Source organism: Stenotrophomonas sp. YJH_SMC_21 (assembly GCF_059369555.1).
The window spans coordinates 1-53,673 of sequence record NZ_JCAFSU010000004.1 but is presented as its reverse complement, the minus strand read 5'-3'; the positions used below and the strand labels follow the sequence as shown (position 1 = coordinate 53,673).

61 protein-coding genes (1 of these 61 only partly in view) are annotated in these 53,673 nt (G+C 67.6%); 48 read left to right on the top strand and 13 right to left on the bottom strand.

What is annotated here, in order from left to right:
* Together AC5P67_RS07770 and AC5P67_RS07765 are read left to right on the top strand one after the other, a co-directional pair.
* Positions 1-463 carry the 3' portion of a hypothetical protein gene (locus AC5P67_RS07770; protein WP_024956949.1) on the top strand. Its footprint begins 68 nt before the window's first position, so the window shows 463 of its 531 coding nt (coding positions 69-531); the start codon falls outside the window, past its left edge; its stop codon occupies positions 461-463.
* A gap of 82 nt (positions 464-545) precedes the next feature.
* Positions 546-1,142 (top strand): YceB family lipoprotein, encoded by a 597-nt coding sequence (locus AC5P67_RS07765; RefSeq protein ID WP_005408439.1) that lies wholly within the window; start codon positions 546-548, stop codon positions 1,140-1,142.
* Positions 1,143-1,180: 38 nt separating this feature from the next.
* Here the strand turns inward: AC5P67_RS07765 and AC5P67_RS07760 are convergent, their stop codons facing one another.
* Positions 1,181-1,723: a type 1 glutamine amidotransferase domain-containing protein gene (locus AC5P67_RS07760; RefSeq protein ID WP_024956948.1), complete on the bottom strand. Its 543-nt coding sequence runs from the start codon at positions 1,721-1,723 to the stop codon at positions 1,181-1,183.
* 162 nt (positions 1,724-1,885) lie between these two features.
* The gene (locus AC5P67_RS07755) at positions 1,886-2,353 is read right to left on the bottom strand and encodes an SET domain-containing protein (protein ID WP_012479369.1); all 468 of its coding nucleotides are present in this window, start codon (positions 2,351-2,353) and stop codon (positions 1,886-1,888) included.
* A gap of 208 nt (positions 2,354-2,561) precedes the next feature.
* On the opposite strand from AC5P67_RS07755, the gene AC5P67_RS07750 reads away from it, so the two are divergent.
* The 6 genes from AC5P67_RS07750 to AC5P67_RS07725 are packed head-to-tail and all read left to right on the top strand — an operon-like array spanning position 2,562 to position 8,193.
* Positions 2,562-3,017, top strand: coding sequence for an SUF system Fe-S cluster assembly regulator (locus AC5P67_RS07750; protein ID WP_495214465.1), 456 nt, complete (start codon positions 2,562-2,564; stop codon positions 3,015-3,017).
* A 17-nt stretch (positions 3,018-3,034) separates the two neighbouring features.
* Entirely contained in the window at positions 3,035-4,510 is a 1,476-nt protein-coding gene (gene sufB, locus AC5P67_RS07745; protein ID WP_005408435.1) for a Fe-S cluster assembly protein SufB, read from the top strand.
* The gene (locus tag AC5P67_RS07740) at positions 4,507-4,911 is read left to right on the top strand and encodes a hypothetical protein (protein WP_005408434.1); all 405 of its coding nucleotides are present in this window, start codon (positions 4,507-4,509) and stop codon (positions 4,909-4,911) included. Before sufB ends, AC5P67_RS07740 begins: the two co-directional genes overlap by 4 nt.
* Positions 4,912-4,913: 2 nt before the next feature.
* Complete coding sequence (gene sufC, locus AC5P67_RS07735) at positions 4,914-5,678, top strand: Fe-S cluster assembly ATPase SufC (RefSeq protein ID WP_024958766.1); 765 nt, start codon at positions 4,914-4,916, stop codon at positions 5,676-5,678.
* Positions 5,678-6,940: a Fe-S cluster assembly protein SufD gene (gene sufD / locus AC5P67_RS07730; RefSeq protein ID WP_062606650.1), complete on the top strand. Its 1,263-nt coding sequence runs from the start codon at positions 5,678-5,680 to the stop codon at positions 6,938-6,940. The genes sufC and sufD overlap by 1 nt, the downstream gene beginning before the upstream one ends.
* Positions 6,937-8,193: a cysteine desulfurase gene (locus AC5P67_RS07725; protein ID WP_495214464.1), complete on the top strand. Its 1,257-nt coding sequence runs from the start codon at positions 6,937-6,939 to the stop codon at positions 8,191-8,193. The genes sufD and AC5P67_RS07725 overlap by 4 nt, the downstream gene beginning before the upstream one ends.
* 63 nt (positions 8,194-8,256) lie before the next feature.
* Here AC5P67_RS07725 and AC5P67_RS07720 read toward each other — a convergent pair whose 3' ends face one another.
* On the bottom strand, positions 8,257-8,697 hold the full coding sequence (locus AC5P67_RS07720; RefSeq protein WP_495214462.1) for a hypothetical protein: 441 nt from the start codon (positions 8,695-8,697) through the stop codon (positions 8,257-8,259).
* Between the two features lie 163 nt (positions 8,698-8,860).
* Between AC5P67_RS07720 and AC5P67_RS07715 the strand changes: the two genes are divergently transcribed.
* The 13 genes from AC5P67_RS07715 (at position 8,861) to AC5P67_RS07655 (ending at position 22,368) form a co-directional block, all read left to right on the top strand.
* Complete coding sequence (locus AC5P67_RS07715) at positions 8,861-9,400, top strand: GNAT family N-acetyltransferase (RefSeq protein ID WP_005408429.1); 540 nt, start codon at positions 8,861-8,863, stop codon at positions 9,398-9,400.
* On the top strand, positions 9,397-9,729 hold the full coding sequence (locus tag AC5P67_RS07710) for a non-heme iron oxygenase ferredoxin subunit (RefSeq protein WP_005408428.1): 333 nt from the start codon (positions 9,397-9,399) through the stop codon (positions 9,727-9,729). Before AC5P67_RS07715 ends, AC5P67_RS07710 begins: the two co-directional genes overlap by 4 nt.
* 200 nt (positions 9,730-9,929) lie before the next feature.
* A complete protein-coding gene (locus AC5P67_RS07705) occupies positions 9,930-10,334 on the top strand; it encodes a hypothetical protein (protein ID WP_049448608.1) in 405 nt (134 codons plus the stop codon).
* A gap of 152 nt (positions 10,335-10,486) precedes the next feature.
* Positions 10,487-12,793 carry a TonB-dependent receptor gene (locus tag AC5P67_RS07700; RefSeq protein WP_005408426.1) on the top strand — a complete coding sequence of 769 codons (2,307 nt, stop codon included), beginning with the start codon at positions 10,487-10,489 and terminating at the stop codon, positions 12,791-12,793.
* 68 nt (positions 12,794-12,861) lie between these two features.
* Positions 12,862-13,581 carry a tetratricopeptide repeat protein gene (locus AC5P67_RS07695; protein ID WP_087803694.1) on the top strand — a complete coding sequence of 240 codons (720 nt, stop codon included), beginning with the start codon at positions 12,862-12,864 and terminating at the stop codon, positions 13,579-13,581.
* A 10-nt stretch (positions 13,582-13,591) separates the two neighbouring features.
* Positions 13,592-14,269, top strand: coding sequence for a Fe2+-dependent dioxygenase (locus AC5P67_RS07690; protein ID WP_012510312.1), 678 nt, complete (start codon positions 13,592-13,594; stop codon positions 14,267-14,269).
* A 164-nt stretch (positions 14,270-14,433) separates the two neighbouring features.
* Entirely contained in the window at positions 14,434-14,835 is a 402-nt protein-coding gene (locus AC5P67_RS07685) for a hypothetical protein (protein WP_099498038.1), read from the top strand.
* Positions 14,836-14,981: 146 nt separating this feature from the next.
* Positions 14,982-17,402, top strand: a complete 2,421-nt coding sequence (locus AC5P67_RS07680; protein ID WP_005412519.1) for a TonB-dependent receptor domain-containing protein — start codon at positions 14,982-14,984, stop codon at positions 17,400-17,402.
* Between the two features lie 311 nt (positions 17,403-17,713).
* Entirely contained in the window at positions 17,714-18,271 is a 558-nt protein-coding gene (locus AC5P67_RS07675) for a PepSY-associated TM helix domain-containing protein (protein WP_495214576.1), read from the top strand.
* A gap of 26 nt (positions 18,272-18,297) precedes the next feature.
* The gene (locus tag AC5P67_RS07670; protein WP_005408420.1) at positions 18,298-18,816 is read left to right on the top strand and encodes a DUF2271 domain-containing protein; all 519 of its coding nucleotides are present in this window, start codon (positions 18,298-18,300) and stop codon (positions 18,814-18,816) included.
* Positions 18,817-18,938: 122 nt separating this feature from the next.
* Complete coding sequence (locus tag AC5P67_RS07665; protein ID WP_005408419.1) at positions 18,939-19,742, top strand: DUF4198 domain-containing protein; 804 nt, start codon at positions 18,939-18,941, stop codon at positions 19,740-19,742.
* Positions 19,743-19,795: 53 nt separating this feature from the next.
* Entirely contained in the window at positions 19,796-20,767 is a 972-nt protein-coding gene (locus tag AC5P67_RS07660) for an FAD:protein FMN transferase (protein WP_099527784.1), read from the top strand.
* Complete coding sequence (locus AC5P67_RS07655) at positions 20,764-22,368, top strand: sulfite reductase subunit alpha (protein ID WP_087803690.1); 1,605 nt, start codon at positions 20,764-20,766, stop codon at positions 22,366-22,368. Before AC5P67_RS07660 ends, AC5P67_RS07655 begins: the two co-directional genes overlap by 4 nt.
* Positions 22,369-22,515: 147 nt before the next feature.
* On the opposite strand, the gene AC5P67_RS07650 is transcribed toward AC5P67_RS07655, so the two are convergent.
* The 4 genes from AC5P67_RS07650 to AC5P67_RS07635 all read right to left on the bottom strand — a co-directional run bounded on the left by AC5P67_RS07650 (position 22,516) and on the right by AC5P67_RS07635 (position 25,666).
* Positions 22,516-23,124, bottom strand: coding sequence for a HutD/Ves family protein (locus tag AC5P67_RS07650; protein ID WP_005412516.1), 609 nt, complete (start codon positions 23,122-23,124; stop codon positions 22,516-22,518).
* Between the two features lie 34 nt (positions 23,125-23,158).
* Positions 23,159-23,884 (bottom strand): murein L,D-transpeptidase catalytic domain family protein, encoded by a 726-nt coding sequence (locus AC5P67_RS07645; protein WP_005408415.1) that lies wholly within the window; start codon positions 23,882-23,884, stop codon positions 23,159-23,161.
* A gap of 17 nt (positions 23,885-23,901) precedes the next feature.
* Positions 23,902-24,987, bottom strand: a complete 1,086-nt coding sequence (locus tag AC5P67_RS07640) for a L,D-transpeptidase (RefSeq protein ID WP_049459154.1) — start codon at positions 24,985-24,987, stop codon at positions 23,902-23,904.
* 352 nt (positions 24,988-25,339) lie between these two features.
* Complete coding sequence (locus AC5P67_RS07635) at positions 25,340-25,666, bottom strand: ComEA family DNA-binding protein (protein WP_024958219.1); 327 nt, start codon at positions 25,664-25,666, stop codon at positions 25,340-25,342.
* 199 nt (positions 25,667-25,865) lie between these two features.
* Here AC5P67_RS07635 and AC5P67_RS07630 point away from each other — a divergent pair, with 199 nt between their 5' ends.
* The 4 genes from AC5P67_RS07630 to murU all read left to right on the top strand — a co-directional run bounded on the left by AC5P67_RS07630 (position 25,866) and on the right by murU (position 29,494).
* Positions 25,866-27,359 carry a M20 family metallopeptidase gene (locus AC5P67_RS07630; RefSeq protein ID WP_099527779.1) on the top strand — a complete coding sequence of 498 codons (1,494 nt, stop codon included), beginning with the start codon at positions 25,866-25,868 and terminating at the stop codon, positions 27,357-27,359.
* Positions 27,360-27,427: 68 nt separating this feature from the next.
* Positions 27,428-27,697 (top strand): GlsB/YeaQ/YmgE family stress response membrane protein, encoded by a 270-nt coding sequence (locus AC5P67_RS07625; protein ID WP_099498037.1) that lies wholly within the window; start codon positions 27,428-27,430, stop codon positions 27,695-27,697.
* A 64-nt stretch (positions 27,698-27,761) separates the two neighbouring features.
* Positions 27,762-28,787, top strand: coding sequence for an aminoglycoside phosphotransferase family protein (locus AC5P67_RS07620; protein ID WP_495214454.1), 1,026 nt, complete (start codon positions 27,762-27,764; stop codon positions 28,785-28,787).
* Positions 28,784-29,494 carry an N-acetylmuramate alpha-1-phosphate uridylyltransferase MurU gene (murU, locus tag AC5P67_RS07615; RefSeq protein WP_005408409.1) on the top strand — a complete coding sequence of 237 codons (711 nt, stop codon included), beginning with the start codon at positions 28,784-28,786 and terminating at the stop codon, positions 29,492-29,494. Before AC5P67_RS07620 ends, murU begins: the two co-directional genes overlap by 4 nt.
* Positions 29,495-29,986: 492 nt before the next feature.
* Here the strand turns inward: murU and hda are convergent, their stop codons facing one another.
* Genes hda through AC5P67_RS07600 form a run of 3 tightly spaced genes read right to left on the bottom strand, consistent with a single transcriptional unit; the run spans position 29,987 to position 32,999 of the window.
* On the bottom strand, positions 29,987-30,694 hold the full coding sequence (gene hda / locus AC5P67_RS07610; RefSeq protein WP_005408408.1) for a DnaA regulatory inactivator Hda: 708 nt from the start codon (positions 30,692-30,694) through the stop codon (positions 29,987-29,989).
* Entirely contained in the window at positions 30,694-31,863 is a 1,170-nt protein-coding gene (locus tag AC5P67_RS07605) for an AI-2E family transporter (RefSeq protein WP_005408407.1), read from the bottom strand. Before AC5P67_RS07605 ends, hda begins: the two co-directional genes overlap by 1 nt.
* On the bottom strand, positions 31,860-32,999 hold the full coding sequence (locus AC5P67_RS07600; protein WP_049403272.1) for a DUF2066 domain-containing protein: 1,140 nt from the start codon (positions 32,997-32,999) through the stop codon (positions 31,860-31,862). Before AC5P67_RS07600 ends, AC5P67_RS07605 begins: the two co-directional genes overlap by 4 nt.
* A 99-nt stretch (positions 33,000-33,098) precedes the next feature.
* On the opposite strand from AC5P67_RS07600, the gene purM reads away from it, so the two are divergent.
* The 7 genes from purM (at position 33,099) to AC5P67_RS07565 (ending at position 38,023) form a co-directional block, all read left to right on the top strand.
* Positions 33,099-34,157: a phosphoribosylformylglycinamidine cyclo-ligase gene (gene purM / locus AC5P67_RS07595; RefSeq protein WP_033835549.1), complete on the top strand. Its 1,059-nt coding sequence runs from the start codon at positions 33,099-33,101 to the stop codon at positions 34,155-34,157.
* A gap of 23 nt (positions 34,158-34,180) precedes the next feature.
* On the top strand, positions 34,181-34,669 hold the full coding sequence (locus AC5P67_RS07590; RefSeq protein ID WP_005408404.1) for a hypothetical protein: 489 nt from the start codon (positions 34,181-34,183) through the stop codon (positions 34,667-34,669).
* Positions 34,666-35,088, top strand: a complete 423-nt coding sequence (locus tag AC5P67_RS07585; RefSeq protein ID WP_005412507.1) for a hypothetical protein — start codon at positions 34,666-34,668, stop codon at positions 35,086-35,088. Before AC5P67_RS07590 ends, AC5P67_RS07585 begins: the two co-directional genes overlap by 4 nt.
* A 41-nt stretch (positions 35,089-35,129) precedes the next feature.
* Positions 35,130-35,792 carry a DUF2238 domain-containing protein gene (locus tag AC5P67_RS07580; protein WP_049397533.1) on the top strand — a complete coding sequence of 221 codons (663 nt, stop codon included), beginning with the start codon at positions 35,130-35,132 and terminating at the stop codon, positions 35,790-35,792.
* A complete protein-coding gene (gene purN, locus AC5P67_RS07575; RefSeq protein WP_099527776.1) occupies positions 35,789-36,448 on the top strand; it encodes a phosphoribosylglycinamide formyltransferase in 660 nt (219 codons plus the stop codon). Before AC5P67_RS07580 ends, purN begins: the two co-directional genes overlap by 4 nt.
* Positions 36,449-36,515: 67 nt before the next feature.
* Positions 36,516-37,337: a DUF3108 domain-containing protein gene (locus AC5P67_RS07570; RefSeq protein WP_005412504.1), complete on the top strand. Its 822-nt coding sequence runs from the start codon at positions 36,516-36,518 to the stop codon at positions 37,335-37,337.
* Positions 37,338-37,339: 2 nt separating this feature from the next.
* Entirely contained in the window at positions 37,340-38,023 is a 684-nt protein-coding gene (locus tag AC5P67_RS07565; RefSeq protein WP_005408399.1) for a DUF3108 domain-containing protein, read from the top strand.
* 139 nt (positions 38,024-38,162) lie between these two features.
* Here the strand turns inward: AC5P67_RS07565 and AC5P67_RS07560 are convergent, their stop codons facing one another.
* From AC5P67_RS07560 to AC5P67_RS07550, 3 genes are read right to left on the bottom strand one after another with little or no spacing between them, the layout of a single operon-like run.
* Positions 38,163-38,480, bottom strand: a complete 318-nt coding sequence (locus AC5P67_RS07560; protein ID WP_005408398.1) for a hypothetical protein — start codon at positions 38,478-38,480, stop codon at positions 38,163-38,165.
* Entirely contained in the window at positions 38,477-39,748 is a 1,272-nt protein-coding gene (murA, locus tag AC5P67_RS07555) for a UDP-N-acetylglucosamine 1-carboxyvinyltransferase (protein ID WP_049397530.1), read from the bottom strand. Before murA ends, AC5P67_RS07560 begins: the two co-directional genes overlap by 4 nt.
* A gap of 21 nt (positions 39,749-39,769) precedes the next feature.
* Positions 39,770-40,000: a BolA family protein gene (locus AC5P67_RS07550; protein ID WP_005408396.1), complete on the bottom strand. Its 231-nt coding sequence runs from the start codon at positions 39,998-40,000 to the stop codon at positions 39,770-39,772.
* Between the two features lie 54 nt (positions 40,001-40,054).
* Between AC5P67_RS07550 and AC5P67_RS07545 the strand changes: the two genes are divergently transcribed.
* From AC5P67_RS07545 to AC5P67_RS07470, 16 genes are all read left to right on the top strand, one after another.
* Positions 40,055-41,056, top strand: a complete 1,002-nt coding sequence (locus AC5P67_RS07545; protein WP_033835544.1) for a KpsF/GutQ family sugar-phosphate isomerase — start codon at positions 40,055-40,057, stop codon at positions 41,054-41,056.
* Between the two features lie 66 nt (positions 41,057-41,122).
* Entirely contained in the window at positions 41,123-41,671 is a 549-nt protein-coding gene (locus AC5P67_RS07540) for a KdsC family phosphatase (protein WP_005408394.1), read from the top strand.
* The gene (lptC, locus tag AC5P67_RS07535) at positions 41,668-42,243 is read left to right on the top strand and encodes an LPS export ABC transporter periplasmic protein LptC (protein WP_111118551.1); all 576 of its coding nucleotides are present in this window, start codon (positions 41,668-41,670) and stop codon (positions 42,241-42,243) included. The genes AC5P67_RS07540 and lptC overlap by 4 nt, the downstream gene beginning before the upstream one ends.
* 103 nt (positions 42,244-42,346) lie before the next feature.
* Positions 42,347-42,898, top strand: a complete 552-nt coding sequence (gene lptA, locus AC5P67_RS07530) for a lipopolysaccharide transport periplasmic protein LptA (RefSeq protein ID WP_005408392.1) — start codon at positions 42,347-42,349, stop codon at positions 42,896-42,898.
* The gene (lptB, locus tag AC5P67_RS07525; RefSeq protein ID WP_005408391.1) at positions 42,898-43,617 is read left to right on the top strand and encodes an LPS export ABC transporter ATP-binding protein; all 720 of its coding nucleotides are present in this window, start codon (positions 42,898-42,900) and stop codon (positions 43,615-43,617) included. The genes lptA and lptB overlap by 1 nt, the downstream gene beginning before the upstream one ends.
* Before the next feature lie 39 nt (positions 43,618-43,656).
* On the top strand, positions 43,657-45,078 hold the full coding sequence (locus AC5P67_RS07520) for an RNA polymerase factor sigma-54 (protein ID WP_495214448.1): 1,422 nt from the start codon (positions 43,657-43,659) through the stop codon (positions 45,076-45,078).
* A 58-nt stretch (positions 45,079-45,136) separates the two neighbouring features.
* Positions 45,137-45,454, top strand: a complete 318-nt coding sequence (gene hpf, locus AC5P67_RS07515) for a ribosome hibernation-promoting factor, HPF/YfiA family (protein ID WP_004147311.1) — start codon at positions 45,137-45,139, stop codon at positions 45,452-45,454.
* A 21-nt stretch (positions 45,455-45,475) separates the two neighbouring features.
* Positions 45,476-45,928 carry a PTS sugar transporter subunit IIA gene (locus AC5P67_RS07510; protein WP_005408389.1) on the top strand — a complete coding sequence of 151 codons (453 nt, stop codon included), beginning with the start codon at positions 45,476-45,478 and terminating at the stop codon, positions 45,926-45,928.
* Positions 45,925-46,875 (top strand): HPr(Ser) kinase/phosphatase, encoded by a 951-nt coding sequence (gene hprK, locus AC5P67_RS07505; protein ID WP_005408388.1) that lies wholly within the window; start codon positions 45,925-45,927, stop codon positions 46,873-46,875. Before AC5P67_RS07510 ends, hprK begins: the two co-directional genes overlap by 4 nt.
* A gap of 27 nt (positions 46,876-46,902) precedes the next feature.
* Positions 46,903-47,787 (top strand): RNase adapter RapZ, encoded by an 885-nt coding sequence (rapZ, locus tag AC5P67_RS07500; protein WP_033835540.1) that lies wholly within the window; start codon positions 46,903-46,905, stop codon positions 47,785-47,787.
* A gap of 496 nt (positions 47,788-48,283) precedes the next feature.
* Positions 48,284-48,676 carry a PTS sugar transporter subunit IIA gene (locus AC5P67_RS07495; protein ID WP_005408386.1) on the top strand — a complete coding sequence of 131 codons (393 nt, stop codon included), beginning with the start codon at positions 48,284-48,286 and terminating at the stop codon, positions 48,674-48,676.
* Positions 48,669-48,938 carry an HPr family phosphocarrier protein gene (locus AC5P67_RS07490; RefSeq protein ID WP_005408385.1) on the top strand — a complete coding sequence of 90 codons (270 nt, stop codon included), beginning with the start codon at positions 48,669-48,671 and terminating at the stop codon, positions 48,936-48,938. The genes AC5P67_RS07495 and AC5P67_RS07490 overlap by 8 nt, the downstream gene beginning before the upstream one ends.
* A 2-nt stretch (positions 48,939-48,940) precedes the next feature.
* A complete protein-coding gene (ptsP, locus tag AC5P67_RS07485; protein ID WP_495214446.1) occupies positions 48,941-50,710 on the top strand; it encodes a phosphoenolpyruvate--protein phosphotransferase in 1,770 nt (589 codons plus the stop codon).
* 228 nt (positions 50,711-50,938) lie between these two features.
* Positions 50,939-52,300 (top strand): magnesium transporter, encoded by a 1,362-nt coding sequence (gene mgtE / locus AC5P67_RS07480; protein ID WP_005408383.1) that lies wholly within the window; start codon positions 50,939-50,941, stop codon positions 52,298-52,300.
* A gap of 62 nt (positions 52,301-52,362) precedes the next feature.
* Positions 52,363-52,629, top strand: a complete 267-nt coding sequence (locus AC5P67_RS07475) for a hypothetical protein (protein ID WP_005412494.1) — start codon at positions 52,363-52,365, stop codon at positions 52,627-52,629.
* 70 nt (positions 52,630-52,699) lie between these two features.
* Positions 52,700-53,497 (top strand): carboxylesterase family protein, encoded by a 798-nt coding sequence (locus AC5P67_RS07470; RefSeq protein WP_033834838.1) that lies wholly within the window; start codon positions 52,700-52,702, stop codon positions 53,495-53,497.
* The last annotated feature ends 176 nt before the right edge of the window (positions 53,498-53,673 follow it).

Sequence of the window (53,673 nt, the reverse complement as noted above, 5' to 3'; positions counted from 1 at the left end):
CGATGTTGCGCCAGCGCCGGCTGTCGCCGGCGCCGGAACGCAGGGCATCGCCGGCTCCGAAGCGGCGTCCCTGCAGACACCGGCGATCGATCCGCTGTTCGCTGCGGTCGCTGCCGACGCCCAACCACCATCGGTGATGCTCAACCGCTACGTGATCGCGCTGCTCAACCGCAACCGCAGCGCCAGCGACGCGGCATGGGCGATTCCACCGGCCGACCCGCACCGCGCAGATGACGCTGCCATACGCCAGCTGCAGGGCGTGCGTACGCTGCGGCTGGACAGCGAGCCCCCGGTGGCACGCGACGGCCAGCATCCTCCCCAGCTGCTGGAAGTGCCGGTGCGGATCCGCGCGGTCACCACCCAAGGGACCTTCCGCTTCGGCGGCTGGTACCGCGTGCAGCCCAGTGCTGATGGCCGCGGCTGGCAGATCCAGTCGGCGCAACTGCGGCCAACGCTGGACTGAACCATTGCAGCGGCATGCACGCGCGATTCAGCCGTCCCGGCTACTCTTTCCTCCATCCTTTCCCAGTCCAGCGGTCACCGCCATGCGCCTGCGTTCCCTGATGACCCGCCTCGCCGCCTCCACCGTGCTGATCGCCGCCGCGATTGGCGCGCAGGCCGCCCCATCCATTTCCGGCCGCGAACTGTCGGTCGGCGCCAGCGATGTGCAGCAGTATCTCGATGGCAGCTTCCCGCGCACCCAGGACGCGTTGGGCGGACTGATCGCCCTCACCATGAGCCACCCCCAGCTGAGCCTCCCGGCCGGCGAGCGCTTGAACCTTGGCATGGACGTGGCACTGGCCACTGCCGGTGGCAATCCGGCCAAACTGGGTACGGTGAAGCTCAGCAGCGGCCTGCGCTACGACGCGCAGACCCAGGGATTCCATCTGCAGCAGCCGAGCGTGGATGACTTCACCCCGGCCAACCAGGGCGGTCGTCTCGACTCCCGTACCCGTGGCCTGCTCAACGCCTGGCTGAGCGACTACGCCCAGCGGGAGCCGATCTACAAGCTGGACCCGGCCGTGGCCGGCGTGCTTGGCGCGCTGCAGGTGCAATCGGCACAGGTGAAGAACGGCAAGCTGGTGGTCACCTTCAACCAGAACCTGGGCAACCTGGTGCCGGCAGGCGTGCTGGGCAAGTAAGGTGGTGCCGGCCAGCGGCCGGCACTACCGGCAGCGCATCAGGCGGCGAGTGCCTTGACCACCGCCTCACTGAAGGCTGGGATGTCGTCCGGCTTGCGGCTGGTGATCACGTTGCCGTCGACCACGACCTCGGCATCGCGCCAGTTCGCCCCCGCATTGGTCAGATCCTGCTGCAGGGACGGCCAGGACGTCAGCTCGCGGCCATCGGCGAGGCCACTGTTGATCAGCAGCCACGGGCCATGGCAGATCGCCGCCACAGGCTTGCCGGCTTCGTCTACTGCGCGGACGAAGCCGAGTACAGCCTCGTCGGTACGCAGCGTGTCCGGATTGATGACCCCTCCCGGCAGCACCAGGGCATCGAAGCTGGCCGGATCGGCCTCATCCAGCGGAATATCCACTGCAACGGCGTCGCCCCAGTTCTTCTCTTTCCAGCCCTTGATCGTCGCCTCCTTTGCAGGCGACACGACGCTGACGCGCGCGCCTTCGGCTTCCAGCAGACGCTTGGGTTCGGTCAGTTCGGACTGTTCAAAGCCGTGGGTGGCAAGGATGGCAATCTGCTTGCCCTTCAATCGTTCTGCCATGGGTGCACTCCGGTTGGGGGTGCCGACAGAATGGAAGAACGGCCCTTGCACGGCGGTGACCCTGCCGTGCACGGCAGGTGGAGAGCCTCCGGGTGGTGCCGGCCGCTGGCCGGCACCTGGATTGCGCCTTGCCGGCCAGCGGCCGGCACTACCCGGTACCGGTCAGCGCTTGGGCTGCAGCATGGTGCCGGTGCACTTGGGCGAGCCGCAGCGGCACTCCCAGATCTTCTTCAGCTTGGCGGTGTGACGCTCGGCCAGGGTGATGCCGTAGTTGTAGGTCAGCTCTTCGCCGGCCTTGATGTCACGCAGCGCCTCGATGAACACCTTGTCGCCACGGCTGTCACCGTCCTCGTCTTCCTCGATCACCGCCTCGCAGTTCGGGTCGCAGCTGTGGTTGATCCAGCGCGCATCGTTGCCCTTGTAGTTGGCATCGATCACCCAGTCATCGTTGAGGGTGAACAGGAAGGTATGGCCGCTTTCAACGTCGCCGCTGTCATCGGCATCAACGTCGCCGTGGCTGCGCAGCAGGCCCTTGTACTGGATCACGCGCTCGCCCTGCTTGATCGGGGCCACGGCGAACACGCCGTTGCCATGGATGGCGGACTTGCGGGCTTGGATCTTCTTCGGCATCGGCACGGGCTGTTTGCAGCGGATGGAACCGGAATTCTCGCCCATTCCGGGTGATTGCGAAAATCACCCCGTTGGCGCAGCATGGCGCCCCGGCGGTGGCCCCGGTGCGTCGTCCCGGTCCGTCCCAGCGCCGGCTGAATGCCCGGGTTGGATGCCGGCGAATAAAAGCGTACAATTTCAGTCCGCTTTAAGAACCGCTCGCATTCCCATGTTGCGTGTCACCAAGCTCACCGATTACGCCACCGTGGTGCTGACCGTGCTTGCCGCCCGTCCGGGCGAGGTGCTCAGTGCCACTGAGCTGGCCGAATTCATCGGCCTGGAGCCGCCCACCGTCAGCAAGGTGCTCAAGCCGCTGGCGCAGGCCGGCCTGGTCGAAGGCCTGCGCGGTGTCCGTGGCGGCTACCGCCTGACCCGCCCGGCCATCGAGATCTCGCTGTTCGAAGTGGTCGAAGCGATGGAAGGGCCATTGGCCCTGACCGAATGCAGCCACGACCACCACCAGTGCGGCATGGCGCCCAAGTGCGGCGCGCGCAGCAGCTGGCGGCTGATCAACGACGTGGTCTCCGAGGCCCTGCGCGATGTCACCCTCGCCCAGATCCTGCCCCCTCTTCCCCTTGCCGATGACGAACAGCGCCGCACCATCGTTGTCGACGTCGTCTCCTGATCCACAGGCAGCCCCCCATGGCCACCGAAACCATCGAAAACGTCGCCCACGACGACACCCCCAACCGCGAGATCCACGAGCAGCTCGGCCGCAAGTATTCGGCCGGCTTCATCACCGAGATCGAATCGGACTCCCTGCCGCCGGGCCTGGACGAGGACACCATCCGTGCCCTGTCGGCCAAGAAGGACGAGCCGGAGTGGATGACGCAGTGGCGCCTGGACGCCTACCGCCACTTCCTGACCATGCCGATGCCGGACTGGGCCAAGCTGGAGATCGCGCCGATCGACCTGCAGGCGCTCAGCTACTACTCCGCGCCCAAGGGCCCGAAGTACGCCTCGCTGGATGACGTGCCAAAGGAACTGCTCGACACCTACGACAAGCTGGGCGTGCCGCTGCACGAGCGTGCCAAGCTGGCAGGCGTGGCGGTGGACGCGGTGTTCGACTCGGTGTCCGTCGGTACCACGTTCCGCAAGGAACTGGCCGAGAAGGGCATCATCTTCTGCTCGATGTCCGAGGCCATCAAGGAACATCCGGAACTGGTCCGCCAGTACCTGGGCACCGTGGTGCCGGTAGGCGACAACTACTTCGCCGCGCTCAATTCGGCGGTGTTCTCCGATGGCAGCTTCGTGTTCATTCCCAAGGGCGTGCGTTGCCCGATGGAACTGAGCACCTACTTCCGCATCAATGCCGGCCACACCGGCCAGTTCGAGCGCACCCTGATCGTGTGCGAGGACAAGGCCTACGTGTCCTACCTGGAAGGCTGCACCGCGCCGATGCGCGACGAGAACCAGCTGCACGCAGCGGTGGTCGAGCTGGTCGCGCTGGAAGACGCGGAGATCAAGTACTCCACCGTGCAGAACTGGTACCCGGGCGACGAGAACGGCGTCGGCGGCATCTACAACTTCGTCACCAAGCGTGCCGAATGCCGTGGCGCGCGCAGCAAGGTCACCTGGACCCAGGTCGAAACCGGTTCGGCGATCACCTGGAAGTACCCGTCCTGCGTGCTGCTCGGCGACGACTCGGTCGGTGAGTTCCACTCCGTGGCGCTGACCCATCACCGCCAGCAGGCCGACACCGGCACCAAGATGATCCACGTCGGCAAGCGCACCAAGAGCAAGATCGTCAGCAAGGGCATCAGTGCCGGCCGTGGCCAGAACACCTACCGCGGCCTGGTGCGGGTGGACCGCAACGCCGATGGCGCGCGCAACTACACCCAGTGCGATTCGCTGCTGATCGGCAAGCAGTGTGGCGCACACACCTTCCCCTACATCGAGGTGAAGAACCCGGGCGCCACCGTCGAACACGAGGCCACCACCTCGAAGATTTCCGACGACCAGCTGTTCTACTGCCGCGCCCGTGGCATCAGCCAGGAAGACGCGGTGTCGATGATCGTCGACGGCTTCTGCAAGCAGGTGTTCCGCGAACTGCCGATGGAGTTCGCGGTGGAGGCCAAGAAGCTGCTGGAAGTCTCGCTGGAAGGAAGCGTCGGATGATGCGTACGTCTTTGCCCGCACTGTTGCTGCTGGGCCTTTCGCCCTGGGCCCTGGCCAACGCGTCCTGCACCCCCGAAGACCTGGTGGGTGCCACCCCGGTCAGATTGCCCGCCAGCACGGTCATCTCCGCGCCGAAAGAATTTTCGATAGTGCTGACAACGGGGCAGGACGGCAGCTTCGGCGCGATCCGGGCTCGCCTGAGCTCGGGCAACCGTGAGCTGGATCGCGCCGCTGCCGAATCCATCCGACAGGCCTCCCTCGCAGTCTCCTGCCTGCAAGAACCCGGTGAAGAGATCATCGTGGTTTTCTCCGCCCTCCCCGCTCAACCTGGGCAGCCCGGCAACGGCACGGTGCAGATCGTCCGCATCGCCCCCGCAGCCCCGAAACCTACCAAGCCATGACCATGCTGAAGATCGAAAACCTCCACGCCCGCATCGGCGACAAGGAAATCCTCAAGGGCCTGTCGCTGGATGTTAAGCCCGGCCAGGTGCACGCCATCATGGGCCCCAACGGCGCCGGCAAGTCCACCCTGGGCAATGTCCTGGCAGGCCGCGACGGCTATGAAGTGACCGAAGGCAGCGTGCAGTTCGACGGCGTCGACCTGCTGGAGCAGGACCCGGAAGCGCGCGCCGCCGCCGGCCTGTTCCTGGCGTTCCAGTACCCGGTGGAGATCCCGGGCGTGAACAACACCTACTTCCTGCGCGCGGCGTTGAACGCCCAGCGCAAGGCACGCGGTGAGGAGGAACTCGATTCCATGCAGTTCCTCAAGCTGGTGCGCCAGAAGCTGGCCGTGCTGCACCTGAAGGACGAACTGCTGCACCGTGGCGTCAACGAAGGCTTTTCCGGTGGCGAGAAGAAGCGCAACGAGATCTTCCAGCTGGCCGTGCTCGAGCCGAAGCTGGCGATCCTGGACGAAACCGATTCGGGCCTGGACATCGACGCGCTGAAGAGCGTGGCCGACGGCGTCAACGCGCTGCGTGCCGCTGACCGTTCGTTCCTGGTCATCACCCACTACCAGCGCCTGCTGGACTACATCAAGCCGGACGTGGTGCACGTGCTGGCCGATGGCCGCATCGTCAAGACCGGTGGCCCGGAACTGGCGCTGGAACTGGAAGCGCACGGCTACGATTTCCTCAAGGATCGCGTGGTGCGCGAGGCGGCGGTCTGATGAGCGCCCTGCTCGACTCCATGGCCCAGGCCTTCTGCGGCAGCGACGCGCGCCGCGAAGTGCTGGACGCGGCCCTGCGTGACGGCCTGCCGGCCGCGCGCAACGAAGCCTGGAAGTACACCTCGCTGCGCCAGCTGGAACGCCGTGCGTTCGCGGCTGCACCGCTGCAGGGCCCGGCGCTGGACGCCGCGCTGCTGGAGGACATCCCGGCACCGCGCCTGGTGTTCGTCAACGGCCGCCTGGATGCCGCGCTGAGCGACGTGCAGGTCCTGCCGGACGGCGTGCAGCTGCAGCCGCTGTCGGCCGCACTGGCCTCCGGCGAAGACGCCGTGCGTTTCCTTGGCCGCCGCTACGAGCGCAGCGAAGAGATCTTCGCCCGCCTGAATGCCGCGCTGGCCGATGAAGGCGTGGTGCTGCGCGTGGACGAAGGCGTGCAGGTCGAAGCGCCTCTGCAGCTGGTGTTCGCCAGCGTCGCCGGCGAGACCGACCTGGCCTGGCACCACCGCCACCTGATCGAACTGCGTGCCGGCGCCAGCCTGGGCGTGGTCGAGCACCGCCTCAGCGTCGGCGATTCGGCGCACCTGGACAACACCGTGCTGCACGCCCATGTCGCCCGCGATGCCGTGCTCAAGCACGCCCGCGTGCAGGCCGGCAGCGCGCGCCAGACCAGCTTCCTGCGCACCGACGCCGTGCTGGCCCGCGACGCGCAGTACCACCGCGTCGACCTGGAACTGGGCGCCGCGCTCAGCCGCCATGAACTGAACGTGCGCCTGGAAGGCGACAATGCCCAGCTGACCGCCAACGGCGTGCTGCTCGGCAATGGCCGCCGCCACGTCGAAACCCGCCTGGGCATCGACCACATCGCACGCGATACGAGTTGCGAGCTGCTGTGGCGTGGCGTTGCCGCCAACCGCAGCCGCGTGGTGTTCCATGGTGGCATCCAGATCCGCGAGGGCGCCGACGGCACCGATGCGAACCTGTCCAACAAGAACCTGCTGCTGTCGGCCGACGCCGAGATCGATACCCAGCCGACGCTGGTCATCGACGCCGATGAAGTGAAGGCCGCGCATGGCGCCACCGTCGGCCAGCTCGATGCCAACGCGCTGTTCTACCTGCGCTCGCGCGGCCTGCCGCAGGCACAGGCGCAGGCACTGCTGAGCGCCGCGTTCTGCCACGAGCCGCTGAAGATCCTGCCGGAAGCCCTGCGCGAGCAGCTGGCACGCCGTTTGGACAAGGCCCTGGCCGAAGCGGGTGTGGCATGAACCTGTCCACCCCGCGCCCGATCGAAGAACGCACCGGCGCGCCCGATTGGGATCGCGTCCGCCTCGACTTCCCGCTGCTGATGCGTGAAGTGCACGGCAAGCCGCTGGTCTATTTCGACAATGCCAACACCGGCCAGAAGCCGGTGCAGGTGATCGGCGCGGTGGACGAGTTCTACCGCCGCTACAACGCCAACGTCAGCCGCGCGGTGCATGCACTGGGCAGCGAAGCCACCGACGCCTACGAAGGCGCGCGCAACAAGCTGGCACGCTTCCTCAACGTGCGCCCCAGCGACCTGGTGCTGTGCAGCGGCACTACCTTCGCCATCAACCTGGTGGCGTATTCGTGGGCCCTGCCGCGATTGAAGGCCGGCGACGTGATCCTGATCACGCGCATGGAACACCACGCCAACATCGTGCCGTGGCAGCTGGTCGCACAGCGTACCGGCGCCACCATCAGCGTGGCCGAGATCACGCCTGACGGCGCACTCGATCTGGATGCGCTGCGCGCGGCAATGACCCCGGAGGTCAAGCTGCTGGCGGTCACCCACGTGTCCAACGTGCTGGGCACGGTCAACCCGGTGCGCGAGATCTGCCGTGAAGCGCGCAAGCGCGGCATCATCACCGTGGTCGATGGCTCGCAGGCCGTGCCGCACCGCAAGGTCGACGTGGCCGCGATCGGCTGTGACTTCTACGCCATCACCGGCCACAAAATGTGTGGTCCGACCGGCACCGGTGCGCTGTGGGCCCGCCGCGAGCACCTGGATGCGATGCCGCCGTTCCTTGGCGGCGGCGAGATGATCAAGGAAGTCAGCTTCGACGGCACCGTGTTCAACGATGCCCCGCACAAGTTCGAAGCCGGCACCCCGAACATCGCCGGCTTCATCGGCCTGGGCGTGGCCGCCGACTACCTGCAGCAGCTTGGCCAGGAGAACGTGGAAGCACGCGAGGCTGAACTGCTGGCGCATTTCACCGAAGAGCTGCGCCGCGTCGACGGTCTGCGCATCATCGGCGAAGCACCGGAGAAGGCCGCCGTGGTCTCGTTCCTGATCGACGGCGCGCATGCCCACGACCTGGCAACCCTGCTCGACCTGGAGGGCGTGGCGGTGCGCTCCGGCCAGCACTGCGCGCACCCGCTGCTGCAGTACTTCGGCGTCGCGGCAACCTGCCGTGCCTCGCTGGCGTTCTACAACACCCACGCCGAGATCGAGCGCTTCATGACCGCGCTGACCAAGGTACGGAAGCTGTTGGGGTAACCCCGGAAGACCGGGGTCAGATCCCTTTCGCATCGCGAATGGGCTCTGACCCCAACTAACCGATCACTCCTGCAGCCGCCGCACCGACGACACACATAGTTCGGCAGGCCACTGGCCAAGATGCCCCTTGCCGCTCACCGCATCCGGCCGCGCCGCCGACACGATCCCGGTCATTTCAAAAGCCTGCTCCGTCGGCAACGTCACCGGCGCGATTCCCTCCACCCAGATGCCGTCTACCGCCCACGGGTCACGTACCGGCGGTCCTGGATGCAGCGCCGACATTTCCCAGCCTCCGACGTAGGCACCCCGCACCTTTACCAAGCGGCCCTGAAAGCGGACAGGGTGCGCACGCAGTTCCTCCAGGGCGACAGGAAGTGCACGTGCCGGGTTGAACCCAGGGCAGGCAAAACTGTTGAAGGAAGCGTCCCTGCCCACGACGGAGGCATCCGTGCACGCGAGCAGGACCGACATCGCCACGATCATGCCGAGCGTAGCGACCTTCATGGCCCCTCCGTCTCCGCCTTGCCAACCCATTTCTGCCTCCTGCGGGAAAGCGATGAACGGCGAGCATAGCCGGTGCTCCGGGGGCAGAGCTCCTCCGCGTTGCGAAAGGGATCTGCCCCCTCCCCCCATTTGCGCCCGCCCACGCCCCACCTAGAATGGGGCCATGAGCACTCTGACCTTCCGCGCCGCCACGCCGGCCGACATCCCCGCCCTGATCGCCCTCGTCACCTCGGCCTACCGTGGCGACGCCAGCCGCGTCGGCTGGACCACCGAAGCCGACCTGCTGGATGGCGCCCGCATCGACGCCGAAGGCATCCAGGCCGACCTCGACCGCCCGCGCTCGACCATCCTGCTGGCCGAGCGCGGGGACCAGCTGGTGGCCTGCGCCCACGTCGCCGATGTCGACGGCAAGGGCTACTTCGGCATGTTCTCGGTCGATCCGGCCCAGCAGGGCGGCGGCGTCGGCAAGCAGCTGATGGATGCCGCCGAAGCACACGCCGCGCGCGAATGGAACGTACCGGTGATGCAGATGACCGTCATCGACGTGCGCGACGAGCTGATCGCCTTCTACGAGCGCCGCGGCTACAGCCGTACGGGCATCAAGAAGCCGTTCCCGTATGGCGACGAACGCTTCGGCATCCCCAAGCGCGACGACCTGCGCTTCGAGATCCTGGAAAAGCCGCTGAACGGAGCCGCCGCGTGAGTGAGGCCTGGACCTTTGTCTGTGCCGGCAACGAGCTGCTGCCGGGTGAAATGAAGAGCGTGTTCGACGAAGTGACCGGCACGCCGATCGTGGTATTCAACCTCGACGGCGAGCTGTACGCACTGGAAGACCAGTGCACGCATGAAGAGTTCGAACTGTCCTCGGGCGAGTTCAACACGACCGAAGGCAGCGTGGAGTGCGTGCTGCACGGCGCGCGCTTCGACGTGCGCGACGGCCGCGCCCTGTGCGCCCCGGCCTACAGCCCTGTGCCCAAGTTCCCGGTGAAGCGCGAGCACGACGCGATCTGGACCCGCGACGACCGGGATTGAGGCGGCGCTGGGCCCGGAGAGCCCCCAGAGGGCGCCTCGCGGGAGAGCATCCACCCATGGGGTGATCCACTGGAGTGCACTGAGGGGCCCTCCAGGGCCCTTCCAGGCCATCCAGATCGGCAACCCGATTGCGCATATGCGAATCATTATCGTTGATGTTATTCTACGTAACATCTTCGTAACGACATCGCCCCTGCGCCATGGCTTCGCCCGCGCCCACCGCCACGCTGTGCCAGCTCGCCCGCCAAGGGTGGCCACTGCTCGTGGCCGTGCTGCTGACGTTGCTTCTGGGCTGGTCGGCCTTGCACGAAGGGCGTGGCGGCGATCCGGCTGCGCATGGCTGGCAGGCACACGCTGAAGATCTGCTGCAGGCGATGCCGCTGCCGCAACCGCCAGCCGACGAATGCCCGCAGCACGCCGCACCAGCACCGGAGACTCCGTTCGATGGCGAGGGCACCTCGCCCTGCACCGGTCTGGTCCCTGCACGCGCCGCTCTGGTCGCGCGTATCCCGCTGTGGCGCTCCGACGCCCTGCGCTGGCAGTTGCATGATCCCGCGCTGCGGTTGAACCCCGGCCACGCACCGCCCGCACCGCACGCCAGCTGAGGCGCCCTGCGGCCGTTGCCGTGCGCCTGATTGCGTTTCCCGCCAGCCGAGCCTGGCCCGGCTCTACAGCACCCACTTCCCGCCTGTCGCCGCATGCCCATCTGCGCCGGCTCGCGCTCGCCCTTTCCCGATCCAAGCCACTACCCACAGTCATGACCCACATCACGTCCCGCAAGCACGCCCCGCGCGTTTCCCTGCTCGCCACCGCCACCCTGGCCGCGGGCTTTGCTCCGCTGGCTGCGCAGGCTGCCGACGGCGCCGACGCCGGTTCCCGCAACGCCACCGAGCTGGACAAGGTGCAGGTGCGCGGCAGCTGGTTCAACCCGTCCTCGCCGAAGTTCACCGCCGAGCTGCTGGACACCCCGAAGTCGGTGTCGATCGTGTCGGAGAAGCTGATCGCCGAAACCGGTGCGACCAACCTGCAGGATGCGCTGCGCATGGTGCCGGGCATCACCTTCGGTGCCGGCGAAGGCGGCAACCCGACCGGTGACCGCCCCTTCATCCGTGGCTTCGATTCGCAGAGCAACGTGTTCGTCGACGGACTGCGCGACGTCGGCTCGCAGACCCGCGAGATCTTCGACCTGGAGCAGGTGGAAGTGGTCAAGGGCCCGAGCTCGGCCTACGGCGGCCGTGACTCCGGTGGTGGCAGCCTGAACCTGGTGAGCAAGACGCCGAAGCTGAAGAACGAGACCAGCGCCAGCATGGGCATCGGCACCGACAGCTACGCGCGCGGCACCGTGGACGCCAACTACGTGCTGGGCGATGGCATCGCCGCCCGCCTGAACCTGATGAAGCACGAGTCGGACATCGCCGGCCGCGACGCCGCCAACGTCAGCCGCTGGGGCATCGCGCCGTCGATCGCTTTCGGCTTGAACGGCCCGGCGCAGCTGATCGCCAGCCACTACCACATGCAGAGCGATGACCTGCCGGACGCGGGTGGCTTCCCCTACAGCAATCCGTTCTCCAGCGGCCCGAACGTGGCCAAGAACGGCGATGGCCGCCCGATGGTGCCGGACCGCAACAACTACTACGGCCTGGTCGACCGTGATTTCCAGCGCACCCGCGCCGACATCAGCACCCTGGATGCCAGCTACGACTTCGGTGGCCACAAGCTGCGCAACATCGCGCGCCTGGGCAACACCAGCAACGACTACCTGTGGACCCAGCCGGACGACAGCAAGGGCAACCCCAACCTGTACGGCACCTTGTGGCGTCGCACCAACACCCGTGCGGTCGACGTCAAGAGCTTCGCCGACCAGCTGGGCCTGACCGGTGCGTTCCAGACCGGCGCGCTCAAGCACAGCTACAGCGCGGGCGTGGAGTACAGCGACGAGAAGATGACCCGTGGCAGCTACCTGATGTCGCCGGGCACCGCCAATCCCCTTGAAAACAGCGCCAACAGCACTCGCTGCCAGGTGTCCGGCGCGGCCACCGGCTACAACTGCACCGACTTCAACAATCCGAACCCGAACGATCCGTGGGCGGCCGGTCAGATCGTCTATCGCAGCGACAAGGCACTGGACGTCGAGCAGCGCACCAAGACCACCTCGGCCTACGTGTTCGACACCATCGAGCTCAATGAGCAGTGGATGATCAACCTCGGCCTGCGCTACGACGACTTCCGTACCACCCTGACCACTCCGGTGGCCGGCAAGGCACCGACCCGCGTGCGCAACAGCAACGACTTCCTGAACTACCAGGCCGGCGTGGTGTTCAAGCCGGCCGCCAACGGCAGCATCTACCTGTCCTGGGGCACCTCCTCGACCCCGCCGGGCATGGACGGTGGCGACGGTTCGGACGGCCTGAGCGCCGCCGTGGCCGACCTCAAGCCGCAGGACACCAGGAACCTCGAGCTGGGCACCAAGTGGGACCTGTTCGACAAGCGCCTGAACCTGACTGCCGCGATCTTCCACACCGTGATGAACAACGCACGCGTGACCATCGACAATGGCACCAGCCAGAACGCCGGCAAGAAGGAAATCAACGGCTTCGAGCTGGGCTTCACCGGCCAGCTGACCGATGCCTGGAGCCTGTACGGCGGCTACACCTACCTGGACTCGGAACTGAAGGACAACGGTTTCGTCTGTGGCGCACCGGTGGGCCGCACCTGCCCGTCCAACGTCTACGTGCCGTCGCCGAACAACGGCAACGAGTTCCCGAACACCGCCAAGCACAGCGCCAACCTGTGGACCACCTACCGCTTCCCGATCGGCCTGACCATCGGCGCCGGTGCGTTCTACTCGGACAAGCAGTACGGTGACGTCGCCAACACCAAGTGGATTGCCAGCTACACCCGCTTCGACGCGATGGCCAGCTACGCGATCCAGGACAACATCAGCCTGCAGCTCAACGTGCAGAACCTGACCGACAAGACCTACTTCACCAAGGCCTATGCCTCGCACTACGCGAGCATCGCCCCGGGTCGCTCGGCCACCCTGGCACTGAACGTGAAGTTCTGATGTAACTGCGCTCCACCACGGCGGCAGTCTCTCCTGCCGCCGTTTTTGTTTCCGGCGATACTCACCCCATGGCAACCCGTACCCCCATCGACAGCGATGCTCTGGCCGCGCTGCTGCAGCACGATCCGCAGGCTGCCTTCGCACGCGTGCGCGACGCCGCGCAGGCCGGGCAGGTCGAGGCACAACTGCTGCTCGCGCAGATGCACATGGAAGGCAAAGGCACCACACAGGACGCCTCGGCGGCACGGCTCTGGTACGAAACCGCCGCCAACAACGGCGCGCCGATGGCGATGAACATGCTGGGCCGCTGCCACGAACTGGGCCAGGGCACCGCCCCCGACCCGACACTCGCCGCGGTGTGGTACCGGCGCGCGGCCGACACCGGGCTGGACTGGGGCCTGTACAACCTGGCCAACCTGCTGGCCACCGGCCGCGGCGTGACCCAGGACCGCGCACAGGCACTGGCCCTGTACACCCGTGCCGCACACCTGGGCCATGCCAAATCGATGAACCTGCTGGCCCGCCACCTCGAAGACGGGCTGGATACCGCACCCGATCCGCAGGCAGCGCTGGCCTGGTACCAGCGCGCGGCCGAAGCCGGTGATTTCCGCGGCCAGGCGAACTACGCCTCGATCCTGCTGCAGGCCGGCCAGGTCGAGCAGGCCGTGCACTGGCTGCGGCTCGCACTGGCCCACGGCAGCCCGGCGTTCATGGCGCACATCGTGCCCGAACTGGCCGCGTCGCCGCATCCACAGGTCCGCGCCCTGGTCGCGCCGCCGTCCCTCTGAGGAGTCCCGCATGCTGCTGCACATCCCCGACATTCTCAGCGCCGACCAGGTGGCCGACTTTCGCCGCCGACTGGATGCCGCCGACTGGACCGATGGCCGCGAAACCGTCGGCCATCTGGGCGCGCAGGCCAAGCACAACCAGCAGCTGCCCGAGGCCTCACCGCTGCGTCGCGAACTGGGCGAGATCATCCTCGTCGCACTGGCCCGGCACCCGCTGTTCTTCAGCGCCGCGCTGCCGCTGAAATACCTGCCGCCGCGCTTCAACCGCTACAGCGGTGGCGGCACCTATGGCTTCCATGTTGATGGCGCGGTGATGAACCTGGCCAACGGCGAACAGCTGCGTTCGGACATTTCCTGCACCCTGTTCCTGTCGGCGCCGGACGAGTACGAGGGCGGCGAACTGATCATCAGCGACACCTACGGCGAGCACGAAGTGAAGCTGCCGGCCGGCGACCTGATCGTGTACCCGTCCAGCAGCCTGCACCAGGTGCGCCCCGTCACCGCCGGCGCGCGCGTGGCCTCGTTCTTCTGGGTGCAGAGCATGGTCCGCGACGATGTGCAGCGCCGCCTTCTATGGGAAATGGACGGCTCGATCGAGCGCCTGCGGCAGACCGGCGGCGACGCCGAGGCGGTGCTGCAGCTGACCGGCGTGTACCACAACCTGCTGCGGCGCTGGAGCGAGGTCTGAGCCCGGTCGGGCTGGCCTGCGACATTTTGGCAATCATTCTCATTTGCAACAGCTAACAGCTCTCATTACAATCACGCCCCGTTGATGCCGGCCGCTGCCGGCAGACCCCTGGGGACCCCTGCTTGCTGCGCCCGCTTCGCCCTCGTCCACTCATCCATCGCAAGATGGGCACCGCAATGCGCGGCCAGCGTCCTGCGCTGGCCAGCCTGCTGGCGTGGGTGGCGATGCTGGCGTTGCTGCTGGGCACCCTGCCGCTGCTGCCGCATCCGGCGACAGCGGCGACCGTGCAGGTACCGCTGGAAGAACGCGGCGGCGAAGGCCCATTGCAGGAAGAAGCCCCGGCCAAGCTGCGCCGCTGTGCCTCCACCCCGGTGAAAGCGGCCGAGAAGGCACGCCCGCCGTTGCTGCTGGCCAGCCAATGGCTGCGCACCGAGCTTGAACTCGTACCCGCCACGCCGGCCATGCCCGGCGTGCGCCCGGACTGGCCGCTGGCTGCTCCGGACACGCCTTGGGCCGATGCGCCCGGGCGCCGCCAGCAACGCGGCCAGGCGCCGCCGCTCGCCTGATTCACGGCCCCGCGTGACCGCCTGCGCGGTCGCGCCCGCGCGCCGCTGCCTGCTTCATCCCTGCCGCCCCTGACCGGGCCTCCCCGTGCATGCCGCGCCGTTCGCGCCTGGCATCGCACCACCCTGCAACCTTCGAGGTTACTGCCATGGCCCAGCGCCATCGTGTCCGTTCGTCCCTGTCCCGTACCCTGCTGACCAGCGCCGTGCTGGCAGCCATGACCGCCCCTGCCTTCGCCCACGGTGACGCTACCGGCGCGCCACAGACGCTGGACAAGGTGGTGGTCACCGCCTCCGGCTTCGAGCAGAAGGTGATCGATGCACCGGCCAGCATCAGCGTGGTCAGCCGCGAAGAACTCAGCAAGCGCCCCTACACCAACCTGGTCGATGCGCTGCGCGACGTCGAAGGCATCGATGTCGGCCTGGAGGCCACCGACAAGAACGGCCGCGCCACCATCTCCATGCGCGGCCTGCCGTCCGAGTACACCCTGGTGCTGATCGACGGCCGCCGCCAGAGCAATGTCGGCCAGCTGTACCCGAACAATTTCGGTGGCGGCCAGTTCGCCTACCTGCCGCCGCTGGACGCGATCGAGCGCATCGAAGTCGTGCGCGGCCCGATGTCCACGCTGTATGGCTCGGACGCGATGGGTGGCGTGATCAACATCATCACCCGACGCAACCAGGACCGCTGGCACGGCGCCGTGACCCAGGGCTTCACCGTGCAGCAGGATGACCAGTTCGGTGATGCGCGCACCACCGACCTGTACCTCAGCGGCCCGCTGCTGAAGGACCGCCTCAGCCTGGCGGTCCGCGGCAGCTACTACGACGCCAAGGCCTCCAATCCGGAGTGGGACGCACTGACCCTGCCCGACGGCAGCCTGTGGGAGCGCAGCATCGGCTTCGGCGGCGGTGGCAAGTCGGTGGCCAACACCAACTGGAATACCGGCGTGCGCCTGGACTTCCGGGTCAACGATGACCACGAACTGTGGCTGGACTACGACGTGTCGCGGCAGAAGTACGACAACAGCGAAGGCCAGACCGGCACGCTGGACAGCCTGGCCAGCCTGTGGCGCGTCGGCAATGCGGTCATCCCCAACCCGAACGGCAGCGGCACCGTCACCCGCCGCGTGGTGCAGCCGCGCGTCGGCTACACCGCCTACCAGCGCTACGAGCGCGATCAGCTGTCGCTGACCCACCAGGGCCGCTACAGCTTCGGCACCTGGCAGACCTCACTGACCCACAGCAAGAGCAGCAACCTGGGTCGTTCGCTGCCGCTGACCCTGGACGAGCGCGCCAACCTGCAGACGCTGTGGAATGACGTCTGCCGCCGCACCGGTGCCGCCAACAACTGTGCGGCCGGCCGTGGCAATGCCCTGGCCGCGCTCAACCCGAGCGAGATGGCGCGCCTGCAGGCGTTCCTGCCGCGTCCGCTGCGCACCATGGAACTGGAAGGCTACGTGCTCGACACGATGCTCGACCTCGACTTCGGCGCGCACAAGCTGACCGTCGGCGGCCAGTACAACGACACCGACATGATCGACGGCGTGTTCGGCATGGATGGCGCCGGTTATCGCAGCAACACCAGGCAGAAGCACCGCATGTGGGCGCTGTTCGCCGAGGACAACTGGGCGCTGACCGATACCCTCACCGCTACCTTCGGCCTGCGCTACGACGACCACAACGTGTTCGGCAGCCACGTCAGTCCGCGTGGCTACCTGGTGTGGAACGCCAGCGATGCGTGGACCTTCAAGGGTGGCGTCAGCACCGGCTACAAGACCCCGCGACCGGACCAGTTGTTCCCGGGCATCACCGGCTTTGGTGGCCAGGGCGTGCTGCCGCTGGTCGGTTCCCCGAACCTCAAGCCTGAAACCAGCACCAACTACGAGCTGGCCGCCTACTACGAAGGCCAGCGCTGGGGCTTCAACGTCACCGGCTTCTTCAACACGTTCGAAGACAAGATCGCCAGCGGCGGAACGTTCCCGAACTGCGAAGTGGCGCGCGCCGGCAGCGGCTACTGCGTAGACATCGGCCCAGGCTGGGCAGCACTGGGCTACAGCACCTTCACCCAGAGCGTGAACATCGACAAGGCCGAGACCCGCGGCGCGGAACTGGCCGGTCATGTCGACCTGCTCGACACCCTGCAGCTGCGCGGCAACTACACCTGGACCAGGAGCGAGCAGACCAGCGGCCCCGACAAGGGACGCCCGATCTCAGGCACCACGCCGGCAAAGCACATGGCCAACGCCAGCCTCAACTGGCAGATCAACGAAGCGATCAGCCTGTCGCTGATCGGCGAAGGCCGCTACGACCGCTATCGCGACACCCTCATCGACAGTGCCGGCACCCGCCACGTGCGCTATTACGAGGACTACACGATCTTCCACCTTGGGGGCAGCTGGAAGGCTACGCCGTGGCTGACGGTCAATGCACGGGTCAACAACCTGTTCGACAAGGACTTCGTTTCGCAGTCGTGCCTGCTGCTCAATCCCAGCGAGTTCAGTTGCGTGGATGACTACGCGACCAAGGACCAGCGCCGCAGCTACTGGATTTCGTTGAACGCGAAGTTCTGATCGCCGCGCACCGGCAGTGCCGGCCACTGGCCGGCATTGCCCTGCCCTGGTGGGTGCCGACCTTGGTCGGCACCGCTTCATCCACGCATGGCGTGGATCTACCGATCGGTAGTGCCGGCCGCTGGCCGGCAACCCGCCAGACCTGCTCCAGGGATACAGAACGACACGCAATTGCGAGCTATTCTCATCAATGATGTAATGGGCAGTCCCCGTCCGCCTCGAACCCTGCCGTGAGCCGTCCTGCCTCTTCCACTGTGCAGCAGCAACAGAACCGTGGCTTCTGGCTGCGGACGCTGCACTAGTGGCACTGGATCAGCTCGGCGGTGTGCCTGATCGGCATGCTGCTGTTCGCGGTGACCGGCCTGACCCTCAACCATGCCGCGAAGATCGAGGCCAAGCCCGAGGTGCAGAACCAGCATCTTGAACTGCCGGCCGCGCTGCTTGGACAGCTCGGCACGCGCGAAGACGGCAACGCACCGATTCCGCGCCCTGCCCGGCAATGGCTGGACACGCAGCTGGGCATCGCCATCGGCGGGCGACCGGCCGAGTGGTCGCCCGAAGAGATCTACCTGTCGCTGCCGCGCCCCGGCGGCGACGCCTGGCTGAGCATCGATCGCGAGACCGGCGCGGTGGAATACGAATCGACCTCGCGCGGCGCGGTGTCCTACCTCAACGATCTGCACAAGGGCCGCAATGCCGGCCCGGCATGGGGCTGGTTCCTGGACCTGTTCGCCGTGGCCTGCCTGGTGTTCTGCATCACCGGCCTGTTCCTGCTGCACCTCCATGCACGGCAGCGGCGCATGACCTGGCCGCTGGTCGGCCTCGGCCTGATGATCCCGCTGCTGATCGCCCTGCTGCTGATCCACTGACTTTTCCCCCTTTCCGGAGCCGCCCCATGCGCGTCACCCTGACCATCGCCCTCAGCGGCCTGCTGGCCACCTCGCCGGCCTATGCCACCACCCTCGACATCAACGTCGAAGTGCCCAAGCTCAACGTGGCCGAATACCACCGCCCGTATGTGGCCGTGTGGCTGGAAGGCGCCGACCAGAAGGTCGCGGCCAACCTCTCGGTCTGGTACCAGCAGACCAGCAACAGCGAAGGCCACGGCACCAAGTGGCTGCCCGACCTGCGCCAGTGGTGGCGCAAGAGCGGCCGCACCCTGCAGGTGCCGGTGGACGGCGTGACCGGTCCGACCCGCCCGGCCGGCAAGCACGCACTGTCGTTCAATGACAGGCAGCCGGCACTGAAGCAGCTGGCCCCGGGCAACTACACCCTGGTAGTGGAAGCGGTGCGCGAAGTCGGCGGCCGCGAACTGCTGAAGATCCCCTTCACCTGGCCGGCCACCGCCGCGCAGAACGGCAAGGCGCAGGGCGCCACCGAACTGGGCCAGGTCACCCTCGCCGTCAAACCATAACTGCCTGAGCCGGGGTCGAGTCCCTTCCGCAGGAAGGGCTCTGACCCCATCGCCGTATCCCCCGGGGTCAGAGCCCTTTCCGATGGAAAGGGATCCGACCCCTTCCAACTGGAGTCTTCCGCATGAAGCGCACGCTCGTCCTCGCCGCCGCCCTGGCCGCTGCCCTTCCCTTCTCCGCCCTGGCCCACAAGGCCTGGCTGCTGCCCTCGCAGACCGTGATCGCCGGCAACGCGCCGTGGATCACCGTCGACGGTGCGGTCTCCAACGATCTGTTCTACTTCAACCACGTGCCGCTGCGCCTGGAATCGCTGGTGATCACCGCACCGGACGGCAGCACCGTGCAACCGCAGAACGCGTCGACCGGCAAGTACCGCAGCGTGTTCGACATCGAACTGAAGCAGCCGGGCACCTACCGCATTGCGTCGGTCAATGACGGCCTGTTCGCCACCTACGAGCAGAACGGCGAGCGCAAGCGCTGGCGCGGCAGCGTTGCCACCTTCGGCGAACTGCCGAAGGACGCGAAGAAGCTGGAAGTGAGCCAGTCGGTCGGCCGCGTGGAGACCTTCGTCACCAACGGCGCGCCGAACGATACCGCGCTGAAGCCGACCAACCGTGGCATCGAGCTGGTCGCCGTCGGCCACCCGAATGATCTGTTCGCCGGCGAGGAAGCCACCTTCCGCGTGCTCGTCGATGGCAAGCCGGCGGCCGGCCTGGAATTCGAGATCGTGCGTGGTGCCACCCGCTACCGCAACGCACAGGACGAGCTGAAGGTCACCAGCGATGCCAAGGGCGAGATCAAGGTGACCTGGCCGGAAGCCGGCATGTACTGGCTGGAAACCGGCACCGAGGACAACAAGACGTCGGTGAAGCAGGCCGCCAAGCGCCGCCTGAGCTACGTCGCCACGCTGGAAGTGCTGCCGCAGTAATGACGTGGACCGCGATGCCGGGCAGCCCGGCATCGCACCCGCAACGCATCACCATGACCGATTCCCTGCTCGACATCGCCCGCCTCGGCGGCACCACCATGGGCACCACCTGGAGCGTGTCGCTGGTCGCGCCGCGCCAGCGCGACCTGCACCCGCTGCACGCCGGCATCCAGGCGCGGCTGGACGAAGTGGTCGCGCAGATGAGTACCTGGGAGCCCGGTTCGGACCTGAGCCGCTACAACCGCGCCGACGCGGGCCAATGGTGCGTGCTGCCGGCCGAGACCCGCCACGTTCTGGCCTGCGCACAGGCGATCGCGTCCACCAGTGGCGGCGCCTTCGATCCCACCGTCGGTCCGCTGGTTGCACTGTGGGGCTTCGGTGCGCATGCCGGTGAACGCCGCCAGCCCGACGACGCTACCCTGCAGGCCACGCGCGATCGCTGCGGTTGGCAGCGCCTGCAGTGGCAGGACGATGCGCTGCTGCAACCGGGTGGGCTGGAACTGGATCTCTCCGCGATCGCCAAGGGCTTTGGCGTCGACCATGTCGCTGCGTGGCTGCGCACACAGGGCATCACTGCCGCGCTGGTCGAAGTCGGCGGCGAACTGGCCGGCTACGGCCGCAAACCGGACGGCCAGCCATGGCGCGTGCTGGTGGAGTCCGCGCCGGAAGAAGATGCGCACACCAACAACCCGCCGCGGGTGCTGGCGCTGGAGGGCAAGGCGGTGGCCACCTCCGGCGATCGCTGGCACCAGTACCAGGTCGATGGCGAGGCCTACAGTCACAGCCTGGACCCGCGTTCGGGCAGACCGGTGCGCCAGGTTGCCGCGGCAGTCACCGTGGTGGCCGACGACGCCATGCACGCCGATGCCTGGGCCACCGCACTGACCGTGCTGGGCCGCGAACAGGGCATGGCGCTGGCCGAGCGCGAAGGCCTGGCTGCACGCTACCTGCAGCGTGCAGCAGACGGCCCGCAGGAATTCCTCAGCAGCGCCTTCCAGCGCCTGCTCGACGAGCAGAGCCCATGAGTACCCGGCCGTCGCGCGCGTGGCTCGGCAACGCGCTGGTCCTGCTTCTGCTGGCGCTGATCGGCTGGGCGCTGCTGCGCCTGCACCTCGGTGAGGCCTGGTGGCAGGGCGCGCCACCGGCGCGGCAGTCGCAGATCGCGGTGCTCTCCACGGTGCTGTACGCGCTGGCCTGCGCTGCATTGTGGTGGCGTGGGCGCCCGCGCGACGATGCCGCAAGCGGAGACACCGCGCCCATCCTGCTGGCCTGGTCCAGCCAGACCGGCTTCGCCCGCGAACTGGCCGAACGCAGTGCCGAGGCCCTGCGCGGTGCCGGCGTGCCCGTGCGCGTGCGCGGACTGCATGAGGTCGACCCCGTGTTGCTGGCCGACAGCCAGCGCGCGCTGTTCATCGCCAGCACCACCGGCGAAGGTGATCCGCCCGACCACGCCCTGCCGTTCCTGCGCGGGGTGATGGCCACGCCGCCCTCGCTGCAGCATCTGCACTACGGCGTGCTCGCACTGGGCGACCGCAGCTATGGCCACTTCTGCGGATTCGGTCACCAGCTCGACCAATGGCTGCGCCGGCACGGCGCGCATCCACTGTTCGATGCAATCGAAGTCGACAACGCCGATCCGGCGGCGCTGCGCCATTGGCAGCAGTTGCTGGGACAACTCGGCGGTAACGCCAGCGAACTGCCCGACTGGAGTCCGGCCGAGTACCAGCCGTGGACGCTGCTGCAACGCGAGCATCTGAACCCGGGCAGCCCCGGCGGCCCCGTGTATTGGTTGCGCCTGCAGCCCCCAGCCGACGCAGAGGCGCAATGGCAGGCCGGTGACATCGCCGAAATCGGCCCACAGCACGCATCGCACACCGTGCGTGCCTGGCTGGACACACAACGCTTTGACGCGGACATCGTGCTGGATGACGGACAGACGTTGCTGGCACGCGTCGCGCGCTCGCACCTGCCCTCATTGGTTCCCCCGGGTGATCTGCCTGCATTGCTGGCGACCCTGCAGCCGCTGCCGCATCGCGAGTACTCGATCGCCTCGGTGATGGCCGACGGTGCGGTGGAGCTGCTGCTGCGCCGCCAACTGCGCGCCGATGGAACACCGGGCATCGGCAGTGGCTGGCTGTGCGACCACGCGGCCATCGACGAACCGGTGCAGCTGCGTCTGCGCCGCAACGACAATTTCCATGGCGTGCCCGCCGATGTGCCGCTGCTGCTGATCGGCAACGGCACCGGCATCGCCGGCCTGCGCGCGCACCTGCACGAACGTGCCCGGAGTGGCGCGCGCCGCACCTGGCTGCTGTTTGGCGAGCGTACCGCCGCGCACGACTTCCACTTCGGTGAAGAACTGCAGGCGATGCTGGCCGACGGCACGCTGGCGCGGCTGGATGCGGTGTTCAGCCGAGATGGCGGCGCGCATCGCTATGTGCAGGACCGGCTGCTGGCCGAAGCGGCAACGCTGCGGCAGTGGGTGGATGAAGGCACGACGATCCTGGTCTGCGGCAGCCTGCAGGGCATGGCCCCGGCGGTGGATGCGGTGATCGAGCAGGTGTTGGGTACTGCGGGCAAGGAAGCGCTGTTGCTGGCCGGTCGTTACCGGCGCGATGTGTATTGAACGAACCGTCGGGGTCGGATCCCTTTCCGCAGGAAAGGGCTCTGACCCCAACCACAGCCGCACCATGACGGCGTGCCCAGGCATGATGACAACCGCACAGCTGTAGATCCACGCCATGCGTGGATGGCGCCCACCGGCGCCCAGCAATCATCCCGCTGCTGCACTGACCCGTATCGCCAGCAACTCGCCACCGCCCTGCAACGCGTGCCGCTGACGTTCGCCGGCCGCCAACCATGCGGTATCGCCCGCCTGCAGCGCCGGCAGCCCGCTGTCAGCACCAAACTCCGCCTGACCGGCCAGCAGATGCAGCGCCCAGGCCACGCCCGGTTCGCAGAAGAAGAACATCGCGCCCACCAGCGGCCGGTGCAGCAGTTCGGCCTGCAGCAGCTCGCGCTTCCACATCAGGTTGAAGTCGTGGGTGGTGCCATCGACCAATTCCCCGTGCAGTGTCTCCTCACCAGCAAACCGCACTCGTCCGTGTGGCGGCAGCACTTCCGCCACGCGTCCATCGTCGAAGCGCAGGCGCACGCCATTGCCCTGCAGCAACACCAGTTCGCGCTCCACGCCGGGGAAGGCAGAGAACGCGGCATCCTGTTCGATTTCGGCCACCGACAGGCGCAGCGCCCAGTCATCCCCCTGCGCGGGCAGGCGCAGGATCTCGCGGGTCCAGCCCAGGCCGTTGCGCCAACGTTCGCGGCGGTAGTCCAGGCTGGAGATCACCTGGCTCGGAGTGTGCAGCAGGGAGTCGATGTTCATCGGCGCATTGCATCATGCCGCGCGCCGTCGTGCATCACCGCGTGGCGAGCGTGCCCTGGCCACCGCACCCGCCGGCCAGCAGCTGCGAGTGCTTCAGCCAATCCTGGTCGGGGTAGTAAGCAAACACCATCGTGCCGCCACGCAACGCATCGATCAGCGGCCTGGCCACCGACAGGCGCACCGCCGGGCAACCCAGGCTGCGGCCCAGCCGCCCCTGCAGCTGCGCGGCAGCCGGGTTCACGTATGGCGCACCATGGATGACGATGGCTCGGTCACGCGCGCGGTCGTTGAAGCCCGGTTCCAGCCCGGCCAGGCGCAGCGAATATCCATTGCCACCCATGTAGGTCTCCTGCGCGGTGAACGCGCCGAGGCTGGACATGAAACTGCCATCGCGGTTGGAGAAGTGCTCGGTGCGGTTCTCGCCACTGTTGCGGCCATGCGCCACCCACTCCTCGAACAGCAGGCGCTGGTGGGCCAGGTCGAACACCCACAGGCGCGGCTCGGTGGACGGGCGCGAATAGTCGATCACGCTGAGGCGATCACCATTGATGCCCAGTTCCGGCCGCTGCAGCGCACAGCGCATGGCGTGCGCCGCCAGCTGCAACACGTGGCGGTCGGCCTTGGGCGCACTGCGCGACAGCAGGGCAGCCAGATCATCGGCGCTGGTGGCAAGGGCGGGCGTCTGTGCCAGCGCCGGGGCGCTGGCCGAGGTCGCCAGCAGGCCGAACGCGGCCAGCCGGCACAGGCGGGATGCAGTCATGGGCACAACGAGGGCACTCAGTTGCCCTTGAGGGTGGACCCTGGCGGCTCGGATTCCAAGACCGGCTGCATTCCGGATTCAGCCGGGCTTGGGCGGACCGCCGGCAGCGAGGTCACCAGCAGGGTCGTGCCCGGCACCAGCACCTGGTACAGCTGGCGGGCGAAATCCGGCGGCAGCGCCATCGGCAGCGAGGGCGTGGCCAGCAGGTCCGGCGTGGCCTGGGCACGGTCCTGGCCCAGCAACGGGTAGGCCGTCCACTGGTGCAGGCGCTGGTTCACGTCCAGCGGGCTGGGGGTGTCGCTGTAACCCTGCCCCATCACGAACAGCGTGGTGCCCTGGAACGCCGGCAGGGCGTCAGCCTTCAGCGGCGACTCGCCGATCATCACGCCATCGCGCAGCACGTACAGGCGCTGGTCGTGCAGGCTGACCAGGATGCCGACCTGCCCGGCCGGCGCCGCGCTGTCGTCCCACCAGGCCTGTGCCGGGGCTCCGCCCTCGGCCTCCGGCAGCGCCTGACCGCGCGCGTTCACCGGCGCCAGCACCGACGGATAGGCCAGGGTCATCGGTGAGCTCTTGGCATCGGCCACGACCACGGTATCGCCGCGCTGGGTTTCGCTGAACAGCTTCTGCGCGAAGGCCTGCGGCAGGCGCACGCAGCCGTGCGAGGCGGGATGCCCGGGCAGGCTGCCGCCATGCAGGGCGATGCCGTCCCAGGTCAGCCGCTGCATGTACGGCATCGGCGCGCTGTTGTAGAGGTTGGACCTGTGGTCCTTGTCCTTCTGCAGGATGGTGAACACGCCGGTCGGCGTCTCGTGCCCGGCCTTGCCCGAGCTGATCGTGGTCAGGCCGATGGCAATGCCGTTGCGGTAGACGTAGGCGCGCTGCTCATCGAGGCTGACCACCAGCACGATCGGGCCGGTCGGCGAGATTTCCGGATGCCAGAGGTATTCGCCCGGCTTGAGGTCGGTCGGCCCGCGCACTTCAGCGCTGCTGGCTGCGGCAGCCGTGGGCTTGGCAGCCGCTGTCGGCGCAGCGGCATGGGCCAGCAGCGGCAGGGCCAGTGCAAGGGCGAGCATCAGGGTGGTGGGGCGGAGCGGGAGCATCCAGCGGGAGTCCTTTCCATGCGGTGCGGCCACCGTACACCATCGGCCCGTGGTGGCCGCGGCAAAACCAGGCGCCGGAAATGAAACTGCCCGGCGACACAGCCATGTGTCGTACCGGGCAATCGTTACGTCCTTGTCGGCCTGCTGCCGCCCCCTCGCATCCTGCGCTGTGGGGGTAGCGTTGCATCCTGCACGCGGCCGCGTCTGTCCTGTTTGTATCTCAGCCCCTTCCACAGGTCTGTGATGCCACCATCCTGGTGATTGGTGCCGCGTCCTGCGGCGGTCGGTGGTCACGGCCGTCCTGTCCGTGACCGCTGAACCAGCTTCCTGCCGGTTCCGACGATTCCTGCTGTCAGCGCCTCGGTACGGTCCGCACCGGTACCGATCCGGGTACCGGATCCGCCGGCAACAACCTGTTGCCTACGGTGATCCGCTGTCGATTCCGTTCGACGATTGCTTTCCCTATCCCCTTCACCTGCGTCAGGTCCTCGACGCGATGAAACGGGCCGTGTCTGCGCCGGTGCTCGACGATCGCCTCGGCCTTGGCGGCTCCGACCATCGTCAATCCCTGCTGCAGCGCCTGGGCATCGGCGCGGTTGATGTCGATCGGTTCGGCGGCATGCGCCCCAGCGATCCCCATGACCAGCACCAGTGCCCTCAACACGACAAACCAAGGCACAACGTGTATCTCCTTGTGATTCTGGCCGCCCCGACCGGCAATCCCGTCGGTAGGAACAGTGTCCGTCACCACATGCACACAGCCTATCGGTTTCCCGGATTTCCGTAAGCCAGCCAAATACCCGACGTGATGTAGGAAAAACCCTACCCGTGGCACAGGCGTAGAATGGCCGGATCAGCCCATGCAACCGGAGTTTCAGATGGACAGCGCCAAGCTCGGCCAATTCGTCAATGACAAGTGGGACAGCGAGATCGTCCCGCAGTTGGTCGACTACATCCGCATTCCCAACAAGTCGCCGATGTTCGACGCCGATTGGGTGCAGAACGGCTACATGGAACAGGCGGTCACGCTGATGGAGAACTGGGCCAGGGCCCAGCAGCTGCCTGGCCTGAAGGTTGAAGTGGTGCGCCTGGAAGGCCGTACCCCGCTGATCTTCCTGGAAATTCCGGCCACCGGCGCCGAGACCGGCGACGACACCATCCTGCTCTACGGCCACCTGGACAAGCAGCCGGAAATGACCGGATGGGACGACGACCTCGGCCCGTGGACCCCGGTCCTGCGCGGCGACAAGCTGTATGGCCGCGGCGGCGCCGATGACGGCTACGCCATCTTCGGCTCGCTGGCCGCCGTGCTGGCGTTGCAGGCCCAAGGCCTGCCGCACGCGCGCTGCGTGGTGCTGATCGAAGCCTGTGAAGAGTCGGGCAGCTACGACCTGCCAGCCTACGTCGACCACCTCGCCGACCGCATCGGCAAGCCGTCGCTGGTGGTCTGCCTGGATTCGGGCTGCGCCAACTACGACCAGTTGTGGTGCACCACCTCGCTGCGCGGCCTGACCGGCGGCAATTTCACCGTGAAGGTGCTCAACGAAGGCGTGCATTCCGGCGATGCCTCCGGCGTGATCCCGTCCAGCTTCCGCCTGCTGCGCCAGATCCTTTCGCGCATCGAAGACCAGGAGACCGGCCGCATCCTGATCGACGGCATGAACGTCGAGATCCCGGCCGAACGCCTGGAACAGGCCAAGCGCGCCGCCGAAGTGGTGGATACCGAGATCTTCGAGAAGTTCCCGATGGTCGACGGCCTGCGCCCGATGAACGAGGACCTCACCGAGCTGGTGCTCAACCGCACCTGGCGCCCGGCGCTGTCGGTCACCGGCGTCGGTGGCATGCCGCCGCTGGAATCGGCCGGCAACGTGCTGCGCCCACAGACCTCGGTGAAGCTGTCGCTGCGCCTGCCGCCGACGGCCGATGGCAAGACCTGCGGCGAGCTGCTGAAGGAAGTGCTGCTGCGCGACCCGCCGAACGGCGCGCAGGTCACCCTGGACCTGGAAAAGGCCTCCACCGGCTGGAACGCCCCGGCCATGGCGCCGTGGCTGACCCAGGCCATCGACGACGCCAGCCAGGCCTTCTTCGGCAAGCCGGCGATGTACATGGGCGAAGGCGGCTCGATCCCGTTCATGGGCATGCTGGGCGAGAAGTTCCCGGGTGCCCAGTTCATGATCACCGGCGTGCTCGGCCCGCACTCCAATGCGCACGGCCCGAACGAGTTCCTGCACATCCCGATGGGCAAGAAGGTCACCGCCTGCGTGTCCAAGGTGATCAGCGAGCACTACGCGGCCAGCCTGCGCGGCGAGACCAGCGGTTCGCCGGTGGCTGCCGACAGCGGCACCCGCCACGGCGACCACGGCTGCTGCTGATCCTGCACCCGTGACGGACGCAGCCTGGCCTTGCTAGGCTGCGTCCACCCTTGGCGGAAATCGCGCGCATGAATGGTCTGTTCGGCAGCAGCAGCTGGCTCTACATCATCCTGGTCGGCTTCTTCGTCGGCCTGCTCGGGCGTTTCCTCATGCCCGGCAACAACCGCATGGGCTGCCTGCTGACCATCGTGCTGGGCATCCTTGGCGCCCTGGTGGCCGGCTGGTTCGGCCAGTACATGGGCTGGTACGCCCCCGGTGAGCCGGCCGGTTTCCTCGGTGCGGTCGTGGGTGCGGTGGCCGTGCTGGCCGTGCTGCGCCTGTTCAGCGGCCGTCGCTGACCCCGTCCCTCCTTCCCTTCCTGTTCCCGACGTTGGCGCGCCCGGCGCGCCCGGATATGCCTGCATGACCGAACCCGCCTCCGATCCCCAGCGCAGCGCGCAGCGCCTGCAGTGGGCCCGTGCCCAGCTCGATGATGCCAGCGCGGTGGTCGAACGCGCCTCGGTCGATGCCGGCATGCGCAGCTACTGGCGTACCACCAGCACCGGTGGCAGCCACATCGTGATGGATGCACCGCCGGGACTGGAAGATCCGCGGCCGTGGCTGCGCATGCGCGGCCTGCTGCACGACAACGGCCTGCGCGTGCCCGCGCTGCTGGCGCAGGATCTGGATGCCGGCTTCCTGCTGCTGGAAGATCTCGGCGGCCCGACCCTGGCCAGGATCCTCGACGAGCGCAATGCCGATGAATGGTTCGGTCGTTCGATCGAACAGCTGCTGCGCCTGCAGGCGATCCCGGTGCCGGCCGACTTCGGCCAGTTCGGCGAGGCGCTGCTGCAGCGCGATGCCGGCCTGTTCGATGAATGGTTCCTGCAGCGCCACCTGAACCTGGAGCTGGACTGCGGCGAGATCGAAGGGCTGCAGCTGGTACACCGCCGCTTGATGGACAACGCGCTGGGCCAGGCCCAGCTGATGACCCACCGCGATTACATGCCGCGCAATCTGATGCCGGTCGAAAATGGTCCCGCAGTGCTGGATTTCCAGGACCTGGTGCGCGGCCCGATCGCCTACGACGCGATGAGCCTGTTCAAGGACGCGTTCCTTAGCTGGCCGCTGGAGCGTGTGGACGAGTGGCTGGCGCAGTATCACGAGCGCGCCCGCGACGCCGGTCTGCCGGTGCCCGACCGCGCCACCTTCCTGCGCGATGCCGACTGGATGGGCATCCAGCGCCACGTGAAGATCCTGGGCCTGTTCTGCCGGCTGCGTTACCGCGACAACAAGGGCCATTACCTCGACGACGCACCGCGCTTCGTCACCTATCTGGATGAAGTACTGCCGCGCTATCGGGAACTGGCACCGCTGCAGCAGCTGCTGGACGAGCGCATCAAGCCGGCGCTGGCCGAGCTGGGTGCACCGATGCGCGTGGCCCGATGAAGGCGCTGGTCTTTGCCGCCGGCCTCGGCGAGCGCATGCGCCCGCTGACCCTGCACACGCCCAAGCCGCTGCTGGAAGTGGCTGGCAAGCCGTTGATCGTCTGGCACCTGGAACGCCTGGCCGCACTCGGCGTGCGCGAGGTGGTGGTCAACACCGCATGGCTGGCCGAACAGTTCCCGGCGACGCTGGGCGATGGCAGCCAATGGGGCCTGCACCTGCATTTCCTGTACGAAGGAGCGACCCCGCTGGAGACCGGCGGTGGCATCCTCAACGCCCTGCCGGTGCTGGGCGATGCCCCGTTCCTGGTGGTGAACGGCGACATCTGGACCGATTTCGATTTCGCCACGCTGCCGCGCGAGCCGCGGGGCCAGGCGCACCTGGTGCTGGTCGACAATCCGGTTCAGCACGCGGACGGTGACTACCGCCTCGATACGCAGGGGGTGCTGCACCACGATCGCGAAGGACCGTGCCTGACCTATGCCGGCATCGGCGTGTACCGTCCTTCGATCGTGGCCGACTGGCGCACGGTGATCGGCGAGGCGCCGGGCAGCGAGCGGCTGCCGCCGAAGTTCTCGGTGGTGCCGCTGCAGAAGCATTTCATGGCGCAGGGGTTGATGACGGGACAGCACCATCGGGGGCGCTGGACCGATGTCGGCACCGTGGATCGGCTTCGTGCGCTGGATGCTGAGTTGGCGGCGAACGGCTGAGCCCCTCGTGGCTGGTCGCTCAAATCAACAGCCGTGCTTGGCCGGGCGGTGTGGGTTCGCGGGGGACGCCGTGGACCCGTCCCTGGGGGCTTGGCCGCGGCATCCATGCCGCGGACACCCCCGCGAACCCACCCCGCCCGGCCTCTGACAGTTTCCGTGGGCGTCCAGCCACGGAAAAGAAAAAAGAAAAGCAAAAGCGGGTCGCTTCGCTGCGCTTGCTCTGGTGACGACCAAGGTCGACACCCACCAACAGCAGTCAGCAGTCAGCAGTGCAGTACGCAGTCCCGGCAGATCGCGGGAACCTGTCGAAGGCGGGGTGGGTCCGGTTGCGGGGGCGTGAGCCGCATGGATGCGGCGACCGAGCTTACATGGACGTACTTGCAGCGTCCCCCGCAACCGGACCCACCCCGCCATCCCACGGAGATGGCCAGCTTTTGACGTTGACGTTGATTCGGCGGGTGCAGGGCGCAGCCCTGCAAACAAACCCCACCCTCAGTAGCGGGGCCGGCCTTCTTCCAGCACCTGGCGCAGGAACGGCACGGTGATCCGCCGCTTCGCCGCCAGCGACTCGCGGTCCAGCCAGTCCAGCAGCGTGATCAACCCACCCAGCTCGCGCCCGGTGTGCGACAGCAGCCACTCGATGGATGCCTCGTCGATCGCCAGGCCGCGTCGCAGCGCGCGTTCGCGCAGCACCGCTGCCCGCCCCTCCTCATCCAGCGGCTGCAGCAGCACGCGCACGCACTGGCCCAGCCGTGAACGCAGGTCCGGCAGCACCAGGCCCAGCGCTTCCGGCGCCTTCTGCGCCGTGTACAGCACGGTCACGCCCGCGGCGCGCGCGCGGTTGTGGAAATCGAACAGCGCGATCTCGTCGTCGCGGTTGCCTGCAACCTCGTCCAGGCCGTCCAGCGCCACCAGCTCACGCGCCTCCAGCCCATCCAGCGCCGCACGCACGCGGCCGGCCGCACTGGCCAGCGGCACATAGGTCGGCAGGCGCCCTGCCTGCTCGGCGCTGGAACACATCGCCAGCGCCTGGTGGGTCTTGCCCGTGCCCGCCGCACCTTCCAGGTAGACCCAATCGTGACTGGCACCCACCGCGATCGCGCGCAGCTGCGCCAGCGCGCCATCCGGCGCGCCGATGAAGGTCTCCAGGCGCTGGTCCCGCGGGTAATGCAGGGCCAGCGGCAGTTGCGGCACACCCATCACTTCAGGTCGGGGCCTTTTTCGTTCGGAACGATGATATGGGGCGCATCGACCACGCCGTCAAGCACGATTGCCGGCTTCTCGCCCACGTACAGCTCGCTCTGGCGGTAACGCTGGTGCGCGTAGCGCAGCAGCACGTTGGTCACCGCCGCCACCGGCAGCGCCAGCAGCATGCCGAGGAAGCCGAACAGCTGGCCGCCGGCCATCACCGCGAAGATCACCGCCACCGGGTGCAGGCCGATCTTGTCGCCGACGATGCGTGGGGTCAGTACGTAGCTCTCCAGCAGCTGGCCCACGGTGAACACCACGCCGACCAGGATCAGCAGCTTCAGGTCGAAGCCCTGTGCCTGCACCAGCGCGGCGATCACCGCCATCAGCACGCCGGTGGTCGCGCCCAGGTACGGGATGAAACTGATCAGACCGGCAATCAGGCCGATCAGCAGGCCCAGCTTGAGGCCGACCAGCGACAGGCCGCCGGCATAGATCACGCCCAGTGCCAGCATCACCAGGAACTGGCCGCGGATGAACGCACCCAGCACCTCGTTGGACTCACGCGCCAACGCGCTGATGGTGCCAATGTGGTTGCGCGGAATCACCGACGCCACGCGCTCAACCAGCTTGTCCCAATCACGCAGGAAGTAGAACGCCAGGATCGGCAGCAACAGGATGTTGACCACCCAGGTCACCATCGCGAAGCCGGAGCGCGAGACGTAGCCCATGAACGTGGTGGCGAAGCCGCCGGCCTGCTGCCAGTGGCTGCGCACCCATTCGATCAGGCGGTCCGGGTCCAGCCACTGCATCACTTCCAGGCCGGTCTTCTGCTCGAACCAGGGAATCCCCTTCTCCATCAGCCACGCCTGTGCCTGCGGGGCAACCGCGATCAGGGTGGTGATCTGGCGCTCGATCATCGGTACCAGCACCAGCAGCAGCGCCACGATCACCAGCACCATCGCCGCAAACACCAGCACTACGCCGGTCATGCGCGAGCGGCCGGTGGCCTCGATGCGGTCCACCAGCGGGTCACCCAGCCAGGCCAGCGCCAGCGCCAGCACGAACGGGGTCAGGATCGGCGCCAGCAGCCACACCACCCAGCCGATCAGGCCGGCGAACAGGATGTATTTCAGGCGGCGCAGGAACTGCGCGATTTCCGCTTCCGGGGTCAGAGTCATCGCAGGCGGTACTCGTTGCTGACCGGGGCGGCCACCGGAGTACCGGTGGTGTCGTCGATCGGAGCGGGCAGGGCCGGCAGCGGAGCGCTCGGCACCAGCACGCCGTTGTCGCCCAGCATGCGGTTGAAGCCGGCCAGGCCGGTGGTCATCTCCAGGTTCAGCTCCAGCTGGCCAGCCGAGGCATGCAGGGGGGTGACATTGCGCACCACCGGCACCTCGCGCAGGCCGGCGGCCAGACGCAGGTAGTCGTCGGCGCTGTTGATGCCGGTGACCACCACACGGTAGGTCCCGGCCTGGCCGACGGCGGCGCCGGCCTTGGCATAGCGTTTGACCAGCGCATCGGCGGCGCCGTCGGCACCGGCCGCCATCGCGCGCATGGCGTTGGCGTCCTTGCTGGTCCACTTGTTCAGTTCACGGCCGTTGTCGACGAACACCCAGTCCGCCTGCCAGCCGCCATTGGCGCGGTACAACTTGCCGATCAGCTGCATCGGCGGCGAGTAGCGCGAGGAGGCACGGGCCACGGCGGCACTGTCCTGGCGCCAGATCGCACCCGCCAGCGCCTGTTCGGCGGCGCCACCACTGGGCAGGCCCAGCTTGTAGCCCCGCTCGATGGCGCGGTTCAGCAACGGCCGGGCGGCGTTGGCCTGCTGCACGCTGACCAGGCGCGGGCCACTGCCATCGTCGACAGCCAGCCACAGCACCGGCTTCGGTCGCGGCTGCGGCCACAGCGGCAGGCCCAGCGCCGACACCAGCGAGTCGACATCATCCTCGCGGAAGCGGGCCACCAGCAGGGTACGGAAGCTGGGGGCGCCACTGGCGCCCACGCTCTGGTCCTGCTTGTAGTCGTAGCTGGCCACGTAGTCCTTGGCGTTGCGCAGCGCCTGCACCACGCCGGGGCGGGACATCACGCTGCGGTCGCCGGACAGCTTGCCCAGTACCACGCTCAGGGCGCGGGCCAGGGCGCCGTTGCGATCGGCCTCGGCTTGGCTGTTGACGGGCACTTCGGCCTCGTACGCGCCACTGGCGGTGGCGACATCACCCTCGGTGCGAAGGCCGCTCTGGGCCATCGTGGCCACCGGCAGGCTCAGCGCAAGGAGCAGGGTCAGAATCAGGCTGCGGCGCATCAGGACATCCATTGGCTCGACGTATCCGGGGGAATTGTTGCCCGAATACGGCCTTTGCGCCAATGCGGCCTGTTAAAATCGCCCGTTCAACCCCTGCCAGCGCCGACGCCCGTGACCAACACCCCGTCTTCCGCCCCCTCCCCCCTCACCTATCGTGACGCGGGGGTCGATATCGACGCCGGCAATGCGCTGGTCGAGCGGATCAAGCCCCTGGTCAAGCGCAGCTTCCGCCCGGAAGTGATGGGCGGCCTGGGTGGCTTCGGTGCCCTGTTCGACCTGTCCAACAAGTACCGCGAGCCGGTGCTGGTGTCGGGTACCGACGGCGTGGGCACCAAGCTGAAGCTGGCCCACCAGCTGAACCGCCACGATACGATCGGCATCGACCTGGTCGCCATGTGCGTGAACGACGTGCTGGTGCAGGGCGCCGAACCGCTGTTCTTCCTGGACTACTTCGCCACCGGCAAGCTGGACATCGACACCGCCGCAGCGGTCGTGGGCGGCATCGCCAACGGCTGCACCGAGGCCGGCTGTGCGCTGATCGGCGGCGAAACCGCTGAAATGCCCGACATGTACGCCCCCGGCGAATACGACCTGGCCGGCTTCACGGTCGCCGCGGTGGAGAAGAGCGAGCTGAAGGACGGCGCCAGCGTGGCCGCCGGCGACGTGCTGATCGGCATCGCCTCCTCCGGCCCGCACTCCAACGGCTACTCGCTGGTGCGCCGCATCTACGACCGCGCCGGTCGCCCGGCCGATCTGGAGCTGGAAGGCGGCGTGAAGCTGGTCGATGCGCTGATGGCACCGACCCGCCTCTATGTGAAGCCGATCCTGTCGCTGCTGAAGTCGCACGGCGAGGCCATCCATGGCATGGCCCACATCACCGGCGGCGGCCTGACCGAGAACATCATCCGCGTAGTGCCCGACGGCCTCGGCCTGGACATCCAGGCGTCGTCATGGGCCCTGCCGCCGGTGTTCCGGTGGCTGCAGAAGGAAGGCGCGGTGGCCGACAGCGAGATGTGGCGCACCTTCAACTGCGGCATCGGCTTCGTGCTGATCGTCGCAGCGGACCAGGTGGCTGCCGTTTCCGATGCAGTCAAGGCGCAGGGCCTGGAGCACTGGACCATCGGCCAGGTGGTCACCGCCGAAGGCGCCGAACGCGTCCACATCGGCTGACGCCGGCAACCCAGGAGCCCCGCATGGACGCAACGCCCCCTTTGTCGCCCGCCCCCGTGCCGCCGCCGCTGGCGACGGTACCGCCGTTCAGCGCGCAGGATGCCGACCACCTGCGCATGCTGGCCATCGCACACTACGTGGTCGGTGGCCTGATCGTGCTGTTCTCGCTGATCTTCATCCTGCACATCGTGATCGGCATCGCCGCGTTGACCGGCAGCCTGCCGATGAAGTCCGGCGGCGAGCCCTCCTCGCTGGAGGAACAGCGCCTGATGGGCTGGGTGTTCACCGTTCTCGGCTGCGTCGTCGTGTTCGGTGGCATCACGCTGGGCGCGTTCGTGGCCTATGCCGGCCGCTGCCTGTCCCGCCGCCGTCGCCATCTGCTGTGCCTGATCGCGGCTGGCCTGGCTTGCCTGTTCACGCCGGTCGGCACGGTGCTGGGGGTGTTCAGCCTGATCACCCTGCTGCGCCCGCAGGTCAAGGCCGCCTTCGACCTTCCCGCCGCGACCGCATGACCGCCTCCGGCAATCCACCGCCGCTGCCGCATCAGACCCTGGCGCAGCTGCAGCTGACCAGCCATCTGCAGACACTGAGAGTGCTGTTCTACGCCCTGGCCGGTTTCCACTGGGTCGCCGCGGTGGCGTTCCTCGGCCTCAGCGGCTGGGTGGCCCAGTCGCGCGGGTTGGAGGATGCCTGGATGCTGACCACGGTCTATGCGTCCATCGCCGTGCTGGCCGCCGTGCTGGGGTTCGTGCAGCTGCACACCGCGCGCCAGCTGTCACATCGCACCGGGCTGGCCTGGTGCCAGCGCGCGGCGTGGCTGGGCGTGCTGGCTGGACCACTGGGCATGGCGTTGGCCGCCTATGCCTGGGTGTTCCTGTCCAAGCCGGAAATGGCTGCGCTGTTCGACCGCGGTGATCACCTCAGTGCCTGAACCTGCCGGCAGACGCCCCGTCCTCATCTGATCGATTTCCCATGTCCGCGCCTGCCCTCCCGACGTCTGATTCGCCCACCACCCGCCGCTTCCCGGTCCCGAAGAAGTGGGCTTTCGCCGCCGTACTGGCTGTCTTCGCGATCAGCTGGATCCACCCGCTGTGGCCCATCGAGCAGGCCCTGCACAGCACGCTGACCGTGGTCGGTCTGGCCGCGCTGCTGTGGGTCGACCGCCGCGGCGGCTGGCTGGGCAACGGCGCCTTCATCGCCATCTGCGGCTTCATCGCCCTGCACTGCGTGGCGGCGCGCTGGCTGTATTCCAACGTGCCCTACGACGCCTGGGCGCAGATGCTGACCGGCTGGTCGCCGAATGCGGCCTTCGGCTGGCAGCGCAACCATTTCGACCGCCTCATCCACTTCCTGTTCGGCGTCTGCTTCACCCCCGCACTGCTGCAGCTGGCCCGTCATGCGTGGCCGGCGCTGCGCCTGGGCCAGGCCTTCACCCTGGCGGTGATGACCGTGATGTGTGCCAGCCTGGTCTACGAATGGTTCGAATGGGCCATCGCGCTGGCGCTGTCGCCGGATGCCGCCGAAGCCTACAACGGCCAGCAGGGTGACATGTGGGATGCGCATGCCGACATGCTGATGGCGACCGTCGGCAGCCTGCTGACCTGGCCTCTGATCCGCCGGAGTTCCCTGCAATGACCGCCCCAACCCGCATCGCCGTGCTCGCCTCGGGCCGCGGCAGCAACCTGCAGGCCATCCTCGACGCGATCGGCAGCGGCCGCCTGTCGGCCGAGGTGGTCGGCGTGTTCTCCGACCGCCCCGCCGCAGAGGCCCTGCTGCGTGTCGATGCCGGCCTGCGCTGGGCGCATGCACCGAAGGAATTCAGCGACCGCGCCAGCTACGAGCAGGCGCTCGGCGATGCGCTTGCCGCGGTACAGCCGGACTGGATCGTCTGTGCCGGCTACATGCGCATCCTTGGTCCGGCCTTCGTGCAGCGTTTCGATGGCCGCCTGGTCAACATCCACCCGTCGCTGCTGCCGCTGCACAAGGGCCTGGACACCCACGCGCGGGCGCTGCAGGCCGGTGACGCCGAGCATGGCGCCAGCGTGCACCTGGTGGTCCCCGAACTGGATGCCGGCGCGGTGCTGGCGCAGGCCCGCGTGCCGGTGCGGCCCGGCGACGACGCGCAGGCGCTGGCCGCACGCGTGCTTGCGGTGGAGCATCCGCTGCTGATCGCCACACTGCAGCTGCTGTGCGAGGGCCGCCTGGCTGAACGGAAGGGTCAGCCCTGGCTGGACGGTCACCCCCTGTTTAGCCCCTTGGCCCTAGATTCCGCCGGAAACCTGAACCGGTAACGCTCTTGCACACGCCCCGCTGACTGCGGGGCTGGCATCCTGCCCCCTCCCGCGGTTCCTGTCCTCCATGAAGACCACGACGCTGCTGTCCACTTCACTGCTGTTGTCGCTTGCCGTGCTTCCCGCTGTGGGCTGGGGCCAGGCGCAGCCGCCTGCGGCTTCCCCGCCGCCCACACCCGCTGCGCTGCCACCGAACGAGCCCAGTGTGCCGCTGTTGCCGGCACTGGCCTGGGAGCCGCCGCCGCTGCAGCCGTTCACCGCCACCTACCAGGCCTTCTACAAGGGCAAGGAAGCGGGTGATGCCAGCATGCAGGTCACCCACACCGGCGGCAGCCAGTGGCGCGTGGATATGCAGGTGGTCGGCCGCCGCGGCTTTGCCAGCGTGCTCGGCCTGAACATCGAGCAGAGCACGGTGTTCGAGGAGCGCAGTGGCGTCTACGCACCGCTCAGCCAGAGCACGGTGCGCAAGGGCCTGTTCCTGGGCAAGAAGGCCGTGGGCACTTACAACTGGCAGGCCGGCACCGCGCAATGGACCGGCGACGTCAAGAAGGAGCGCGCGCAGCCGATTCCGCTGCGGGCCGGCGACCAGAGCGCGCTGCTGATCAACCTGGCCATCATGCGCGATGCGCGTCCGGGCGCCACCATGCATTACCGCTACGTGGACATGGGCAAGGTCCGCGAACACGACTACCAGGCCGCGCCGCAGACCGAGAACGTCGAGGTCGGCGACCTGTCCTACAACGCGCTGCGGGTCTACCGGACCAACGGTGGCAGAAACGAAACCATTCTCTGGATCGCCAACGGTGTCCCCACCCCGGTGCGCATCCTGCAACGCGAAGACGGCGAAGACCGCGTCGACCTGCGCCTGATCGAATACCAAGGAGTCTGAGCATGAATACCCTGACCCGCCCCCTCACCTGGATCGCAGCCGCTGCCCTGACCGTGGCCAGTCTGCCGGCCATGGCGCTGGAACCGTTCAAGGCGGATTACCTGGCCAGCTACATGGGCATGCAGGCCAACGGCACCATGACCCTGGCCAGCGAAGGCAGCAACAAATGGCGCTACAGCCTGCAGGTGAAGAACCAGCTGGCCGACCTCAGCCAGAGCACGGTGTTCGAGGAAGTGCGCGGCCAGCTGCGCCCGCTCAGCAGCCAGGACCGTTCGGCACTGCTGGTGAAGAAGCGCAACGTGCAGGCCAACTACAACTGGACCAGCAACCAGGCCACCTGGACCGGCGACATCAAGCCGGACCGTGCGGGCCCCATCGCGCTGAAAGCAGGCGACATGGACGCGCTGCTGATCAACCTGGCGATCGCCCGTGACCTGGCCGCCGGCAAGCCGCTGACCTATCGCATGGTGGACGAAGGCCGGATCAAGAACATGACCTACCGCGTGATCGGCAAGGAATCGATCACCGTGGCCGGCAAGAGTTACGAAGCCACCAAGGTCTCGCGCGCCGATGGCAACAAGGAGCTGATCGCCTGGATCGTGCCGGACTTCCCGGTGCCGGCGCGCATGCTGCAGCGTGAGAGCGGCCGCGATGCGCTGGACCTGACCATCAAAGCGATGAACTGAGTGCCGGGGTCGGATCCCATCCCCTCGGGGATGGGCTCTGACCCCGGTTGTGTGGCTGGGGTCGGAGCCCTTTCCGATGGAAAGGGCTCCGACCCCGGACCCCGCGAAAAGAAAACGCCCGCTTTCGCGGGCGTTTTTCTTACTTCTTTTCCTCGGCCGCCGCCGGCTTGAACTCGGTGCGGCAGTCCACGCGGATCTGCTCGCCGGTGCTGCGCCAGACAAAGGTGCGGCAATGACGGTTGCCGTCCTGGCTGTCGTTCACCGCGACCGCATAGAACGACTCGATGATCTCGTCACGCGTGACCGTGCCGTCGCCGTTCCAGTCCATGTCCTTCTGCTCGATGCCCTGGGTGATGGCGATGTTGGCGTACCAGGCATAGCCCAGCCACGCCAGCACGATCAGCACCAGGGCCAGCAGCGCCTTGCGACGCGGGCTGAACTTGCCGCGCAGGATCATGGCACGCGCCGGATGGTGGCGCCGAGCGAAGACAGCTTCTCTTCGATGTTCTCGTAGCCGCGATCAAGGTGGTAGATGCGGTCGATGGTGGTATCGCCGCTGGCCATCAGGCCGGCCAGGATCAGCGAGGCCGACGCACGCAGGTCGGTCGCCATCACCGGTGCGCCGCTCAGGTGCTCGCTGCCACGCACGATGGCGGTGTGGCCTTCAACCTGGATGTCCGCGCCCAGGCGCAGCAGTTCGTTGACGTGCATGAAACGGTTCTCGAAGATCGTTTCGTTGATCACGCCCACGCCATCGGCCACGCAGTTGAGCGCCATGAACTGCGCCTGCATGTCGGTCGGGAATGCCGGGTACGGCGCGGTGGTCAGGTTGACCGCCTTCGGCCGCCTGCCCTGCATGTCCAGGGTGATGCTGTCGTCGGTGGTCTCGATCTTCGCACCGGCCTCGACCAGCTTGGACAGCACCGCGTCCATGGTGTTCGGGCGCGCACGGTTGACCGTGAGCTTGCCACCGGTCATCGCCGCGGCCACCAGGAAGGTGCCGGTCTCGATGCGGTCGGGCAGCACTTCGTGGCGGCCACCGGACAGGCGCTCGACGCCCTCGATCACCAGGCGGGCGGTGCCCAGGCCTTCGATCTTCGCGCCCAGCGCGATCAGGCAGTGCGCCAGGTCGGTCACTTCCGGTTCCATCGCGCAGTTGTCGAGGACGGTGGTCCCTTCAGCCAGCACTGCGCCCATCAGCACGTTCTCGGTGCCGGTGACGCTGACCATGTCGAAGGTGAAGTGGCCACCCTTCAGGCGCTTGGCGCTGGCCTTGATGAAGCCGTTCTCGACCACGATCTCGGCGCCCAGCGCCTGCAGCCCCTTGATGTGCTGGTCGACCGGTCGCGAGCCGATCGCGCAGCCGCCCGGCAGCGACACTTCGGCGGCGCCGAAGCGGGCCAGCAGCGGGCCCAGCACCAGGATCGAGGCGCGCATGGTCTTGACCAGCTCATACGGTGCGACGTGCTGGTTGACCGGACGCGGGTCGACCACGATCGCGCTGCCGCGCGACAGCGTGCCCTGGTCGATGGTGACCTTGGCGCCCAGCTCGCCCAGCAGCTTCACCGTGGTGACCACGTCGTGCAGGTGCGGCACGTTGGTGATCTCCACCGGCGCATCGGCCAGCAGGGTCGCGCAGAGAATGGGGAGGACGGCGTTCTTGGCGCCGGAGATGCTCACTTCACCGTGCAGCGCAGCGCCGCCGGTCACAACGATCTTGGCCATGTATTCGGGATCTTCTGCGGTTCAGCCGGCTTCGGCCGGGGTCACGGTTTTCAGCGCCAGCGCGTGGATCGCGCCGCCCATCAGGTCGCCCAGGGTGGCATACACCATGCGGTGGCGGGCCAGCGGCATCTTGCCGGCGAAGGCCTCGCAGACCACGGTCGCTTCGAAATGCACGCCATCGTCGCCCTGCACGTCGGCGCGGGCGCCAGGCAGGCCGGTTTCGATCAGATTGCGGATGGTGTCGGCGTCCAACGGGCTTTCCTAATAAAATGTGGGTCCATTCTACTTCCGCTGCGTGGCGTCCGCATGGCCGAATCCCTGTTGCCCCCCCGTTCCGTCGACCCTGCCGGCCTGGTTGCCAGTGGCCGCCGCGTGTTCGAGATCGAGCGGCAGGCCCTGGATGCCGTGGCCGACCGCCTCGGCGAGGCCTTCCAGCAGGCCTGCCAGGCGATCCTGGCCAGCCGCGGGCGGGTGGTCGCCACCGGCATGGGCAAGTCCGGCCACATCGCCCGCAAGATCGCCGCCACCCTGGCGTCCACCGGTACGCCGGCGTTCTACGTGCACCCCGGTGAAGCCGGCCATGGTGACCTGGGCATGATCACCGAAGACGACGTGGTGCTGGCCCTGTCCTATTCGGGCGAGTCCGACGAGGTGCTGATGCTGCTGCCGGTGCTCAAGCGCCAGGGCAACCTGCTGATCTCCATGACCGGCCGCCCGCAGTCCAGCCTGGCCACCGCCGCCGACATCCATCTGGACGTGAGCGTGCCGGCCGAGGCCTGCCCGCTGGCGCTGGCACCGACTTCCAGCACCACCGCCTCGCTGGCGATGGGCGATGCACTGGCCGTGGCCCTGCTCGATGCACGTGGCTTCACCGCCGATGACTTCGCCCGCTCGCACCCGGCCGGCAGCCTCGGCCGTCGCCTGCTGCTGCACATCACCGACGTCATGCACACCGGCGACGACCTGCCCAGCGTGGGCGCCGACGCCAGCCTCAGCGAGGCGCTGGTGGAAATGAGCCGCAAGCGGCTGGGCATGACCGCCGTGGTTGACGCCGACGGCGTGCTGATCGGGCTGTTCACCGACGGCGACCTGCGCCGTGCGCTGGACAGCGCGCTGGATGTGCGCACGGCGAAGATCGCCGACGTGATGACCCGCAACCCGCGCACCATCGGCGCCGACCAGCTGGCGGTCGAGGCCGCCCGCCTGATGGAGACCCACAAGATCACCGGCCTGATCGTGGTTGATGGCCAGGGCCGCGCGGTGGGCGCGCTGAACATTCATGACCTGTTGCGGGCCCGGGTGGTTTAACCGACAGTCCGTAGACCCCATTCAGTCTGTAACGCCGCACCCGCCCACAACGAGCCTGCCGCCCTGATGCCCTGGTCCCCCCTGCCCGCCTTCCCCGCCCACCTGCATGCCGCTGCGGCCCAGATCCGCCTGGCCTGCTTCGACGTGGACGGCACCCTCACCGACGGTCGGCTGTACTACGACAAGGACGGCAACGAGAGCAAGGCGTACTTCGTGCAGGATGGCCTGGGCCTGAAACTGCTGCAGCAGCACGGTATCCACCCCGTGCTGATCACCGCGCGCAACAGCCAGTCCGCGCTCAAGCGCGGCGCCGACCTCGGCATCGACACCCAGATCGCCGTGGGCGACAAGCTGGCCAGCGTGCAGGCGCTGTGTGCGCAGCACGGGATCGGCCTGGAACAGGTGGCGTTCATGGGCGATGACCTGCCCGATCTGGCGCCGCTGGGTGCGGTCGGCCTTGCGGTGGCCCCGGCCAATGCCCATCCGTGGATCGCCGAACGCGTGCATTGGCAGACCCGCGCCGAGGGTGGCCGTGGCGCCGCGCGCGAGCTGTGCGACATCCTGCTGGCCGCCCAGGGCCGCGCGGATGCGGTGCTGGCGAGGTTTGGCGCATGAACCTGCCCACCTTGAACTGGCGCACCGCGCTCGGCATCAGCCTGCTGCTGGCCGCGCTGCTGAGCAGCTGGGCGGCGCTGCGCAACCGCGACAAGGGTCCAGCCACGGGAGGCCAGGAAATCGGCGTGGATTACATCCTGCATGACTTCCAGATCGTTGCCCTGGATGAGCACGGCAAGGAATCGACCACCCTGCGCGCACCGCGGCTGGAGCGCCAGCGCGGCGACCAGACCATCAACATCGCCACCCCGCTGTTCGAGATGCCGGACAAGGATGGCAAGCACTGGACGCTGCGTGCCGAGACCGGCTGGCTCAGCGCCAAGGGCGACGAGATGAAGCTGCGCGGCAAGGTTGCCGGCGACAGCCCGGCGGGCCCGGGCGTGGTGCCGACCACCTTCCGCACCGACCACCTGGACGTGTTCCCGAAGGAGAACCGCGCCCGTACCGACGCCCTGGTGACCATGACCCGCCCGGGCATGGAACAGTCCGGCGTCGGCTTCGAAGTGGATTCGAAGAACAACACGTATCATTTCCTCAGCCAGTCCAAGGGCCGTTACACGCCCAGACGCTGATTCCGCCGCCAGCCCGCGACGTCTCCGGACAGGCGCAGGGCCGGCAGCCCCACCCTCCGCCCCCGGCCCGCCCGGCAGGCCCCCACCGGTAGAACGGACCCCGATGAAGATTCCCTTTGCCGCCGTACTCGCGCTCGGTCTTCTTGTCCCCAGCGCCGCCTTCGCCAAGTCCACCGACCGCAACGAAGACATGCACATCGATTCCGGCGCCCAGTCCGGCATGCTCACCGGCGACGGCAAGACCGTGCTGTCGCAGGGCGTGATCATCACCCAGGGCACGCTGGACCTGCGTTCGTCCGAGGCCGAGATCTACCTCAAGGACGGCGAGGCCGTGCGCGTGGTCTTCACCGGCAAGCAGGCCAAGATGAAGCAGCAGCTTGATGACGGCACCTGGATGGATGCGCTGGCTGATCGCATCGACTACGACATCAAGACCGAGATCATCACCCTGACCGGCAACTACAAGGTCACCAGCGCGCGCGGCACCAATGCCGGCCAGCGCATGGTCTACAACACCCGCACCGGCGAGATGAACTCCGGTGGTGACGGCAGCCGCGTGCGTACCGTCATCCCGCCGAAGAACAAGACCCCGGCCGCGCCTGCGGCACAGCCCAAGGCCACCACGCCGGCACAGCCGGCCGGGAGCAGGAAGTAATGCTCGTCGCCAAGGGCCTGCGCAAAAAGTACAAGCAGCGCGAAGTGGTCAAGGACTTCGGGCTGACCCTCGATGCGGGTGAAGTGGTCGGCCTGCTCGGCCCCAACGGTGCCGGCAAGACCACCTGTTTCTACATGATCGTCGGTCTGGTGGCCGCCGATGCCGGCAGCATCGTGCTCGACGGCAAGGACATCACCGGCGACCCGATGTACACCCGCGCCAAGCAGGGGGTGGGCTACCTGCCGCAGGAACCGTCGGTGTTCCGCAAGCTTACCGTGGCCGACAACATCCGCCTGGTGCTGGAACTGCGCGAGGACCTGGACTCGGCCGGCCGCGAGCGCGAATTGAACGGCCTGCTCGACGAGCTGCAGCTGGGCCATGTCGCCGACCAGCTCGGCGCCAGCCTGTCCGGTGGCGAACGCCGCCGCTGCGAGATCGCCCGCGCACTGGCCGCACAACCGCGCCTGATCCTGCTCGACGAACCGTTCGCCGGTGTCGACCCGATTTCGGTCGGCGAGATCCAGCGCATCGTCACCCACCTCAAGCAGCGTGGCATCGGCGTGCTGATCACCGACCACAACGTGCGCGAGACCTTGGGTATCTGCGACCGCGCGTATATCCTCGCCGAGGGCAGCGTGCTGGCCCAGGGTTCGCCGGAGGCGATCCTGGACAACGCCGATGTACGTCGCGTCTACCTCGGGGATTCCTTCAAGCTGTGAAGCAGTCGCCGGGTCCCTTTCCTTCCTTTCGGCACAGGCATGAAGACTCGGCTGCAGACATCGTTGGGACAGCAACTGGTGCTCACGCCCCAGTTGCAGCAGGCGATCAAGCTGCTGCAGATGTCGGCCACCGAGCTGGAGCTGGAGATCGCGCAGGCAGTGGAAAGCAACCCGCTGCTGGACTGGACCGACAGCAACGACAGCAGCGCCGCCAATGAAGGCAGCGATGGCAACGACAACGAAGCGCCTGCAGAGCGCAGCGATGAGGGCGACGACTGGGCGCCGACCGAACTGGACTGGACGACGACCGGCAGCGGTGGCAGCTTCGATGATGACGACGACAACGGCAGCGCCGCCGAGCGCGTAGCCGAAACCGAAACACTGGCCGACCATCTGCTGTGGCAGCTGCATCTGTCGCATCTGTCCTCGCGTGATCGCAGCATCGGTGCCGCGCTGATCGATGCACTGGACGACGATGGTTACCTGCGCGAGCCGCTGGCCACCATCGCTGAAACCCTGTTGCCGGCGATCCACGCCGACGAGGACGAGATCCTCGCCGTGCTGCACCGCATCCAGCGCTTCGATCCGGTGGGTGTGGCTGCACGCACGCTGGGCGAATGCCTGCTGCTGCAGCTGGATGTGCTGGCCGGCGACACGCCCGGCCTGCTCCTGGCGCGACAGATTGCCGCAGGACCCCTGGAACGTTTGCCTCGCAGCGGCGTCACCGGGCTCGCCCATGAGTTGAAGCTGCCGCTGGACGAGGTCGAGACTGCCGTGGCGCTGCTGCGTTCGCTGGACCCGCGCCCGGGCACGCAGATCGCGCCGCTGTCGCAGGACACCTATGTGGTGCCGGATGTGGTGGTGTGGCGGCAGAACGGCGTATGGCGCGCAGCGCTGGCCGCGCATGCCGGGCCGAAGGTGGTGATCCACCGCGGCTACGAACAGCTGATCCGACGTTGTGGCGACGCCGATGCCGGCTACCTGCGTGCCCAGCTGCAGGAAGCGCGCTGGCTGCTGAAAGGGCTGCAGCAGCGTGGTGAAACCCTGCTGCGCGTCGTGCGCAGCCTGATCCTGCAGCAGGCCGGCTTCCTCGAATTCGGCGAGCAGGCGCTGCGTCCACTGACCCTGCGCGAGATCGCCGCCGAGCTCGGCCTGCACGAATCCACGGTCTCGCGCGCGATCGCCCGCAAGCACGTGCGTACCCCGCGAGGCACCCTGCCGCTGCGCGCCTTCTTCGCCTCGGGCATCGATACCGAGAGCGGTGGCGAGGCGTCCAGCACCGCCATCCAGGCGATGATCCGGCGCCTGATCGACGACGAGAACCCGCGCAAGCCGCTTTCTGACGCCAAGCTGGCTGACCTGCTCAAATCGTCGGGAATTCCAGTAGCGCGACGCACCGTGGCGAAGTATCGTGAAGCCATGAACATTTCCGCCTCGCACGAAAGGGTCAGAATCGCTTGACGCGCCGCCGCGCCCGGCGGAGAGGTTCATTGGCACATCCGAACACAGGAGAAACCCGATGCGCATCGAAACGTTTGGCAAAGATGTCGAAGTCACCCCGGCCCTGCAGTCCTATGTTGAGGAGAAGCTGGCCCGGATCGGAAAGCACTTCGACCAGCACTGCGAAGCGCGGGTGACCCTCAAGCTGCAGAAGACCGAACACCACGTCGACGCCAGCCTCAACATTCCCGGCCAGACCCTGCACGCCGAGGCCAATGCCCAGACCATGTATGCCGCGATCGACCTGCTTGCGGACAAGCTTGACCGTCTGGTGATCAAGCACAAGGAGAAAAAACAGCAGCACGCACCGCTGCCGGTGGGCGACAATGGTGGCTGATCGCCACCGTTCCCCGCAGACATGCCCCTGACTGACCTCCTGGCGGCCGTGCAGACCCAGCTCTGCACGGCCACCGACCGTGACAGCGTCCTGCAGGCCGCCGCCGGGTTGCTGGCCTGCCGCCAGGCCAACGCCGAACAGATCTATCTGAACCTGTGCCAGCGCGAAGCGCTGGGCAGCACAGCCATCGGCCACGGCATCGCCATTCCCCACGGCCGCGCGCCAACCCTGGACCGCCCCCGCGGCGCCCTGCTGCGGTTGGCCACCCCGGTCGATTTCGGTGGCGAGGAGCCGGTGGACCTGGTGTTCGCGATGGCCGTCCCCGCCCACTACACCCACCAGCACCTGATGCTGCTGTCCGAGCTGGCCGAGCTGTTCTCGGCGCCGGACATCCGCCAGGCCCTGCGCGAAGCGGGCGATGCCCGGGCGCTGCGCGAGGCGCTGGACATGACCCCACCTGCGAGTGCCGCATGAATACCAGCATCACCGCCCGTGAACTGTTCGAACAGCAGCGCGAGCGGCTGGGGCTGCGCTGGGCTGCCGGCAAGTCCGGCGAGAAGCGCGAGCTGGAGGCCGGCAACACGGTCTCGCGGCGTCCGTCGCTGGCCGGCTATCTCAATGCGATCTACCCCAACAAGGTGCAGATCCTGGGCACCGAGGAACTGTCCTGGCTGGATGCGCTGGAACCGCGCCAGCGCTGGGAGACCATCGAAAAGATCATGCAGTCGCACCCGCTGGCGCTGGTGCTGACCCGCAACCAGGCCTGCCCGGAAGACCTGCGCGCTGCCGCGGACGAATCCGGCACGCCGCTGTGGCTGTCGCCCAAGCGCGGCCACGAACTGCTCAACCACCTGTCCTACCACCTGGCGCGTACGCTGGCGCCGCGGGTGATCCTGCACGGCGTGTTCATGGAGATCTACTCCATCGGCGTGCTGATCACCGGCGAAGCGGGATCCGGCAAGAGCGAACTGGCGCTGGAACTGCTCAGCCGTGGCCATCGCCTGGTGGCCGACGATGCCCCCGAATTCACCCAGATCGCACCCGATGTACTCGATGGGACCTGCCCGGAGCTGCTGCAGGACCTGCTGGAAGTGCGCGGCCTGGGCGTGTTGAACGTGCGCGAGATGTTCGGCGACACGGCTGTAAAGAAGAACAAGTACCTTCGGCTGATCGTCCACCTGACCAAGCCGATGACCGAACCCACCCCGCATGGCTACGAGCGCCTGACCGGCGATTCGGGCACCCGCCATGTGCTGGACCTGGACGTACCGCTGATCACCCTGCCGGTGATGCCCGGCCGCAACCTGGCCGTGCTGACCGAGGCGGCCACCCGCCTGCACATCCTGCGCACCAAGGGCATCGACCCGGCAGCCATGTTCATCGCCCGCCACAGCAACCTGCTGGAACGGCGAACACCCTGATTTCCCTGCCCTTCGAAGAGCCTGTCCATGAGCACCGTCACCCCCTCCGCCCCGACCCTGATCATCGTCAGCGGCCTGTCCGGCTCGGGTAAATCCGTCGCCCTGAAGACCTTCGAGGACCAGGATTACTACTGCTCGGACAACCTGCCGATCAATCTGCTGCCCGACTTCGTGCGCAGCCTGCTGACCAACCACGACGGCAGCGCACCACGGCGTCTGGCCGTAGGCATCGACGTTCGCGGCCAGGCCGACCTGAGCCAGCTGGGCGACTGGCGGCAGCTGGCGGCCGACGCCGGCGTGGACGTGAAGGTGCTGTTCTTCGAAGCCAGCGACGAGACGCTGCTCAAGCGCTACGCCGACACCCGCCGCCGCCATCCGCTGAGCCAGCTGGGCCTGTCGCTGCCTGAAGCCATCGCCCGCGAACGCGAGTTGACCGCACCGCTGCGCCGCGAGGCCGATGCGGTGATCGACACCAGCAGCCTCAACGTGCATCAGCTGCGGCGGCGGATCATCACCGAGTTCACGATGGACCATGCCACCGGCCTGTCGCTGCTGTTTGAATCGTTCGCCTACAAGCGCGGCGTGCCGGCCGAGGCGGACTTCGTGTTCGATGCGCGGGTGCTGCCCAATCCGCACTGGGACCCGGACCTGCGCGCGCTCAGCGGTCGCGAACCGGGTGTACGCGACTACCTGGAAGCGCAGCCGGACGTGCAGCGCTACCTGGCCCAGCTGATGGACTTCCTCGATACCTGGCTGCCGAAGCTGGGTGATGGCACCCGCAGCTATGTGACCGTGGCGTTCGGCTGCACCGGCGGCAAGCACCGGTCGGTGTTCCTGGCCGAGCGCCTGGCCCGGCATGCCCGCGAGATGGGCTGGGAAGACGTGGCGACGTACCACCGCGAACAGGATTGAGGGGGGGGGCGGCCGGGCTGCGCCCGGCACCCGCCGGTAGTGCCGGCCGCTGGCCGGCAACAGCAACAGCAACAGCAGAAGCGGCATTCCGTGGGATGGCGGGGCGGTGTGGGTCTGCAGGACACGCCGTGAACCCCGCTCCGCGGTCCGGCCCAGCCGCTGGCGGCTGGGCGTTCGGGCGCTTGCGAAGCAGTGCTTCGCAAGCAAAGCGCCCTCCCCCCTGGGGGCTCGATGGCGCCATCCATGGCGCCAACGGTCCTGCAGACCCACACCGCCCCACCTCTGACAGATTTCTGCTGCGGGTGGGTGTCGACCCTGGTCGACACGATGGATCCACGCCTGCGTGGATGAATCGCTGTCAGGCATCGAAAAACGGATGGGGTCGGATCTCTTTCTCAACGGAAAAGGCCTCCCCTGGGAGCAACGCTGAATACGGGACACAGTGCCCCTCTCCTGCTGCTATCGCCAATTCACCTTGACCTGTTAACGTGCAGTAATGACCTGTGGCATTCTCCTCGTAACACATCCTGGGGTCGGGACCGCCCTGCTTGACGTGGCGACCCGGCTCCTGCGGCAGTTGCCGCTGAAAACCGAAGCTTTCGAAGTACCGTTCGACGCAGACCTGGACGCCCTGCTCCCGCTCGCCTCGGCCGCCCTGCGGCGGGTTGACGGGGGTGATGGTGTGCTGATCCTGACCGACCTGTACGGCGCCAGCCCTGCCAACCTTGCCGGGCAGCTGGCCCGGCTGGGGACCCCGGTTCGCCGGGTGTCGGCGCTGAGCCTGCCGATGTTGCTGCGGGTGATGAATTATCCGGAACAGGGACTGGATCAACTGCCCGCCACAGCCGCGGCGGGTACCCGTAATGGAGCGATAGTCGACGATGCTTGAACGAGAACTCACCGTGAGCAACCGCCTGGGCCTGCATGCCCGGGCCACCGCCAAGCTGGTGCAGACCCTGGCGCCGTTCCGCTGCAACGTGACCATGGCCGCCAAAGGCCGTGAGATCAACGCCAAGAGCATCATGGGCGTGATGCTGCTGGCCGCCGGCCAGGGCACCCCGGTCACCGTGCGGATCAACGGCGAGGACGAAGCCGCCGCGATGGAGGCGGTGGTCGGCCTGTTCGAACGCCGTTTCGACGAGGACAGCTGAGCGTGCCACGCGCACGCGCCGGCCAACCCCCTTCCGGCCAGCGGCCGGTACTGCTGCTGGCCGGGCATGGTGCCGCCCGCGGCACGGCAATGGGCCGCGCCCGCGTGCGCCTGCCGCATGCACTGGAAGTGGCCGAGCAGCGCGTTGCCGCCCACCAGGTCGAGGCCGAGCTGGCGTGCCTGCATCGCGCGCTGGACGCCGCGCGCTCGGAGATGCACGAGCTGCGCCAGCGCCTGCATGGAGCGCTGAACCAGGAAGTGGGTGAGTTCCTCGACCTGCATGCGCTGCTGCTGGACGATCCCGAGCTGCTGTATGGGCTGGACGAACTGATCCGCAGCGGACCGTACAGCGCCGGCTATGCGTTGCGCCTGCAGCGCGACCGCCTGGCCAAGGTCTTCGACGGCATGGACGATGCTTACCTGAAGAGCCGCATGGACGACCTCGACCATGTGATCGGCCGCATCCATGCCTTCCTGCAGCCCGAACGCCCGCCAGCGGTGAAAGGCCTGGCCGGCGAGATCCTGGTCTGCGACAACATCGCGCCCTCCGAACTGGCACAGCTGCAGGCGCAAGGCGTGGTCGGCATCGTCACCGCCGCCGGCAGCGCGCTCTCGCACAGCGCGATCCTTGCGCGCAGCCTGCACCTGCCCTTGATCGTCAACGTGCCGCAGCTGCTCAGCCGCATCGCCGATGGCGACGTGCTGATCATCGACGGCGCCGACGGCAGCATCACCGCCAATCCACAGGCCGACAATCTGCGCGACTACCGCGCACGACTGAAGGAACGCGCGCGCGAACAGCGCGAGCTCGGCCGCCTGCGCAGCAAGCCCAGCCGCACCCGCGACCAGGTCGACATCGCCCTGCTGGCCAATGCCGAGTCGCTGGAGGACGTGACCCAGGCGCATGCGCTGGGCGCCCACGGCCTGGGCCTGTACCGCACCGAATTCCTGTTCCTGCAGCGCAACGAGCTGCCGGACGAAGAAGAACAGTTCCAGACCTACCGCGATGCGGCACTGGGCATGAGCGGGCGACCGGTGACCATCCGCACCCTCGATCTGGGCGCGGACAAGGCCGACCGCACCGGCCTGACCCTGAGCAACGAAGAAAACCCGGCGCTCGGCCTTCGCGGCGTACGCCTGTCGCTGGCACGGCCGAAGGTAGCCGACACCCAGCTGCGCGCGATCCTGCGCGCCTCGGCCTACGGCAAGCTGCGGGTGCTGGTGCCGATGGTCAGCACCCGGGAGGAACTGCTGGCAGTGCGCCGCCGCATGCTCAAGCTGACCGAACAGCTGCGCGGCGAAGGCCACATGGTGTCCGACCACGTGCCACTGGGCGCGATGATCGAAGTCCCTGCTGCGGCGCTGGCGCTGGAAAGCTTCATCGACCTGGTCGATTTCCTGTCGATCGGCACCAACGACCTGGTGCAGTACCTGCTGGCGGCCGACCGCAACAATGAAGCACTGGGCGAGCTGTATTCGCCGTTGCACCCGGCGGTGCTGCGGCTGCTGCAGATGGTGATCGAGACCGGCGCGCGCCACCGCATCCCGGTGGCGGTCTGTGGCGAGATGGCCGGCGATGCGCGGATGACCCCGCTGTTGCTGGCACTGGGCCTGACCGAGTTCAGCCTGCACCCGGGCACGCTGCTGGAAGTACGCCGCGCGGTCCGCGAGGCCGACCTGGCCATGCTGCGCGCGCGCGCACCGAAGCTGCTGGCCGCGCGCGACCGCCGCGCGATCGAACGCTGGCTGGCACTGGTGGCCGAAACGGCCTGATACCCCCCGCTCGCCGGGCATGCACGCCTGGGGTCAGATCCTTTTCCGCGGGAAAAGGGATCTGACCCCGTCTCGTTGAAGGCCAAGAGGTTGCCGGCCAGCGGCCGGCACTCCCGCCACCCGGCGGCTATGCGTTGAAACATCGCCTTGCGATAATGACGCGCTGAACACCCCTGTTGCCGCATCCTTGCCGGGATCGCGGCTTTTCTTATCCCCGCGGGAGCTGCGATGGCTGAAGCTGTACGCCACGACAAGACTGCGCGCCAACTGCGGATGCTGTCCGATGCACTGGACAGCGGCCGGCTGGGCCCGGTGCGTCGCCTGGTCAACACCCTGGCCCCGGCCGAGATCGGCAACCTGCTCGAATCGTTGCCGCCGGGCAAGCGCGAGGTGGTGTGGGGACTGGTTGATCCGGAAGACGACGGCGAGGTGCTGGTCCACGTCGGCGACGACGTGCGCGAAAGCCTGCTCGCGGACATGGACCCGGACGAGATCATCGCCGCGGTCGAAGACCTGGACATCGACGATCTGGCCGACCTGGTCGAAGACCTGCCGGACACGGTCATCGACGAAGTCCTCAAGTCGATGGACCGCGAGAACCGCGAGCGCCTGGAACAGGTCCTGTCCTATCCCGAGGACAGCGCCGGTCGCCTGATGAATCCGGACGTGGTGACCGTGCGCGCCGACGTCAATGTCGACGTCGTGCTGCGCTACCTGCGCCTGCGCGGTGAACTGCCCGACCACACCGACCACCTGTTCGTGGTCAGCCGCCGCCATCAGTACCTAGGCCGCGTGTCGCTGGCGGCACTGGTGACCCACGAGGACACCACCCCGATCAATCGCCTGATCGACGACGAGCAGCCAGCCATCGACGTCGGCGAGAGCGACCAGGAAGTCGCCCGCCAGTTCTCCGACCATGACTGGATCTCCGCGCCAGTGGTGGATGACAACAACATCCTGATTGGTCGCATCACCATCGATGACGTGGTCGACATCATCCGCGGCCAGGCCGAGCACCAGGCGCTGGGCGCCGCCGGTCTGGACGAGGACGAAGATCTGTTCAGCCCGGTCTGGCGCGCGATGCGCCGCCGCCTGATGTGGCTGTCGGTGAACCTGTGCACGGCCTTCCTGGCCTCCAGCGTGGTCGGCCACTTCGAAGGCACCATCGACAAACTGGTGGCGCTGGCGGTGCTGATGCCGATCGTCGCCGGCCTCGGCGGCAACGCCGGCACCCAGGTGCTGGCACTGATGGTGCGCGGCCTGGCGCTGGGCCAGGTCGGCGCCTCCAACGCCCGCACCCTGCTGTGGAAGGAAGTTCGGGTCGCGCTGTTGAACGGCGTGATGCTGGGTTCGGTGCTGGGCCTGATCGTGCTCGCCTGGTTCCACTCGCCCGGGTTGTCGGCAGTGATCGCCATCGCGTTGACCTGCAACCTGTTGTTTGCTGCGTTGGCCGGCGTGCTGGTGCCGTTGACGCTGAAGCGCTTCGGCTTCGACCCGGCGCTGGCCAGCGGCATCTTCCTCACCGCCGTGACCGATTCGATGGGCTTCTTCACCTTCCTCGGCCTGGCCACCCTGGTGCTGCTGCACTGACCATCTCGACGGTCGGATCCCCGCTGCGCGGCGCTCTGACCCGATCCCAACTGGATCCCCCCATGGCAACGACAATCGAAAACTACTTCCAGCCCGGCTGGCGCGACCAGCAGCACACCTGCCCGGCCTGTGAATGGAAGGGCAGCTCGCGCGCCATGGAAATGGAACTGGACGAGGACGCCACCGAGTACGACTGCCCGGTCTGCGAGAACCCACTGCTGGTGGTCCTGCACCCGGACATTGCGCAGGTGCAGGCCGCCGCCGCCGAAGGCAATGCCGAGGCACAGGAGCAGTTGGAGATCATCGCCAGCTTCCCGCGCCCGCAGTGACGCGGCGCACGATGCCGGGCCGACGTCGGCGGACTACGATGCAGGCGATCTCGCCGCTTCGGAAAATCCCATGGTCCGTTTGCTGTCGCGCTGGCTGCCACTGCTGGCCCTTCTGATGATGAGCGGTTGCACTTCGCTGCCGGACAGCGCGCGTGGCCGCTTCGAAGCACGTGCGGTGAAGGTGGACGGGCAAACGGCTTACTACCAGGTGTTCATTCCGGCCGGCGTGCAGGCCGCCGCTCCCACCCACCTTCCGGTCGTCCTGTTCCTGCACGGCTCGGGCGAGCGCGGCGCCGATGGCGTCAAGCAGACCCACGCCGGGCTGGGGCCTTACCTGCGCGCGCATCCCGATTTCCCCGCCCTGGTGGTGTTCCCACAGGTGCCGGGCCACGAGGAATGGAGCGGCCGCAACAACCGTGCGGCAGTGGCCGCGCTGGACGCGACGATCGCCGAATTCGGCGCCGACCCGGCGCGGCAATACCTGACCGGCATGTCGATGGGCGGCTATGGCAGCTGGAACATCGCATTGGATGACCCACGCCGCTTTGCCGCGATCGTCCCCGTATGCGGCGCGGTGCTCGCCCCGCGTGCGGTACGCCCGACCCTGTTCGTCGAGCAGGTCGCGCACGAAGCGGACCCGTACGCGGTGATTGCCCAGCGCCTGCAGCACACGCCGATCTGGATCTTCCACGGCGCACTGGATGACGTGGTGCCGCCGGACGACGACCGCAGACTGCATGCCGCATTCCAGCGCGCCGCCGCACGCGACGTGCGCTACACCGAATACCCGGAAGGCAACCACAATGCCTGGGACGCCACCTACGCCGACCCGGCAATGTGGGAATGGCTGTTCGCGCAGAAGCGCTGAACCACAGCTTCTGCTGGGAAACACCTGTTGGTGGATGCCTACCGTTGGTCGGCTTGGGTATGGGTGGGTGCCGACCGTTGGTCGGCTTGGGTATGGGTGGGTGCCGACCGTTGGTCGGCTTGGGTATGGGTGGGTGCCGACCGTTGGTCGGCTTGGGTATGGGTGGGTGCCGACCG

What these genes read in the sequence shown, in the direction of transcription:
- AC5P67_RS07605 (WP_005408407.1), bottom strand. Translation starts at nt 31,863, where the DNA reads ATGACTCTGACCCCGGAAGCGGAAATCGCGCAGTTCCTGCGCCGCCTG.
- AC5P67_RS07725 (WP_495214464.1), top strand. Translation starts at nt 6,937, where the DNA reads ATGAACCTGTCCACCCCGCGCCCGATCGAAGAACGCACCGGCGCGCCC.
- AC5P67_RS07715 (WP_005408429.1), top strand. Translation starts at nt 8,861, where the DNA reads ATGAGCACTCTGACCTTCCGCGCCGCCACGCCGGCCGACATCCCCGCC.
- AC5P67_RS07740 (WP_005408434.1), top strand. Translation starts at nt 4,507, where the DNA reads ATGATGCGTACGTCTTTGCCCGCACTGTTGCTGCTGGGCCTTTCGCCC.
- AC5P67_RS07585 (WP_005412507.1), top strand. Translation starts at nt 34,666, where the DNA reads ATGACCGCCTCCGGCAATCCACCGCCGCTGCCGCATCAGACCCTGGCG.
- AC5P67_RS07765 (WP_005408439.1), top strand. Translation starts at nt 546, where the DNA reads ATGCGCCTGCGTTCCCTGATGACCCGCCTCGCCGCCTCCACCGTGCTG.
- AC5P67_RS07560 (WP_005408398.1), bottom strand. Translation starts at nt 38,480, where the DNA reads ATGATCCTGCGCGGCAAGTTCAGCCCGCGTCGCAAGGCGCTGCTGGCC.
- AC5P67_RS07640 (WP_049459154.1), bottom strand. Translation starts at nt 24,987, where the DNA reads ATGCTCCCGCTCCGCCCCACCACCCTGATGCTCGCCCTTGCACTGGCC.
- AC5P67_RS07705 (WP_049448608.1), top strand. Translation starts at nt 9,930, where the DNA reads ATGGCTTCGCCCGCGCCCACCGCCACGCTGTGCCAGCTCGCCCGCCAA.
- AC5P67_RS07750 (WP_495214465.1), top strand. Translation starts at nt 2,562, where the DNA reads ATGTTGCGTGTCACCAAGCTCACCGATTACGCCACCGTGGTGCTGACC.
- AC5P67_RS07570 (WP_005412504.1), top strand. Translation starts at nt 36,516, where the DNA reads ATGAAGACCACGACGCTGCTGTCCACTTCACTGCTGTTGTCGCTTGCC.
- AC5P67_RS07495 (WP_005408386.1), top strand. Translation starts at nt 48,284, where the DNA reads ATGACCTGTGGCATTCTCCTCGTAACACATCCTGGGGTCGGGACCGCC.
- rapZ (WP_033835540.1), top strand. Translation starts at nt 46,903, where the DNA reads ATGAGCACCGTCACCCCCTCCGCCCCGACCCTGATCATCGTCAGCGGC.
- AC5P67_RS07760 (WP_024956948.1), bottom strand. Translation starts at nt 1,723, where the DNA reads ATGGCAGAACGATTGAAGGGCAAGCAGATTGCCATCCTTGCCACCCAC.
- murA (WP_049397530.1), bottom strand. Translation starts at nt 39,748, where the DNA reads ATGGCCAAGATCGTTGTGACCGGCGGCGCTGCGCTGCACGGTGAAGTG.
- AC5P67_RS07470 (WP_033834838.1), top strand. Translation starts at nt 52,700, where the DNA reads ATGGTCCGTTTGCTGTCGCGCTGGCTGCCACTGCTGGCCCTTCTGATG.
- AC5P67_RS07580 (WP_049397533.1), top strand. Translation starts at nt 35,130, where the DNA reads ATGTCCGCGCCTGCCCTCCCGACGTCTGATTCGCCCACCACCCGCCGC.
- AC5P67_RS07755 (WP_012479369.1), bottom strand. Translation starts at nt 2,353, where the DNA reads ATGCCGAAGAAGATCCAAGCCCGCAAGTCCGCCATCCATGGCAACGGC.
- AC5P67_RS07545 (WP_033835544.1), top strand. Translation starts at nt 40,055, where the DNA reads ATGGCCGAATCCCTGTTGCCCCCCCGTTCCGTCGACCCTGCCGGCCTG.
- AC5P67_RS07590 (WP_005408404.1), top strand. Translation starts at nt 34,181, where the DNA reads ATGGACGCAACGCCCCCTTTGTCGCCCGCCCCCGTGCCGCCGCCGCTG.
- AC5P67_RS07565 (WP_005408399.1), top strand. Translation starts at nt 37,340, where the DNA reads ATGAATACCCTGACCCGCCCCCTCACCTGGATCGCAGCCGCTGCCCTG.
- hpf (WP_004147311.1), top strand. Translation starts at nt 45,137, where the DNA reads ATGCGCATCGAAACGTTTGGCAAAGATGTCGAAGTCACCCCGGCCCTG.
- lptC (WP_111118551.1), top strand. Translation starts at nt 41,668, where the DNA reads ATGAACCTGCCCACCTTGAACTGGCGCACCGCGCTCGGCATCAGCCTG.
- sufD (WP_062606650.1), top strand. Translation starts at nt 5,678, where the DNA reads ATGAGCGCCCTGCTCGACTCCATGGCCCAGGCCTTCTGCGGCAGCGAC.
- AC5P67_RS07680 (WP_005412519.1), top strand. Translation starts at nt 14,982, where the DNA reads ATGGCCCAGCGCCATCGTGTCCGTTCGTCCCTGTCCCGTACCCTGCTG.
- AC5P67_RS07695 (WP_087803694.1), top strand. Translation starts at nt 12,862, where the DNA reads ATGGCAACCCGTACCCCCATCGACAGCGATGCTCTGGCCGCGCTGCTG.
- AC5P67_RS07670 (WP_005408420.1), top strand. Translation starts at nt 18,298, where the DNA reads ATGCGCGTCACCCTGACCATCGCCCTCAGCGGCCTGCTGGCCACCTCG.
- AC5P67_RS07475 (WP_005412494.1), top strand. Translation starts at nt 52,363, where the DNA reads ATGGCAACGACAATCGAAAACTACTTCCAGCCCGGCTGGCGCGACCAG.
- AC5P67_RS07655 (WP_087803690.1), top strand. Translation starts at nt 20,764, where the DNA reads ATGAGTACCCGGCCGTCGCGCGCGTGGCTCGGCAACGCGCTGGTCCTG.
- sufC (WP_024958766.1), top strand. Translation starts at nt 4,914, where the DNA reads ATGCTGAAGATCGAAAACCTCCACGCCCGCATCGGCGACAAGGAAATC.
- AC5P67_RS07690 (WP_012510312.1), top strand. Translation starts at nt 13,592, where the DNA reads ATGCTGCTGCACATCCCCGACATTCTCAGCGCCGACCAGGTGGCCGAC.
- AC5P67_RS07600 (WP_049403272.1), bottom strand. Translation starts at nt 32,999, where the DNA reads ATGGATGTCCTGATGCGCCGCAGCCTGATTCTGACCCTGCTCCTTGCG.
- hda (WP_005408408.1), bottom strand. Translation starts at nt 30,694, where the DNA reads ATGGGTGTGCCGCAACTGCCGCTGGCCCTGCATTACCCGCGGGACCAG.
- AC5P67_RS07700 (WP_005408426.1), top strand. Translation starts at nt 10,487, where the DNA reads ATGACCCACATCACGTCCCGCAAGCACGCCCCGCGCGTTTCCCTGCTC.
- lptA (WP_005408392.1), top strand. Translation starts at nt 42,347, where the DNA reads ATGAAGATTCCCTTTGCCGCCGTACTCGCGCTCGGTCTTCTTGTCCCC.
- AC5P67_RS07720 (WP_495214462.1), bottom strand. Translation starts at nt 8,697, where the DNA reads ATGAAGGTCGCTACGCTCGGCATGATCGTGGCGATGTCGGTCCTGCTC.
- AC5P67_RS07540 (WP_005408394.1), top strand. Translation starts at nt 41,123, where the DNA reads ATGCCCTGGTCCCCCCTGCCCGCCTTCCCCGCCCACCTGCATGCCGCT.
- AC5P67_RS07665 (WP_005408419.1), top strand. Translation starts at nt 18,939, where the DNA reads ATGAAGCGCACGCTCGTCCTCGCCGCCGCCCTGGCCGCTGCCCTTCCC.
- mgtE (WP_005408383.1), top strand. Translation starts at nt 50,939, where the DNA reads ATGGCTGAAGCTGTACGCCACGACAAGACTGCGCGCCAACTGCGGATG.
- AC5P67_RS07645 (WP_005408415.1), bottom strand. Translation starts at nt 23,884, where the DNA reads ATGACTGCATCCCGCCTGTGCCGGCTGGCCGCGTTCGGCCTGCTGGCG.
- AC5P67_RS07490 (WP_005408385.1), top strand. Translation starts at nt 48,669, where the DNA reads ATGCTTGAACGAGAACTCACCGTGAGCAACCGCCTGGGCCTGCATGCC.
- AC5P67_RS07660 (WP_099527784.1), top strand. Translation starts at nt 19,796, where the DNA reads ATGACCGATTCCCTGCTCGACATCGCCCGCCTCGGCGGCACCACCATG.
- AC5P67_RS07520 (WP_495214448.1), top strand. Translation starts at nt 43,657, where the DNA reads ATGAAGACTCGGCTGCAGACATCGTTGGGACAGCAACTGGTGCTCACG.
- lptB (WP_005408391.1), top strand. Translation starts at nt 42,898, where the DNA reads ATGCTCGTCGCCAAGGGCCTGCGCAAAAAGTACAAGCAGCGCGAAGTG.
- sufB (WP_005408435.1), top strand. Translation starts at nt 3,035, where the DNA reads ATGGCCACCGAAACCATCGAAAACGTCGCCCACGACGACACCCCCAAC.
- AC5P67_RS07630 (WP_099527779.1), top strand. Translation starts at nt 25,866, where the DNA reads ATGGACAGCGCCAAGCTCGGCCAATTCGTCAATGACAAGTGGGACAGC.
- purN (WP_099527776.1), top strand. Translation starts at nt 35,789, where the DNA reads ATGACCGCCCCAACCCGCATCGCCGTGCTCGCCTCGGGCCGCGGCAGC.
- hprK (WP_005408388.1), top strand. Translation starts at nt 45,925, where the DNA reads ATGAATACCAGCATCACCGCCCGTGAACTGTTCGAACAGCAGCGCGAG.
- AC5P67_RS07625 (WP_099498037.1), top strand. Translation starts at nt 27,428, where the DNA reads ATGAATGGTCTGTTCGGCAGCAGCAGCTGGCTCTACATCATCCTGGTC.
- AC5P67_RS07620 (WP_495214454.1), top strand. Translation starts at nt 27,762, where the DNA reads ATGACCGAACCCGCCTCCGATCCCCAGCGCAGCGCGCAGCGCCTGCAG.
- AC5P67_RS07685 (WP_099498038.1), top strand. Translation starts at nt 14,434, where the DNA reads ATGGGCACCGCAATGCGCGGCCAGCGTCCTGCGCTGGCCAGCCTGCTG.
- AC5P67_RS07650 (WP_005412516.1), bottom strand. Translation starts at nt 23,124, where the DNA reads ATGAACATCGACTCCCTGCTGCACACTCCGAGCCAGGTGATCTCCAGC.
- AC5P67_RS07510 (WP_005408389.1), top strand. Translation starts at nt 45,476, where the DNA reads ATGCCCCTGACTGACCTCCTGGCGGCCGTGCAGACCCAGCTCTGCACG.
- murU (WP_005408409.1), top strand. Translation starts at nt 28,784, where the DNA reads ATGAAGGCGCTGGTCTTTGCCGCCGGCCTCGGCGAGCGCATGCGCCCG.